A 57,671-nucleotide genomic window follows, 5' to 3' on the forward strand; every position below is an offset into this window, starting at 1 on the left:
GCAGGTTGTAGGCCATCGCCCACTGGATCAGCCAGGCGGCATTGGCGTGGAAGTGTCCCGACGGCAGGTGGGCCAGGGCGGAGGCTTTGCTGTCGGCGATGACCTGCTCGACGACGGCGTGGTGGCGGTGCTCCCGCTCGGCCTCGAGCGTCGGCGCGGGGGTGTCGGTGAAGAACGGGTGGTGGCGCCAGACCGGGAACAACTCGCCCTGCTCGCCGACGACGGCGGGTTTGGCCAGGTCACGGACCCGGCGCACGATCAGCCGGGCCGTGACCCGCTCGCCTTTCTTGCGGCTGGCGAAGGCGGTGTAGGCGGGCATCTCGGCAACCTCGGCGTCCGAGATGAGCTCGCCGGTCTCAGGGTCGGGCACCGCGGTCGGGTAGGTGATCTGCTGCCACGCGGTGTCGGGGATGCTGTGGATGGCTCGTTCGATGGAGGGGTTCATCCCGGTGGTGAGGGAGAAGCGGGCGCCGGACCGGCGGCAGGCGGCGATGACACCGGCGTTGTAGAACTGCGAGTCCGCGCGCAAGATGCGCATGCCGGTGCAGCCGGCCTCGACGGCGGTGGCCAGCGCCTCGCTGACGAATTTCGGGGCGCCCCGGGAGTCGGCTGCTTTGCCGCGGCGCATCCGCACGGTGGCGATCACCGGGCGGGAGGTGGGGGTGCAGATCGTGGCGAGCAGAGGGTGCAGGGTGCGGATGCCCTTGAACCGGCCGTACTCGCCACCCTGCTTGGTGCGGCCGTAGACGCGTTTGTGGGTGGAGTCGACGTCGATGAACGCCTTCTCGCCGGAGCCGGGCAGCAACGGGGTGTGCGCGGCCAGTTCGCCGAGGAACCTGCGGTGTACCGCGTGCAGTTGGAGGGCGTGACCGTGGGTGAAGGAGCGGAGGAAGGTGCCCAGGGTGGACGGGGCACGGACCCCTTCGAACACGGCCGACATCGCACCGTGGCGCAGAACGTCGAGGTCGTCGATGCTGTCCGCCCCTGCGGCCATGCCGCCCACGATGGCGGTGACCTTGGCGTCCGCCGAGGCACCCGCGCCGTTCTTCGTCCCGGTCAGCCTCACCTTCTCCCTCACCAGCCGGGGCAGACCGCACCGCTCGGCCAGCCGCATCACCGGAACCAGCCCGGCATGCGCGATCAGGTTCGCGTCATCGAAGGCAGCGGAGACCGCCGCCCGCGTGTGGGAAACTTGCATCTCGGAAGTGCCTTGCTGATTGTGCGTGATGGAGCCTGAAGAACTCCCATCATCGCAGGTCACAAGGCACTTCTTCGTTTTCCGAGACGTTATCCACAAGGCACGGGTCGGTGGATCGAGGCTTAGTGTGACCGGATGACAGAATTCGGCGTCCTCGACGACCACACGGGCTGGCGGAAGGACTTCGAGCGGCGGCTACGCGCCTCGTACGCGGCGGCCGGGTTCGGTGTGCCCGCGGCCGAGCGCATGCTCGAAGGCGTGCGCGAAAGCATCGGCGACTGGACCGTCGCCGAGATCACGGACACCGGGACCCGCGTGGGGCACGTCGCCGTGGTCGTGTCCGACGACAACGGCCTGGTCGCGGGCCGTATCGGCGACCTCCACGTCGACGCGCCCCACGCCGGCCGGGGGCACGAACAGGCTGCCCGGGACTGGGCCGAGGAATGGTGCGCGGAGCGCGGCGCGGGCCGGATCGGCATACGGCTCACCGAGCCCGCCGGTGGGTTGTTCGACGATTACGGCGTCCGCGGGCAGCTCAGGGCACGGCGCGTGGGTTCCCCGCCGGAACCCGTCGACGGCGTCACCGCCCGGCCGATGACGCAGGCCGAGTATCCCGAGTGGCTCGCCGCCGAGAAGGCCTCCTACGCCGGCGACATCATCCGGGCCGGAGCCCTGAACCGCGAAGAAGCCGTACTCAAGTCCGACCGCGACTTCGCGCTGCTGCTCCCCGAGGGCCTGGCCACGCCCGACAACACGTTCCTGGTGCTGGAGGCGGCGGGCGGGCCCATCGGCACCGGCTGGTTGAGGCACGGGCACCTTCCGGGGGTCACGTACGGCTACTCGCTGCACGTCCAGGAGCGGCACCGCGGCAAGGGGTACGGCCGGGCGGCGATGTCGGCCGGCGAACTGGCGACGCTCGCGGCCGGCGACTCGACGCTGATGTTCACCGTGTGGGGCGGCAACGAGGTGGCCATGAACCTGTACACGAGCGCCGGATACCGGGTCGTGGAGGAAATGCGCTCCCTCGCCCTTCCGCGCTCCGCCGCCTGAGAGCCTGTCGCCCGATCAGAGGTCACCCGACAGGCTCTGAGCGGCACGACCGGTCCGGCGGGCCCACGGCGAACGTGCAGTGGGCCCGCCCCCGCCCGCACTACTCCGTGGGCTCGATCCCCGCCCGCAGCAGACCGTAGGTGTACGCGTCCTCCAGCGCCTGCCAGGACGCGGCGATGACGTTCTCCGCGACACCGACCGTCGCCCAGTCGCCGTCGCCGTCGCCGGTGGTGATGAGGACGCGGGTGATGGACTCGGTGCCGGTGCGGCCTTCGAGGATGCGGACCTTGTAGTCGATCAGCTCCAGCTTGGCGAGCTGGGGGTAGATCCGTTCCAGGGCGACCCGCAGCGCCCGGTCGAGGGCGTTGACCGGGCCGTTGCCCTCGGCGGTGGCGACGATGCGCTCGCCCTTGGCCCAGAGCTTCACGGTCGCCTCGTTGGCGTGCGTGCCGTCGGGGCGGTCCTCGACGATGGCGCGCCAGGACTCGGTGCGGAAGTAGCGGCGTACCCGGCCCTCTGCCTCGGCGCGCAGCAGCAGCTCGAAGGAGGCGTCCGCGGCCTCGTACGTGTAGCCCCTGAGCTCGCGCTCCTTGACCCGCTCGACGACGCGGCCGACGAGCTCGCGGTCGCCTCCGAGGTCGATGCCGAGCTCCTTGCCCTTGAGCTCGATGGAGGCGCGGCCCGCCATGTCGGAGACGAGCATCCGCATGGTGTTGCCGACCAGGGCGGGGTCGATGTGCTGGTAGAGGTCGGGGTCGACCTTGATCGCGGAGGCGTGCAGTCCGGCCTTGTGGGCGAAGGCGGAAACACCCACATAGGGCTGGTGGGTGGAGGGAGTCAGGTTGACGACCTCGGCGATGGCGTGCGAGACACGGGTCATGTCGGCGAGCGCGCCCTCGGGCAGGACGGTCTTGCCGTACTTGAGCTCCAGGGCGGCGACGACCGGGAAGAGGTTGGCGTTGCCGACCCGCTCGCCGTAGCCGTTGGCGGTGCACTGGACGTGGGTGGCGCCCGCGTCGACGGCGGCGAGGGTGTTGGCGACCGCGCAGCCCGTGTCGTCCTGGGCGTGGATGCCGAGCCGGGCGCCGGTGTCGGCGAGCACCGTGGAGACGACGGCCTGGACCTGGGCGGGAAGCATGCCGCCGTTGGTGTCGCAGAGGATGACGACATCGGCGCCGGCCTCGGAGGCGGCGCGCACGACGGCCTTGGCGTACTCGGGGTTGGCGCGGTAGCCGTCGAAGAAGTGCTCGCAGTCCACGAAGACCCGGCGGCCCTGCTCGCGGAGGTAGGAGACGGTGTCGACGACCATCTCCAGGTTCTCTTCGAGGGTGGTGCGCAGCGCGAGTTCCACATGGCGGTCGTGGGACTTGGCGACCAGCGTGATCACCGGGGCGCCGGACGCCAGCAACGCCTTGACCTGGTGGTCCTCGGCGGCCTTGCCACCGGCCCTGCGGGTCGCGCCGAAGGCGACCAGCTCGGCGTTCTTGAACTCGATCTCCTGCTGCGCGCGGGCGAAGAACTCGGTGTCGCGGGGGTTGGCGCCGGGCCAGCCGCCCTCGATGAAGCCCACGCCGAAGTTGTCCAGGTGCCGGGCGATGGTCAGCTTGTCCGCGACCGTCAGGTTGATGCCTTCACGCTGGGCCCCGTCGCGCAGTGTGGTGTCGAAGACATGGAAACTGTCGTCGGTGGCCTTGGCCTTGGTGGTCATGCTGGTCTGACTCCTGTCGGATGAGCGGATCCGGACGATCTGGCTCCACTTGCCCCCATCATCCCGTGCGCGTCCCGCCCCGGCCGAGGTGAGGGCCGGAAAACGAAAAAACCCCTCGCGGGTGCGAGAGGTCTGCGCGCGGGTCTGGGGCACGGTGGCCGTGCCGCACGTGGTGGTGCGGAACGGTCACTGCGGACCGGCGCGCCTGCTGCCAATAATCATGACGGACGAGGACACGGAAGCAGTCTTGCACAGGGCCGCCTCCGTGCCCCGCCCCGTCTCAGGATGCGGGCGTGACGCTGGTCGCTCCGGACGGCTCCGTGCTCGCCCGGTCCGCGTCCTTGGCGCCGACCCGGCCCAGGTCGATGTCGCGGGTCTCGCGCATGGTCAGGTAGACGACCAGGGAGACCGCCGCGCAGCCCGCCACGTACCAGTAGAAGCCGGACTCGATGCCCGCCTTCTTGAACCAGAGCGCCACGTATTCGGCGGTGCCGCCGAAGAGCGCGTTGGCGATGGCGTACGGGAGGGCGACGCCCAGGGCGCGGATGCCGGTCGGGAAGAGCTCCGCCTTCACACAGGCGTTGATCGAGGTGTACCCGGTGACGACGACCAGGGCGAGCAGCGCCAGGCCGAAGGCGGGCCAGAACGTGCCCGCGTGCTTGAGCATCGTCATGATCGGCACGGTCAGGAAGGTGGAGCCGACGGCGAAGGTGATCAGCAGCGGGCGGCGGCCGATCCGGTCCGAGAGCATGCCGGCCAGCGGCTGGATGCACATGAAGACGAACAGGGCGCAGAAGCTGACGAGCGAGGCGGTGGGCTTGTCCATGCCGGCGCTCTTGGACAGGAACTTGGAGAGGTAGGTCGTGTACGTGTAGTACGCGACGGTCCCGCCCATGGTCAGCGCCATCACCAGGAACGCCTCGCGCTTGTGCCGCCACAGCGCCTTCAGCGTGCCGCGGTCGTCCTGCTCGGCGGCGCCGGACTCCGCGTACACCTCGGTCTCCAGCATCGAGCGGCGCAGATAGAAGACGATCGCGGCACCGAGCGCACCGACGACGAACGGGATGCGCCAGCCCCAGCCGTGCAGGGCCGCCTCGGACATGTTGCGTTGCAGCACGATCTGGAGGCCGAGACCGACCAGCTGTCCCGCGGTCATGGACACGTACTGGAAGCTGGAGGCGAAGCCGCGCCGATCGGGTGCGGACGCCTCGGTGAGGTACGTGGCGCTGGCGGCGTACTCGCCGCCGACGGACAGGCCCTGGAGCAGCCGGGCCACCAGCAGGACGGCGACACCGCCGTACCCCGCGACGTCGTACGTCGGCGCGATGGCGATGAGGATCGCGGAGGCCGACATCAGCGTGACGGTGAGGGTGAGCGCGGCCTTGCGGCCTCTGCGGTCGCCGATCCGGCCGAGCAGCCAGCCGCCGACCGGCCGCATGAAGAAGCCGACGGCGAAGATGCCCATGGTGTTCATGAGATTGGCGGTCTCATTGCCTTCGGGGAAGAACGAATCCGCGAAGTAGACCGCGAAGGTCGCGTACACGAACCAGTCGAACCACTCGACCATGTTGCCGGCCGAACCGACCCAGATTTTCTTCCACTGCTCTCGTCCCATGGTCCGTCACCGTGCCCGAACAGCCGGGACCGGAACAAGGGCGCAATGCGCAACGATCGCGCGTACTTACGTGCGTTTCGTTCACGGCTCCACGACCGCTACCGGGCGGTGAGCGAATCCTCGATGAACTCCCCTACCTGCGCGAGGACTTGAGAACGGCCGGTGCCGGGGAGGCCGACCGCGACGTGGACGCTGAAGCCGTCGAGCAGGGCACGCAGCCGGGTCGCGAACCGTTCGGCGTCGACGCAGTGGAACTCCCCCGCCGCCGCGCCCCCGTCCAGCAGGGCCACCAGGTCGCGGTGCCAGGCGTCCTCGATGGCGGCCTGCCGGGCGCGTGCGTCGTCGTCCGCGTTCTGCGAGCGGTTCCACACCTCCAGCCAGAGCGTCCAGTGCGGATCGCGGTGGCCGTCGGGGAGGTACAGGTCGATGTACCCGTCGAGCCGTTCGCGGGCCGTCCCCGGCCCCGACAGCAGGGCGCGCCGCTCCGCGCCCAGCCGTCCCTCGCTCCACTCCAGGGTCTGGAGCAGCAGCTCGTCCTTGGTACGGAAGTAGTAGAGGAGGTGTCCGCTGCTCATCTGGACCTCACGGCCGAGTCCGGCCATGGTGAGGCCGTCGAGCCCCCGTTCGGCGATGGTGGCCATGGCGGCGGCCAGCAGTTCCTCGCGGGGCGGGGCGGTGTTGCGACGGCGTGGCGCGGGGGGCACTGTTCAGACCTTCGGCTGCTGTTGCGTGATGCAGTGGATGCCTCCACCGCCGGCAAAGATCGTACGGGCGTCGACGAGGGTCACCGTACGGTCGGGGAACAGCTCGCCGAAGATGGCCGCCGCTTCCTTGTCGCGCGGGTCGTCGAAGGCGCAGAGGACCACACCGCCGTTGCAGAGGTAGTGGTTGATGTAGGAGTAGTCGACCCACTCCCCGTCCGCCCGCAGCACGGTGGGCGCCGGGACCTCCACGACGTTCAGGGAGCGGCCCCTGGCGTCGGTGGCGGCGCGCAGGACGCGTACGGTCTCGCGGGTGATCTCGTGGTCGGGGTGGGCCGGGTCCGGCTGGACGTGGGCGACGACGGTGCCGGGGCGGGCGAAGGCGGCGACGATGTCGACATGGCCCAGGGTGCCGTACGTGCCGTAGTCACCGGCCAGTCCGCGCGGCAGCCAGATGGCCTTCTCGGTGCCGAGCCGGGCGTGGATCTCGGACTCGACCTGCTCGCGAGTCCAGTCGGGGTTGCGCTCCTTGCCGAGCTGGACGGTCTCGGTGAGCAGTACGGTGCCCTCGCCGTCCACGTGGATGGCGCCGCCCTCGTTGACCAGCCGGGAGCTCCGCACGGGTACGTCGGCGAGCTCGGCGACGGAGCGGGCGATGTGCTGGTCGTGCTCCCAGCGGGCCCAGCCCTGGGCGCCCCAGCCGTTGAACGTCCAGTCGACGGCGGCCAGTTGCTGTCCGTCGGTGACGAAGGTGGGGCCGATGTCCCGCATCCAGGCATCGTCGAGGGGGCGGACGGCGAGCTCGATGTCCGGGCCCAGGAGCGCGCGGGCGCCGTCCTCCTGGCCGGGTCCCACCACCATCGTGACGGGTTCGAAGCGGCGCACGGCGCGGGCGACGGTGGCCCAGGCGGCGCGCGCCTCGTCCAGTTCGGCGTCGGTGTCGAAGGTGGGGTTGGGGCCGGGCCAGGCCATCCAGGTGCGTTCGTGCGGGGCCCACTCGGGCGGCATGCGGAAGGTCACGGGGGTCCTTAGAGGAAGTAGAGGCGGTTGAGGGAGACGGAGTCGGCGGGCTCGGAGCGCAGCGGGTCGCCGTCCAGGGTGACCAGCCCGCTGCGGGCGTCCACGGCGACCTCTCCGGTGCGGGAGTTGTGGATCAGGTCGCCGGGGCCGATGCCCCGGGTGCCGCGCACGCCGACGCGGCGGCGGCGGGTGGGCATCGAGTCCGCGCCGAGCTGGGTCGCCGCCTGCGAGACGAAGGCCACGGAGAGATCGGCGGCGGTGGCTCCGTACGCCCCGAACTGCGGTCCGAGGACCAGGGGTTCGCAGGTGTCGGTGGCGGCGTTCGGGTCACCCGTGACCCCGTACGCGGGGAAGCCGGACTTCAGTACGAGCTGCGGCTTCGCGCCGAAGAACTCGGGCCGCCACAGCACGAGGTCGGCGAGCTTGCCGGTCTCGATGGAGCCGATCTCGTGCGCGAGACCGTGGGCGATGGCGGGGTTGATGGTGAGCTTCGCGATGTAGCGCAGCACCCGGGCGTTGTCGTCCGCGGGGCCGTCGCCGTCCATCGGGCCGAGCTCGGCCTTCATCTTCCCGGCCATCGCGAAGGTGCGGCGCACCGTCTCACCGGCCCGCCCCATGCCCTGCGCGTCGGACGAGGTGATGCCGATGGCTCCCAGGTCGTGCAGCACGTCCTCGGCGCCCATCGTCCCGGCGCGGATGCGGTCGCGGGCCATGGCGGCGTCGCCCGGCAGGTCGGTCTTGAGGTCGTGTACGGAGACGATCATTCCGTAGTGCTCGGCGACGGCGTCCCGGCCGAAGGGCAGCGTCGGGTTGGTGGACGAGCCGATGACGTTCTCGACGCCCGCCATCTTGAGGACGTTGGGGACGTGCCCGCCTCCGCAGCCCTCGATGTGGAAGGCGTGGATCGTGCGGCCCTCCAGGACGCGCAGGGTGTCCTCGACCGACAGGCACTCGTTCAGCCCGTCGCTGTGCAGGGCGACCTGTACGTCGTGCTCCTCGGCGACCCGAAGCGCGGTGTCCAGGGCGCGGGTGTGGGCGCCCATGTCCTCGTGCACCTTGAAGCCGCAGGCCCCGCCCTCCGCGAGCGCCTCGACCAGCGGAGCCTGGTGGGAGGACGAACCGCGGCCCAGGAAGCCGATGTTGACCGGCCAGGCGTCGAACGCGTTGAAGGCGTGGCGCAGGGCCCAGGGCGAGTTGACGCCGACGCCCCAGACCGGGCCGAACTCCTGGCCGATGATCGTGGTGACGCCGGAGGCGAGCGAGGCCTCCATGATCCGCGGCGAGAGCAGATGGACGTGGGTGTCGACGGCGCCCGCCGTCGCGATCATCCCCTCGCCGGAGACGATGGTGGTGCCCGTGCCGACGACGACGTCCACGCCGTCGAGGGTGTCCGGGTTGCCGGCCCGGCCGATCGCGGAGATCCGGCCCTCACGGATGCCGATCGACACCTTGCGGATGCCCTGCACGGCGTCGATGACCAGCACATTGCTGATGACGACGTCGCAGGTGTCGCGCACCGCGGCGGCCTTGAGGTGCAGCCCGTCGCGGGCGGTCTTGCCGAAGCCGGCGAGGAACTCCTCCCCGTAACTCTGTGCGTCGGACTCGACGCGGACGGTCAGGCCGGAGTCACCGAGCCGGACCCGGTCCCCGGCACGCGGGCCGTGCACGGAGGCGTACTCGTACGGATCGATGCTCATCGGTCAGCTCCCAGATATCCACAGGCCGCGGCGCGGCGCAGGGCCTCTTCGCGTGCGCCGGGGGCGTCCAGCGGGCCGTCGACCAGGCCCGCGAAGCCGATCGCGATCCGGTCGCCGCCGATGGGCACCAGACCCACCTCGACGGTTTCGCCGGGGCCGAAGCGGACGGAGGACCCGGCGGGGACGCAGAGCCGCATCCCGTAGGCGGCCGCGCGGGCGAAGTCGAGCCGGGGGTTGGCCTCGAAGAAGTGGAAGTGCGAGGTGACGGAGACCGGCACGGTCGCGGTGTTGTGGACGGTCAGCCGCACCGCGGGCTCCGGCTCGGGCGTGGCGGGCCCGGGGACGACGGCCCCGGGCGCCTGGTCGCCCAGCCCGCCGCCCAGCGGCCGGGAGACCACGGCGAGCCGCGAGCCGTCGTCGAAGACGGCCTCCACATGGACCTCGGTGACGACATCGGCGACGCCCGGCAGCACGTCGTCGGGGCCGAGCACCGACCGGGCGGCCTCGATGGCCTCGGCCAGTCGGCGCCCGTCCCGGGCGGCCTCGCAGACCGTGTCCGCGATCAGCGCGGTCGCCTCGGGGACATTGAGCTTGAGCCCCCGGGCGCGGCGGGCGCGGGCCAGTTCGGCGGCGCCGAAGAGCAGCAGCCGGTCACGTTCCGTCGGAGTCAGTCGCACGTCTCCACACCTCTCGGTTAGAGCAGCACTCTAACTCACGGTTAGAGCGGCACTCCAAGGATGTGAGAGGGCACACTCCGGAAAGCTGGCGGACGTGTCCGGGCGCATACGAAAGCCGCGCCCGGCGGTCGTCGGCTCCCGCGGGGTCCCGCCGGTGCCGGCCCGGCTCAGTCGCGGCGGATGAGCTCCGGATCGATACGGCGCCCGACCAAGGGCCAGGTGCCCACCGTCGCGAGCACGAGGACGCCGGCCATGGCGGCCACCAGCAGGGGGACCCCCGCGCCGTCCCAGAAGATCTCGCCACCGCCCGTGATCAGGTAGGCGGACTCGGCGGCCTTGCCTGCCACCAGCGCGAGAACGAGACCGATGGCGAGCGGCAGGAGCACCTGTGTGCACTGGACCAGCCGCAGGGTGCGCGCCCGCGCTCCGAGCAGGGCGAGCGCCGTCACCTGCGGGCGGCGTTCCACGGCCCGGTCGGTGACGGAGACAAGGAACGCCGCGACGCCGATGACCAGACCCATCACCATGCCGAGCGCGAGCAGTGTCTCGATGACGGTGATCTGCTGGAGACCGTCGATGTTGATGCCGGCCGGGTCGACGTCGGCGGTCGGTGCGATGGCGCCGATACGGTCGAGGACCGCGCGCACACTCGCGGGGTCGGAAGCGCCGGCGAGGACGAGCCTGCCGGAGACCGGCTTCGCGTGCGCCGGGAGCGCCGAGGGGGGTACGAGCAGGCCGGGACTGGGCAAGTTGGTGACATCGAAGCCGTCGAACAGCACGGTGGCGCGCGGCACTTCGACCTTCAGTGAGGTCTGCCGCCCAGCCGCCGTCAGGAGGAAGGTGGAGGTGGTGAGCGGCTGATCCGAGACCTGCGGGTCGCTGAGGCGGAGCACCTCGCCCTCGACGCAGCCCTCGGCGTGCCGAACCAGCTTCGCGAACTGGGCGCAGGTGGCGACCAGAGCCGGGGCCTGCGCGTCGGACGCGGCATCGGGATCCGTCCGCGGCTCCATGACGAGGGCGTGCGCGGCCACGCCGGGAATGTCGCGCAGTCGCCGCTGCTGGTCCTCGGTGAGCCGGGACTGCGACAGGCTGTACTCCTGCGACGGCGAGTCGTTGTGGGTGATCTGGCGTTCCTCCACCAGGACGCCCTGGGCGAGCGACGCGGAGAAGACCAGCAGGACCAGGCCGGTGACCACACGCATGGCACTGCCGGGTTCGACTTCGTTGCGCCGCATGGCCATGCTGAGCGCGAGACTGCCCGACCGGGCGAGCCGCCTGGCCAGCGTGTACGAGAGCAGCGGCATCACCATGACGAGTCCGGCCCCGGTAAGCAGCACGCCCGCGGGAACCAGGAGGGAGTTCATACCGGTGCTCTGCGCCGGGTGGTCGGTGAAACCGGTCGCGCAGTATCCGGCGACGAGGCCGAGCCCGGCAATGAGCAGGAGGCCGCCCCAGAGGCGGGGCGCGCGCGGCGCCGCGGTGCGCCGGGTACTGAGCGGGTCGGCCGCCGCCGTGCGGGCACTGGCCCGGCCGACGAACCAGGCGAGGGCCGGACAGCCGATCAGACAGACGGCGATGGTGGAGGCGGACAGCGAACCGTCGTCCGGATACCACTTGAGGCCGGGCAGTCCGGTCCTGGCCATGATCTGGTTGAGCACCCAGAACTCACCGAGACCGAGTGCGGCACCGAAGAGCGCCGCGACCACGGTCTCCGCCGCGTTGACGCGTTGCGTGCCCCTGCGGCTGAGGCCGAGCAGACGCAAGGCCGCGAGGCGCCGGTTGCGGCTGGCCGCCGAGAGCTTGGCGCAGACGGAGAGGAAGACGGCCAGGGGCAGCAGGACGAGCGCGGCGAGCGTGAAGCGCAGGATGTCGAGGGTGGAGGCTTCGACGGCCGTGGTGGGGGGATGCTCGGAACCGAAGCTCTTCAACGCGCGTGCCTCGGGGCCGAGTCGATCCCTGCTGGTGCCGACGTAGGCGTACAGCTCGTTGGGATCGGTCAGACCGGCAGGCCCGATCAGGCCCTCTTCCCGGCCGGGCAGCAGTCCCCTCAGTCCGGGCTCGCGCCGGAGCTGATCGCGCAGCGCGGGAGAGACGAACACCTCGCCGGGGCCCGGCAGCGCGCTCAGGCCGGGTGGCGGCTCCGGGGTGTCGTCCGTGCCGCGCGCGACGAAGACACGACTGAACGGCTTGGAGCCGTGCGGGTCGGAGCGCTGGAGCACGAGAGTGGGCTGCCCGGCCTTCTTGCCCACGAAGACTTGGGGTTCCCGGTCGGCGGATCGGCCGTCGTGGGCGTCGAGGATCGCCGGGATCGTGAGGACGAGTGCGAGGCAGCACACCCCGAGCGACCCGCCCAGCAGCATCAGCAGGAATCGCGCCCGGTTGCCGCGCCCGGATCCGAACAGCAGCCGAAGGCCGAGGCTGAACTCCCTCATGATTACTGGCCCTTCGGATCGAGTACGCCGTCGGCCATCGTGTAGCGCCGGTCGGCCCGGGCGGCGACCGCCGGGTCGTGGGTGACCAGGAGGACGGCGGTGCCCTGCGAGCGGGCCAGCTCCAGGAATTCCTGCAGGACGGTGGCCGCGTTGGCACTGTCCAGCGAGCCGGTCGGTTCGTCGGCGAAGACGACGGCCGGCCGGTGCACGAGCGCCCGTGCCACGGCCACGCGCTGGCTCTGGCCGCCGGACACCTGTGAGGGACGCCGCTCGCGCAACTCGGCCATGCCGAGGCGGTCGAGTACCTCGGCAGCCGCCTGGAGTGCCGGACGCTTGCGCTGTCCGGCGAGTCGGAGCGGCAGGGCGGTGTTCTCCTCGATGGTCAGCTCGGGGAGCAGTTCGGCGTACTGGAAGACGAAACCGAATCGCTCGCGGCGCAGCGTGCTGATGTCCTCGTCGTCGAGTTCGTCGTACGCGCGGCCCTCGAACCGCACCTGTCCGCGGACGGGCGGCAGCACCCCCGCGAGGCAGTACAGGAGCGAGGACTTGCCGGATCCGCTGGCGCCGGTGATGGCCGCGATCTCGCCGCGGGCCAGGGACAGATGGACGTCCCGGACGGCGAGCGTGGAGCCGTAGGAGAGGTCGACTCCCTTGGCGCTGAGCACTTCTGACGTACTGATCGCTTCCCCCAAGAGGCGAAAGGCCCGGGGCGAAGCCCCGGGCCGGTGGTGTGCGGGTCGGCCGACTACCGCTTGTAGTGCTTGGTCACCGAGCAATTGTCCGGGTGGAACGAGCCGCGGTCACGACAGGCACGGATCCAGGCGTCGCTGGTGTACCGGGCAGCACCGTCGTACGTGTAGTAGTCCTTGTGGACGGTCTTCTTCTGCTTGCCGTTGTAGCGGTTCCAGCTGTAGCCCTCGACCTTGACCTGGACATAGACGTTGTGACCATCGCCCGCGGAGGTGTCCTGGAGATCGCCCTTCCAGTGGAAGGCTCCGTACTTGGCGCCGGGCGCCTCGAACTTGTAGTCGCCATTCTTGAACTTGACACCGGAACTCGACAGGGTCGGGATCTTGTGCCACGAGGCGGCGGCTTGGACATTCCCATTCGCACTTGCGAAAGAGACTCCCGCGCCCGCGACAAAGAGTCCGGTGGCGAGCACGCCGACGGCCAGCTTTCGATTCACTGTGTTCTCCCCGTTTACGATGATCCGTTCGCGTTGGATCGCGAACTCCGGCACACTAACACGGCGGATCTATGGGGCAGTTGGATTTTTGACGAGCCGATGCGAGACGGAGTTTCACTCTGTCGCCGCTCTGTGCGGGCTCGGCAATCATTGCGCGAACACCCCGCTTGACCCGCTCGAACCGTCTAGCGTGGGACACAGGAAGGTATGCAACTGCACAGCAATGCCAGGAATGATCCAAGGCCCCGCCACCCCGCCCCGTCCCACGGAGCGCTCCTGCCACCGGGCAGCGGTGCCGTCCGGCAGGAGGCAGCCGACGGTGCGCACGCATGACGCGCGAAGGCCGCGCCCGGCGAACAGCCGGGCGCGGCCTTCGTACGTGCAGGGTCTGGACCGAGGCATCCCGTCCGGACCTCCGCGACCCGCGACAACGCGGTGAGCCGGCGTGCGTGCCGGACCCCGGCCATGATCCGCCGGACAGGCTCTCAGCCCAGGGGGTGCATCCAGCCGTGGGTGTCCTCGGCGACGCCGCGCTGGATGTCCAGCAGGCGCTCGCGCAGCTTCATCGTGACCTGTCCGGGCGTGCCGTCGCCCTGGACCCACTCGCCGCCCTCGGACTTGACGGTGCCGACCGGGGTGATGACGGCGGCGGTGCCGCAGGCGAAGACCTCGGTGAGGGTGCCGTTCGCGGTGTCGTCGCGCCACTGGTCGATGGAGACGCGGCCCTCCTCGGACTCGAAGCCGAGGTCGCGGGCGACCTTGAGCAGCGAGTCACGGGTGACACCGGCGAGCAGGGAGCCGGTCAGGGCCGGGGTGACGATCTTGTTCCCGTACACGAAGTACAGGTTCATGCCGCCGAGCTCCTCGACCCACTTGTGCTCGACCGCGTCGAGGTAGGCGACCTGGTCGCAGCCCTTCTCGGCGGCCTCGGCCTGGGCGAGGAGGGACGCGGCGTAGTTGCCGCCGGTCTTGGCGTCGCCCATGCCGCCGGGGACGGCGCGCACCCGGTTCTCGGAGAGCCAGATCGAGACCGGCTTCACACCGCCGGGGAAGTACGCACCGGCCGGCGAGGCGATCACCAGGAACAGGTACTCGTTGGCGGGCCGCACACCGAGACCGACCTCGGTCGCGATCATGAACGGGCGCAGGTAGAGGGACTCCTCGCCGCCGTGCGCCGGAACCCAGGCCTCATCCTGCTTGACGAGCGCGTCGCAGGCCGCGATGAACGTCTCGACGGGCAGCTCGGGCATGGCCAGCCGACGGGCGGACGCCTGGAAGCGCTTGGCGTTGGCCTCGGGACGGAAGGTGGCGACCGAACCGTCGGGCTGGCGGTACGCCTTGAGGCCCTCGAAGATCTCCTGCCCGTAGTGCAGGGTCATGTTGGCGGGATCGATCGAGAGCGGTGCGTACGGCACGAGCTGGGCGTCGTGCCAGCCGAGGCCCTCGGTCCACCTGATCGTCACCATGTGATCGGTGAAGCGGCGGCCGAATCCGGGGTTGACCATGCTCGCCTCGCGCTCCGCGTCGGACAGCGGGTTCGAGGAGGGCTTGAGCTCGATCGTGGGCGTCGTCATGAGTGCGTGTCCTTCACCGTTTGTGTGTGTTGGACCGCGCTCACGCCGCTCCTGCCAGACAGGTGCTAGGACGTCCGAGCTTTGTTGCGAGCCACGGCCCCGTTCGATTATCGCTCCCGGGTGGCCGTGCACGAAACGACGTGTTTGCGGTCCAGTGGTCGATGGTGGCACCCGGGGCCGCACAGGTGAAGCCGCCGGGTGCGGCTGCTACCCGGCGGCTTCGAAACGGAGTCGTCGGGTCAGTTCGCTACGCGTACCGCGAGCGCGTCGCCGATCTGGTCGGTCGTACGACTCGTCACCCCTCCCCCAGAGCCCGAAAGGCCTGGGAGGTACCCCCCTCGCTCCGCGAGATCGGCGGAGACGGCGTCCTCGATGCGCACGGCCTCGGCCTCGTAGCCGAGGTGGCGCAGCAGGAGGGCGACGGAGAGGATCGTGGCCGTCGGGTCGGCCTTGCCCTGGCCCGCGATGTCGGGGGCGGAGCCGTGGACCGGCTCGAACATCGACGGGAAGGTGCCCGTCGGGTTGATGTTGCCGGACGCGGCCAGGCCGATGCCGCCGGTCACGGCAGCGGCGAGGTCGGTGAGGATGTCGCCGAAGAGGTTGTCGGTGACGATGACGTCGAAGCGCTCCGGCTGGGTGACGAAGAAGATCGTCGCGGCGTCGACGTGCAGATAGTCGGTGGTGACCTCGGGGTACTCGGTCGCGACCTGGTCGAAGATGTTCTTCCACATGTGGCCGGCGTACACGAGGACGTTGTTCTTGTGCACCAGCGTCAGCTTCTTGCGCGGGCGGGCGTTCGCCCGCTCGAACGCGTCACGGACGACGCGCTCGACGCCGTACGCGGTGTTCACGCTGACCTCGGTGGCAACCTCGGCCGGCGTACCGGTGCGCAGCGAGCCGCCGTTGCCCGTGTACGGGCCCTCGGTGCCCTCCCGGACGACGACGAAATCGATGTCCGGGCGGCCGGCCAGCGGGGTCGCGGTGTTCGGGAACAGCTTGGACGGCCGCAGGTTGATGAAGTGGTCGAAGGCGAACCGCAGCTTCAGCAGGAGCCCGCGCTCCAGGACGCCCGAGGGCACGGAGGGGTCGCCGATCGCGCCGAGCAGGATGGCGTCGTGGCCCTTGAGGGCTTCGAGCTCCGCGTCCGGGAGGGTTTCACCGGTGCGGTGCCAGCGCCGGGCACCAAGGTCGTACTCCTTGGTCTCCAGCTTCACGTCCTGCGGGAGAACAGCGTTGAGGACCTTGAGGCCCTGGGCCACGACCTCCTGGCCGATACCGTCACCGGGGATCACTGCGAGATTGAGGCTGCGAGACATGTCCGCACCTTACTGCGCGTCCCATCCCATGACACGTAACGTCCACCATACGGACACATGGGCAGCTGTACGTGTACCGTTCACCTACTCGACGGTACGGAGTCGGGCAACGGGTGGATGTTCTGGTCCATGGACATCCCCCGTTTCGGAATCCCCGAGAAGCGCGCCGACCGCATGAGCATGGCAGAGCAGCACGACTACCTGCGCGCCCGGCTGACCCGGCGCGGCGTGCTGCGCACGAGCGTGGCGACCGCGGCCGTCGCCGGCGCCGGTCTCGGCACCGGGCTCGCCGCCTCGCCCGCCTACGCCGCCCCCACCGTGCCCGCCTCGCGCCGCACCTCCACCCAGGTGGACGGTTCGCCGGTGGCGCCGTTCGGCCGACACCTGGCCTACGGCGCCGACCCGAGGACGCAGAAGGCGCTGTACAACTTCCCGGTGCCGGACACCTACGAGGGACACGTCCAGGATCTGGACAGCGTGGACACGTACCACGCGGTCAAGGGCGGCGGAAAGGCTACCGAGACCGTGGAGTGGTCCCGGGTGCGCTACACCGGCTTCTCGTTCCTGGCAGTGGAGGTGGAGCCCGGCCGGCACGCCCGGATGAAGGTCACCGCGCTCGCCGAGTCGGGCGAGCGCATCGACCACTTCGAGATCAGGCGGGGCTGAGGCGAACCGGTCTCAGTGACCGGTGGAACCGCCGTTGTCCCTGCGGTCGAGGGCGCGCTGCAGGGCAGCGGCGGCATTCCGGCGCTCCGACTCGGTCGGGCGGGGGGTGTGACGGACACGGCGAACAGTGGTCTGGACCATGATGGATCGACTCCTTGAGATCGCGAGGATTTCGAGATCGAACATCGTGAAGATGATTTCGAGATCGGGATTTCGAGGCGCCGGAGGGGCGGGGAGCGGGCGCCGCAGGGGTTGCCTGCACAAGGGCGCGCACTCACGACCGCCATTCGCTGGATCTAGCGTGACGTTCGGCTTCTACAAAGCTAGGGCAGCTCGGCCGGTCTGTCTCCACAATTACTCGGACTTCCTACTATCTGAGACGGAGGTTTGGGCCCGCCCGCCCGCGCCACCCGGACGAGAACTCGGATTTCCGGCGATCGTGCCTGGTCAGGGACGGTGACACGGCCGACGGGCCGCGTCCGGCGCCCCCTTCGCGCAGATGTCGCTCACATCACGTCCCCGTCCCGCCAGTCGAAGACCAGCGTCCCGGAGCCGGCGGGCAGCACCCGGCCGGCCGCGCCACGGACGTAGGTGCTGCCCTCCTCGTCCGGCAGCCGCTCCACCCCGTACCGCGCCTGTACGGCGATCCGCCCCGGCCACACCCGCCAGCCGCGCCCGGCGTACAGCGCCGCCCCGGCGGCCGACGCGGACAGGGCGCCGAACGCGTACGCCCCGTCGACGACCTCCTCCAGCGCGGCCATGATCCGCCCGCCGAGCCCTTCCCGGCGCCGGTCCGCGCGGACCGCCACGGCCTCCACGTAGCCGATCCGGTACGAGCGGCCCAGGTGGACGACCCGGCGCTGGATCACGCTGCCGTGCGCCAGCAGCCCGCTGCTGTCGCGCACGCACGCGTGGATGCCGCCGAGGCCGTGGTCCCAGTCGTCGTCGCTGAAGTCGCCCTCGAAGGCGGTGTCCAGCAGCGCGCGGATCTCGTCGAGTGCGGCCGGGGCCAGTCGGCTGGTGTGTGCGGTACGCAGGATCGCCTCGGTCATACGCCCCAGCCTCTCAGGCACCACGGCCATCAGGTACTCAGTCGGCATATGAGTACCTGCCACGTTTCGAAAGACTGTGCGTCGCAAGAGAGTTGGGCCCATGAACGGCCTCTACGCTCTCAAGCCCTGGTACGCGGACCGGCTCTCCGGTGTCCGTGCCTCGCTGGTCCGCCGTGAGGTGTCGCCCGACACTCTCACCGCGGCCGGTGTGGTCTCGGCGGCCGGTGCCGCCGCCGCGCTGGCCTGGCTGCCCACCGGCCTCGCCGCCCTGCCGGTCGCCCTGCTGCTCGCCGCCCGGCTCGCCTTCGCCAACCTGGACGGCGCGCTGGCCCGCGACACGGGCCGGACGACCAGGCGCGGCGCGGTGCTCAACGAACTCGGCGACCGGGTGGCGGATCTGGTCGTGCTGGCCGGTTTCCTGGCGCTCGCCCCGCTGTGGCTGGTGGCGGTGGCCGGGCTCGCGGCGACGCTGCCGTCCTGGGTGTCGCTGGCCGGGGCGGCGGCGGGCGCGCCCCGGCGCAACGGCGGCCCGGTCGGCAAGACCGAGCGCTGCCTGCTGGTCGTGGTCGCGGCGGCGAGCGGCTGGACCGTGCCCGTCCTGATCGTGATCGCGGCCGGTTCGCTGCTCACCGCGGCGGTCCGGCTGGCGGGCCTGTGGCGGGAGCCGGCATGAGCGCCGTACTGATCGCCGAGGAGGCCGCGGCGCGGGCCGTGCCGCTGGTCGCGGGGGTGCTGGGGGCGGGCGGTGTCGCCGTCGCCGTGCTGCCGTCGAAGGTCCGGATGCGGGCCGAACTGCGCAAGCGGTGGCGTACCTGGGCGCTGGTGGCGCCGGTCTTCCTGGGGGCGTACTTCCTGGGCGGCGGCGGGACGTTCGCGCTGGCCGCGGGGCTCGGGGTGGTCGCGGCGGGCGAGTTCGCGCGGATGGCGGGGCTGCGCCGGGGCGACCTCGCGGTGCTCGTGGCGGCCTCGGTGGCACTCCCCGCGCTGGCGTGGCTGGCGCCGCGGCTCCTCGACGTCCGGGCGGCGGCGCTGCTGCTGGTCGCGGCCGCGCTCGTGCCGGTGCTGGGCGGGGACGACCGGGCCGGCTTCACCCGCACCGCGCGTACCGCCTTCGGGCTGCTGTGGATCCCGGTCGCCCTGACCGGTCTGGTGACGCTCGGGGACGCGGGTGTCGCGGTGGGGCTCGCGGTGGCGCTCGGCGATGTCGGCGCCTGGTGCGGCGGCACGGCCCTGGGCCGCCGGGGCCCGCTCGCCCGGCCGCTGTCGCCGCTCTCCCCCAACAAGACCTGGGCGGGGGTGCTCGGTGCGGCGGTGGCGACGGCCGCGGGGCTGCTCGTGCTCGGCGAGTTCGCGTTCCCGCTGTGGGCCGCGGTGCTCGGCGGCTGTGTCCTCGGCGACCTGATCGAATCGATGGTCAAGCGCGAGTCGGGGGTGAAGGACGCGGGCAGCTGGCTGCCCGGCTTCGGCGGCCTCCTCGACCGGATCGACTCCCTGCTGGTGGCCCTTCTCCTGGCGATGGTGATGACATGACCCCCACCCCTGCCCGCGTCCGCGAGCGGGTCGCGCTGCCCGTACGCTCCCGGTTCACCGCCGCGCTCCGGCGCGGTCTGTGGTGGGGCGTCCTCAGCCTCACCGGCGGGGTGGAACGGCGCGGCCGGCTGCCGCGCGGCGGCTGTGTCGTCGTCGCCAACCACTCCTCGCACGCGGACACGGCGGCGCTCCTCGCCGCGCTCGACGCCCGGCACACCCCGGCGATCGGCGCGGCGGCCGACTACTGGTTCGCCTCGCCGTGGCGGCGCCGGATCTGCCGCAGGCTCGCGGCCGGATTCCCGGTGCGGCGCGGTGGCGGCGGCATGGACGACCTGCTGTCCATGGCGGACGAGCTGCGCTCCGGCCGGGCGGTCGTCCTGTTCCCGGAGGGGACCCGGGGCAAGGACGGCGAGCTGGGCTCCTTCCATCGCGGCGCACTGGTCCTGGCCGAGCGGGCCGGGGTCCCGGTCGTACCGGTCGGGATCGCGGGCACGGACCGGCTGCTCCCCAAGCACGGACGGCTGCGCTCGGCGCTGGTGCGCGTGTCGATCGGTGACCCGCTGCCGTCGGCAACCGGTCCCCGGGAGGCGCGCGACGCGGTGGTCGCCCTGCACGCGCGCACGGTCGCCGAGCCGCTGAAGGACTCCGCGACGCGGCGCCGGGTGGCCGCGGTCGTGACCTCGCGCCGGGGCGTCGCACTGGCCTTCTGCTGGGCGCTGGCGGAGGCGCTGAGCTGGCCGCTGATGCCCGAGCTGCTGCTGGCCGCGGTGTGTGTGGCGGTGCCGCGGGCGGCGCCGAGGATGTCGCTGGGCGCGCTCGCCGGCAGCCTGGCCGGCGGCCTGCTCGCCCTTCAGCTGGCCGCCGCGGGCGTGCACCTGCCCGCTCCGCTGACCACCGACCGGATGCGGGAGGAGGTCCGGGCCGAGCTCGCCGTGGAGGGTGCGTCCGCGGTGCGGCACCAGCCGTGGAACGGCATTCCGTTCAAGGTGTACGGGGCCGGGGCGGGCCGCGCCGGGGTCCCCGCGCTCGACTGGCTCGCCGCGTCGGCGACGGCACGGGGTTCCCGAACGCTCACCGTGGGGCTCGGCTTCGCCGCCCTCGGTCTGCTGATGCGCCGCCACCGCCGCCGGTACGGCCGCTATCTGGTCCTGCTGGGCGGCGGGTTCACGGCGGGGCTCTCGCTGATCGTCGCGGGCTGGAGCTGACCGGACACTGACCGACGGGCGTACCGGTTCTGTCCGACGGCACCCTGGTCCGGACCAGTCCTCGCCCGCCACACTGCCGACATGTCCGACACCACAGCCGTACCCCCGCAGTGGACGCCCATCCATGGCGCGCCCTACCAGCCGGTCCCCTACCGTCCCGAACGGATCGCGGCCGACGAGTCGCTCGCACGTGCCGCCCGTCTGCGACAGGCGATGGCCGGGCGCAGAACCGTACGCCGGTTCTCGTCCGATCCCGTTCCCGAGCAGGTCGTGAAGGACGCGATCGTCTGTGCCGCGACCGCCCCGTCCGGCGCACATCAGCAGCCGTGGACCTTCGTCCTGGTCAAGGACCCGGACGTACGCCGGCGCATCCGCGAGGCGGCCGAGCACGAGGAGCGGATCAGTTACGACGGCAGGCTCGGCGAGGAGTGGCTGGCGGCGCTGCGACCGCTGGGCACGGATGCGGTCAAGGCCCATATGACGGACGCCCCGGCCCTGGTCGTGGTCTTCCAGCAGCGGTACTGGGTGGGCGAGGACGGCACCAGGCACAAGCACTACTACGTCGACGAGTCGGTCGGTATCGCCGTCGGCATGCTGCTCTCGGCCCTGCACCTCTCGGGCCTGGCGGCGCTGATCCACACGCCGAGCCCGATGCGGTTCCTGCGCGAGGTGCTGGACCGCCCGGCGAACGAGAAGGCGTTCGCGGTGATTCCGGTCGGGTATCCGGCCGACGACTGCCAGGTGCCCGGCCTGGTGCGGAAGTCGCTGGATCAGGTGCTCAAGGAGGTCTGACGCCCTCGGCGGACCGGCGGAACCGGCCCCCGGAATGGAAACCGCCTCCCGGCCGGCAGGGGAACCGGGCGGGAGGCGGAATTCGTGGCGGGGCGCCGGGGTGGGGCGCCCCGAGGGGTGTCAGCCCTGGTGGGGGTAGGTGTAGTCGGTCGGCGGAACCAGCGTCTCCTTGATGGCCCGGGTCAGGGTCCAGCGCTGCAGGTTCTGCGGGGCGCCCGCCTTGTCGTTCGTACCCGAGGCACGGCCGCCACCGAAGGGCTGCTGGCCGACGACGGCACCGGTCGACTTGTCGTTGATGTAGAAGTTGCCCGCGGCGTACCGCAGCTTCTCCATCGTGTACGCGGCCGCGGCGCGGTCGTTCGCGATGACGGAGCCGGTCAGCGCGTAGTCGGAGACCGACTCCATCTGCTCCAGCATCTCGTCGTACTTGTCGTCCTCGTAGACGTGCACGGCGAGGATCGGGCCGAAGTACTCGGTCGTGAAGACCTCGTTGGCCGGGTCGCTGCACTCGATGACGGTCGGGCGGACGAAGTAACCCACCGAGTCGTCGTACGTACCGCCCGCGACGATCGTGCAGCTCGGGTCGGACGCGGCACGGTCGATCGCGGCCTTGTTCTTGGCGAACGAGCGGTCGTCGATGACGGCGCCGATGAAGTTCGACAGGTCGGTGACATCACCCATGCTGATGGCGTCGACCTCGGCGGCGAACTTCTCCTTGAAACCGGAGTTCCAGATGGAGGCCGGGACGTAGGCACGGGAGGAGGCCGAGCACTTCTGGCCCTGGAACTCGAAGGAGCCACGGGTCAGCGCGGTCTTCAGGACGGCGTGGTCGGCCGACGGGTGGGCGACGACGAAGTCCTTGCCGCCGGTCTCGCCGACGAGCCGCGGGTAGGTGCGGTAGTTGGCGATGTTGGTGCCGACCGTCTTCCACAGGTGCTGGAAGGTGGGGGTCGAGCCGGTGAAGTGGATGCCGGCCAGGTCGCGGTGGTTCAGGGCCACCTCGGAGACGGCGATGCCGTCACCGGTCACCAGGTTGATGACACCCTTGGGCAGACCGGCCTCTTCCAGGAGCTGCATCAGCAGCACGGCGGCGTGGGTCTGCGTCGGGGACGGCTTCCACACCACGACGTTGCCCATGAGGGCGGGGGCGGTGGGCAGGTTGCCCGCGATGGCCGTGAAGTTGAACGGCGTGATCGCGTAGACGAAGCCCTCCAGCGGGCGGTGGTCCATGCGGTTCCACACGCCCGGCGAGTTGGCCGGGGGCTGCTCGGCGAGGATCTGGCGCGCGTAGTGCACGTTGAAGCGCCAGAAGTCGACGAGCTCGCAGGGGGTGTCGATCTCGGCCTGCTGCGCGGTCTTGGACTGGCCGAGCATCGTGGACGCGGCCAGCGTCTCGCGCCACGGGCCGGAGAGCAGCTCGGCGGCGCGCAGGATGATCGCGGCGCGGTCGTCGAAGGACATCGCGCGCCAGGCCGGGGCGGCGGCGAGCGCGGCGTCGATCGCGTCCTGCGCGTCCTTCTGCGTGGCGCCCGCGAACGTACCGATGACGGCCTTGTGGTTGTGCGGCTGCACGACGTCGAAGCGCTCGCCGCCACCCATCCGCTTCTCGCCACCGATGGTCATCGGAAGGTCGATCGGGTTCTCGGCGAGCTCCTTGAGCTTCACCTCCAGGCGGGCACGCTCCGGGGAGCCCGGGGCGTAGGAGTGGACCGGCTCGTTGACCGGCGCGGGGACCTGGGTCACAGCGTCCATGGGTTCCGTTGCTCCTTGGGTAGAGAGGTGGAGGGGGGCTCAGCCCTTGGTGAGGATGGAGCGGCCGAAGAACAGCAGGTTCGCCGGCTTCTCCGCGAGGCGGCGCATGAAGTAGCCGTACCAGTCGGTTCCGTACGCCGTGTAGACGCGCATCCGGTGGCCCTCGGCCGCGAGCCGGAGGTGCTCGTCGCTGCGGATGCCGTAGAGCATCTGGAACTCGTACTCGTCCAGTTTGCGCCCGGCCTTGCGGCCCAGCTCCTGGGCGATGGCGATCAGGCGGGGGTCGTGGGACCCGATCATCGGGTAGCCCGCGCCCTCCATGAGGGTCCGCAGGATGCGGACGTACGCCTTGTCGATCTCGGCCTTGTCCTGGTACGCGACGGAGGCAGGCTCCTTGTAGGCGCCCTTCACGAGGCGGACGCGGCTGCCGGCGGCGGCCAGGCGGCGGGCGTCGTCCTCGGTGCGGAACAGGTAGGCCTGGATCACACAGCCGGTCTGCGGGTAGTCCTTCCGCAGCTCCTCGTGGATGGCGAACATCGAGTCGAGGGTGGTGTGGTCCTCGGCGTCCAGCGTGACCGTGGTGCCGATCTCGGCGGCGGCCTCGACGACCGGGCGGACATTGGCGAGCGCCAGCTCGTGGCCGCCGGGGAATCGAGCAGAGAGCCCGGAGGGCTCTCCGTCGAGGGTGGCGGCGGGCGACGGGAGGGACTGGCCGAACATGGAGAGCTTGACGGACATCTCGGCCTTGGTGCCCAGGCCCAGGTCCTTGAGGCGGCCGATCAGTTCGAGGTAGGCGTCGCGGGCGTCGGAGGCCTGCTCGGGGGTGGTGATGTCCTCGCCCACCACGTCGAGGGTGACTTCGAGGCCCTTGTCGGCGGCGTCCTCGATGATCGGGACGACCTGGTCGACGGTCTCACCGGCGATGAACCGGTCGACGACCTGCTTGGTGCCAGGTGCGGCCGAGATGAAACGGCGCATCTTGTCGCTGCGGGACGCGGCGAGAATCACGGGACCCAGCACGGGGCACCTCCACGGAAAGTACGAACGAAGGCCATACCGGAAATCGGGGAACAGACCGGTACAGCACGGAGAACCACCGTGAAATCTAAGGATCTCTCCGATCCTGTGCCATCGACAGCTGTCACGCATCCGTTCCCCGGTTCTCAGACATATGTCTGAAGGGGTGCGAGAATGGCCGGGTGAAGGGCGATTACCAGGAGCTGGTCGACGAGATCTCCGGGCTGCTCGGCGCCCCCGCGACGCTGGAGAACCGGGACTTCGGCCTGGTCGCCTTCGGCGCCCATGACAGCGACGACGACACCGCGATGGACCCGGTCCGCACCCGCTCGATCCTGACCCGCCGCTCCACACCCGCCGTCCGCGCCTGGTTCGAGGGCTTCGGCATCACCCGCGCCACCGGCCCGATCCGCATTCCGGCGGCCCCGGAGGCCGGGGTCTTCCGGGGCCGGATCTGTCTGCCGGTACGCCATCGGGGGGCCGTGCTGGGTTACGTCTGGCTGCTCGACGCGGACCCCGGGCCGACCGGCGAACAGCTGAAGGCGGCGATGGAGGTGGCGGCCCGGATCGGGGCGCTGCTCTCCGAGGAGGCGCGGGCGGGCACCGACCTGTCCCGGGAGTTCGGCGCGGCCCTGACCGCCGGGCGGGGCTGGCAGCGCGACATGGCGGTGGCCGCGCTGGACGAGGCGCTGGGGCCGGACGCGAAGGGGCTGCACACGCTGGTCTGCGTGGCCCCGTGGCCGGACGATCCGCCGTCGGTCCGTACGGTGCCGTCGACGGCGGCGCTCGCCCCGGTCCCCGTGACCGGGGGACTTCCCTCCCTGGCCGCGCTGGTCCGGCTGCGCTCCACCGATGTGCTCGACCCGGCGCTCCTGGCCGCGGACCGGCTGCGTGCCGCCGCGGGCCGGGGCACCACCGCCGGGATCGCGGCGCCCCGCCGGGGACTGGCGGACCTGGCCGCCGCCTGGCACGAGGCGGTGGCCGCCGCCCGCGCGGCGACGGCCGAGTCGCGGTTCGGCCCGGTCGTCGAGTGGTCGGCGATCGGGCCGTACCGGCTGCTGACCGCGCTCCCCGCGGAGGCGTCCGCCGACCCCGTGGTCCGTACCCTGCTCACCCCGCCGCACAAGGATCTGGCCCGCACCGCCGAGGTGTTCCTCGACTGCGCGGGCCAGGCGTCCCGGACGGCCGCCGCCCTCGGCGTCCACCGCCAGACGCTCTACTACCGGCTCTCCCGGATCCAGCAGCTCACCGGCCTCGATCTGAACGACGGCGAGGACCGGCTGCTGCTGCACATGGCGCTCAAAGGCGCACGGCTCGGGGGCTAAGGGCTGTCCCGTAATCCTGGCGGGCGTGCGACGACAGCTACGGCACCTCGCCGCGTTGTCGGAACGCCCGAATACACCCAGTATTCGGGCGTCCCTCCGCCTTGCGATGCACCGCATCCGACGCCGCACGCTGATCCACCAGGGATTACGGGACAGCCCTTAGGACCTCTCGTTTGGATCATGCCGGGCTCGCGGGGTCCTGCCCTGATCCAAACGAAAGACCCTGGGGCCGGTCCGCCCGGCCCTCCAGCATCACTTTCAGACCGTCCGTCAAGTCCTGTGCGGACGGGGCGGATTCGCTGTCCATCATCCACTGGACCATCACGCCCGCGAGCAGGGCCTGACAGAACAGCCCGGCCACCCGCGCCTTCTCCGGGTCCTTCTCCGGGTCGATGCCGAGCATGTTCTCGGCGAGCCCGTCGCGCCCCTCGCGCTGCGGGCCCATCAGGGCCTTCCGCAGCTCCGGGTCCTTGTCGATCCGGGAGACGACCTCCATCTGGAGCTGCCAGACGGACCGGGTCTCCGGGTAACTGTCGATCACCCGCTGCCAGGTGTCACGGAACTGGTCGAGCGGCGACCGGGGCTCTTCGCCGGCGTCCGCGCCCTCGTCCGGCTTCTCGGTGAGCACATCGCCCCACTCCTCCGTCACCTTGAGGAAGGCGAGGTTGAGCAGGGCCTCCTTGGAGCCGTAGTGGTAGCCGATGGAGGCGAGGTTCGTACCGGAGGCGGCCACGATGTCGCGTGCCGTCGTCCGGGCGTACCCCTTCTCCAGCAGGCAGCGCTTGGCGCCTTCGAGCAGATCCTCACGGTGTCCCATGACAGCAGCGTACCCGGCATGCAGACGCCTGTGTAAGACGCACGTCTAGATGCCGGGTACGTGGAACCGCCGCGACCGTCAGTCGGTCAGGTTCACCGTGCGGGCCGAGGCGGCACCGATCTCCGAGGAGATCTCGGCGAGCACCGAGGCCGGGACGTCGTCGTCGACGGTGAGCACGACCAGCGCCTCGCCGCCCGCGTCCGTCCGCGAGACCTGCATGCCCGCGATGTTCAGACCGGCCTCGCCGAGGATCCGGCCGACCGTGCCGACGACACCGGGACGGTCGTCGTAACGCAGCACCACCATGTGGTCGGCCAGCGCCAGGTCCACGTCGTACTCGCCGACGGCGACGATCTTCTGGAGGTTCTTGGGCCCGGCCAGCGTGCCGGAGACCGAGACCTCCTCACCGCCCGAGAGCGTGCCGCGGACGGTGACCACATTGCGGTGGTCCGGCGACTCGGAGCTGGTGGTGAGGCGGACCTCGACACCGCGCTCCTGCGCGAAGAGCGGGGCGTTGACGTAGGACACCGTCTCGTCGACGACGTCCTCGAAGACGCCCTTGAGCGCGGAGAGTTCGAGCACCTTGACGTCGTGCTGGGTGATCTCGCCGTACACCTCGACATCGAGGCGGACCGCGACCTCGCCCGCGAGCGCGGTGAAGATCCGGCCGAGCTTCTCGGCGAGCGGCAGACCCGGGCGCACGTCCTCGGCGATCACGCCGCCCTGGACGTTGACCGCGTCCGGCACGAGCTCACCGGCGAGGGCCAGGCGCACGGACCTGGCGACCGCGATGCCCGCCTTCTCCTGGGCCTCGTCGGTGGAGGCGCCGAGGTGCGGGGTGCAGACGACCTGGTCGAACTCGAAGAGCGGGGAGTCCGTGCAGGGCTCCTTCGCGTACACGTCGAGGCCGGCGCCGGCGACGCGGCCCTCCTTGAGGGCGGAGGCGAGCGCCGCCTCGTCGACGATGCCGCCGCGCGCGGCGTTGACGATGCGGACCGAGGGCTTCACCTTGTGCAGCGCCTCGTCGCCGATCAGGCCGAGCGTCTCGGGGGTCTTGGGCAGGTGCACGGTGATGAAGTCGGCGACCTCCAGCAGCTCGTCCAGCGTGAGGAGCTTGACGCCCATCTGCGCGGCACGCGCGGGCTGCACATAGGGGTCGTACGCGACGATCTTCATGCCGAAGGCGGACATGCGCTGCGCGACCAGGACGCCGATGCGGCCGAGGCCGACGACGCCGAGGGTCTTCTCGCTGAGCTCGACGCCGGTGTACTTGGAGCGCTTCCACTCGCCGTTCTTGAGGGCGGTGTTGGCCTGCGGGATGTTGCGCGCGGTGGCGACCAGCAGACCGCAGGCCAGCTCGGCGGCGGTGACGATGTTGGAGGTCGGCGCGTTGACGACCATCACGCCGGCCTTGGTGGCGGCGGAGACGTCGACGTTGTCCAGACCGACGCCCGCGCGGGCGACGACCTTCAGCTTCTTCGCGGCGGCAATGGCCTCGGCGTCGACCTTGGTGGCGGAGCGCACCAGGATGGCGTCGACGTCGGTGATCGCGGGGAGGAGCTCGGCGCGGTCCGCGCCGTTGCAGTGCCGGATGTCGAAATCCGGGCCCAGCGCGTCCACCGTGGCGGGCGACAGCTCTTCAGCGATGAGTACGACAGGTTTCGAGCTCACGTGAGTCCTCACAGGTCCAGTGCGGACGGCCGTCCCGACGGCCGCAGGCGGTGGAGGGGCTTGCCGCGTGGAAGACGCACGACACTGTGGGCCTGACGCGTGTATGTGTGGAGAAGTGTAGTCATGCGCCAGGACGCATACTGCGCCCCGTTGGAAGGATCACCCACACGGGGGTGGACGACTTGTACACACGTACGACGCCGCCTCTTCCAGCGGTGAAGCGGGCAAACGCCCCGGGGACGGATCCGTGGACCCCGCCCCCCGGGGCGTCGGTGTTACGCGTCCTCGTCGTCGACCCAGCTCATGAGCTTGCGCAGCTCGCGGCCGGTGGTCTCCAGGAGGTGGTCGCTGTCGGCCTTCTTGTACTCGTTGTACTTGGGCAGACCGTTGTGGTACTCGGCCATCCAGTTCTTGGCGAAGGTGCCGTCCTGGATCTCCGCGAGGACCTTCTTCATCTCGGCCTTGGTGGCGTCGGTGATGATCCGCGGGCCGGTGACGTAGTCGCCCCACTCGGCGGTCTCCGAGATGGACCAGCGCATCTTCTCCAGACCGCCCTCGTACATGAGGTCCACGATGAGCTTCAGCTCGTGCAGGCACTCGAAGTACGCGATCTCCGGCTGGTAACCGGCCTCGGTCAGGGTCTCGAAACCGGCCTTGACCAGGGCGGCGGTGCCACCGCAGAGGACGGCCTGCTCACCGAACAGGTCGGTCTCGGTCTCCTCGGTGAAGGTCGTCCTGATGACGCCGGCGCGGGTGCCGCCGATGCCCTTCGCGTAGGACAGGGCGAGCGCCAGGCCGTTGCCCGAGGGGTCCTGCTCGACGGCCACGATGCACGGAACGCCGCGGCCCTCCTCGTACTGACGACGGACCAGGTGACCCGGGCCCTTCGGCGCGACCATGCAGACATCCACATCGGCCGGCGGCTTGATGAAGTCGAAGCGGATGTTCAGGCCGTGGCCGAAGAACAGCGCGTCGCCGTCCTTGAGGTTGTCCTTGATGGACTCCTCGTAGACCTGGGCCTGGATCGGGTCCGGGACCAGGATCATGATGACGTCGGCCTCGGCGGCGGCCTCGGCCGGGGTCACCACGCGCAGGCCCTGCTCCTCGGCCTTGGCCCTGGACTTGGAGCCCTCGTGCAGACCGACCCGGACGTCGACACCCGAGTCGCGCAGCGACAGCGCGTGGGCGTGGCCCTGGCTGCCGTAACCGATGACCGCGACCTTGCGGCCCTGGATGATGGACAGGTCGGCATCGTCGTCGTAGAACAGCTCGGCCACTGGGTCTCTCCTTGGTGTGCAGGTGTTGCGTCCCACCGTACGGCGGGGTGCGTCAATTACGTTTTCGGGTCTCGCCATACGAGCGGCGAGAGGGGTGGCGGCTAGGCCGTACGGTCGAGGGCGCGCAACGACCGGTCGGTGATCGAGCGCGCGCCGCGCCCTATGGCGATGGTGCCGGACTGGACGAGCTCCTTGATGCCGTACTGCTCCAGCATCTTGAGCATGGCCTCCAGCTTGTCGGCGCCGCCGGTCGCCTCGATCGTGACGGCCTCCGGGGAGACGTCCACGGTCTTGGCGCGGAACAGCTTGACGATCTCGACGATCTGGGAGCGGGTCTCGTTGTCGGCGCGGACCTTCACCAGGACGAGTTCGCGCTGGATCGCAGCGGAGTGCTCGAGTTCGACGATCTTCAGGACGTTGACCAGCTTGTTGAGCTGCTTGGTCACCTGCTCCAGGGGCAGCTCCTCGACACCCACCACGATGGTGATGCGGGAGATGTCGGGATGTTCGGTGGTACCGACCGCGAGCGAGTCGATGTTGAAGCCGCGGCGGGAGAACAGGGCGGTGATCCGGGCGAGGACACCGGGCTTGTTCTCGACCAGGACGGAGAGCGTGTGCTTGGTGGACATGAGTCGGTCTCTCTCTGTCTCTCAGTCGTCTTCGTTGTCGCCGAAGTCGGGACGGACCCCGCGGGCGGCCATGACCTCGTCGTTGGAGGTGCCTGCGGCGACCATCGGCCACACCATGGCGTCCTCGTGGACGATGAAGTCCACCACGACGGGGCGGTCGTTGATGGAGTTGGCCTCTTCGATGACCTTGTCCAGGTCGGCCGGGTCCTCGCAGCGGATCGCGTAGCAGCCCATGGCCTCGGACAGCTTGACGAAGTCCGGGACGCGGGTGCCCTTCGCCGGGACTCCCTCGGTGTCCGCGCCGGAGTGCAGCACGGTGTTGGAGTACCGCTGGTTGTAGAACAGGGTCTGCCACTGGCGGACCATCCCGAGCGCGCCGTTGTTGATGATCGCGACCTTGATCGGGATGTTGTTGAGCGCGCAGGTGGTGAGTTCCTGGTTGGTCATCTGGAAGCAGCCGTCGCCGTCGATCGCCCAGACGGTACGGTCCGGCATGCCGGCCTTGGCGCCCATCGCGGCCGGGACCGCGTACCCCATCGTTCCGGCGCCGCCGGAGTTCAGCCAGGTGGCGGGCTGCTCGTACTGGATGAAGTGCGAGGCCCACATCTGGTGCTGGCCGACGCCCGCCGCGAAGATCGTGCCCTCGGGGGCGAGCTGTCCGATGCGCTGGATGACCTGCTGCGGCGAGAGGCTGCCGTCCTCGGGCAGGTCGTAGCCGAGCGGGTAGGTGTCGCGCCAGCGGTTGAGGTCCTTCCACCAGGCTGAATATCCCGTTCGGGCGGCCTCGCCGACATGGCCCTCGGTGTGCTCGGACTGGACGGCCTGGACCAGGTCGGCCAGGACCTCGCGGGCGTCCCCGACGATCGGGACGTCGGCCGCGCGGTTCTTGCCGATCTCGGCGGGGTCGATGTCGGCGTGGACGATCTTGGCGTACGGGGCGAAGCTGTCCAGCTTGCCGGTGACGCGGTCGTCGAAGCGGGCTCCGAGGGCGACGATCAGGTCGGCCTTCTGCAGCGCGGTGACGGCGGTGACCGCACCGTGCATGCCCGGCATTCCGACGTGCAGCCGGTGGCTGTCGGGGAATGCGCCGAGCGCCATCAGCGTGGTGGTGACGGGCGCTCCGGTGAGCTCTGCGAGGACCTTCAGTTCGGCGGTGGCCCCCGCCTTGATGACGCCGCCGCCGACGTACAGCACCGGCCGCTTGGCCTGGGTGATCAGCCTGGCGGCTTCGCGGATCTGCTTGGCGTGCGGCTTGGTGACCGGGCGGTAGCCGGGCAGGTCCAGGGTCGGCGGCCAGCTGAACGTGGTCTGCGCCTGGAGGGCGTCCTTGGCGATGTCGACGAGGACCGGTCCCGGACGGCCGGTGGAGGCGATGTGGAAGGCCTCGGCGATCGTGTGCGGGATGTCCTCGGCCTTGGTGACCAGGAAGTTGTGCTTGGTGACCGGCATGGTGATGCCGCAGATGTCGGCTTCCTGGAAGGCGTCCGTACCGATCGCCTTGGAGGCGACCTGGCCGGTGATCGCGACCAGCGGGACGGAGTCCATGTGGGCGTCGGCGATCGGGGTGACCAGGTTGGTGGCGCCGGGCCCCGAGGTCGCCATGCAGACGCCGACCTTGCCGGTGGCCTGCGCGTAGCCGGTGGCCGCGTGCCCGGCGCCCTGCTCGTGGCGGACCAGCACGTGGCGGACCCGGGTGGAGTCCATCATCGGGTCGTACGCCGGAAGGATGGCGCCGCCGGGAATGCCGAATACCGTGTCGGCCCCCACCTCCTCGAGGGAGCGGATGAGGGACTGCGCGCCCGTGACGTGCTCAACGGTGGCGGCGTTCGATCCGCCGTTACGGGCCCGCGGCTGGGGATGGTGGGCCCCGGTGGCCTGCTCGGTCATCGGCATTCTCTTCTCGAAGCTGAGGGTTTCTGCGGGTGTTTTGCAACAGTTTGCGTGGTGCCGGTGCAACAAAAAACCCCTCGTGCCGTGAGGCAAGCGAGGGGAGCGCGTCGGTGCGGTCTGCAGAGTGCCTGGGAGGACTCTGCTTCAGCCGACGCGCTTTCCAAGTACGAGAATTCGGGTGCGCATGGCAATGACCCTCTCTCCGACGCACTCGACGTGTCAAGTGGGTGGGATGGGCGTCTCAACATGTGAGCCGCTGAGGAGGGGAATCGAGCCACCGGTCAGGACCGGCTGAGCCATGGCGCTGCCGGGCACCGGGAACTCGCCGCGGTCCAGGGCGCGGCGCAGCCGGTACTCGTCGAGCGGCCCGGAGAAGGCCATTCCCTGGCCGTGCGTGCAGCCCATGGCGCGCAGCGCGAGGACCTGCTCCGGTACGTCGACGCCGTCGGCCACGGACTGCATGCCGAGGTCGCAGGCGATCCGCAGGAGGCCGCTGGTGATCTTGTGCAGCCGGGCGGACTCCACCACGCCCTCGACCAGACCGCGGTCCAGCTTGAGTACGTCGATGGGGAGCCGGCGCAGGGCGTTGATCGCGGCGTAGCCGCTGCCGAAGCCGTCGAGCGCGATGCGGACACCGATGCGGCGCAGGGCCACGAGACGCTGCTCCAGTTCGTCGAAGGAGATCCGGGGGTCGCTGTCGGCGACCTCGATCATCAGCGCCCCGGAGGGCAGGCTGTGCCGGGTCAGCAGCGCCTCGACGGAGCCGAACGGCATCCCCTTGTCGAGGAGCCGGCGGGCGGAGAGGCGCACGGCGACGGAGACCGGGTGTCCGGCCCTGGCCCGGTCGGCGGCCTGCTCGACGGCCTCTTCGAGGAGCCAGCGGCCCAGCTCGGCGGTGCGGTCGCTGTCCTCGGCGACGCGGAGGAACTCGGCCGGGGTGAACAGGATGCCCTGGGCGGAGCGCCAGCGGGCCTGGGCGGCGACGGCGGCGACCGTGCCGCTGGCGAGATGCACGACGGGCTGGTGGAGCAGGGCGAACTCGCCGTCGCGCAGGGCGGTGCGCAGCCGGGTCGCCAGCTCGGAGCGGCGCACCACATCGGCCTGCATCTGCGGGGCATACAGCTCGACGCGGTCCTTGCCGCCCGCCTTGGCGCGGTACATGGCGAGGTCGGCGTTGCGCATGAGGTCGCTGGGGGTGATGCCGGGCTCGGCGAAGGCGACCCCGATGGACGCGGCGACCCGGACCTCGCCGCTGCCGATCCGGTACGGCTGAGCGAGGGTGAGGCGCAGCCGGTCGGCGATCTCGTGCACCTGGCACTCCCGGGCGGGCTGGTCGCGGGTGCCGTCGCCGAGGATGATCGTCGCGAATTCGTCGCCGCCGAGTCGGGCCGCGGTGTCACCCGCCCGGACGGATTCCTGGAGGCGGCGGGCGGCCTGGACGAGGAGCTCGTCGCCCGCCTGGTGGCCGAGGCGGTCGTTGACCGCCTTGAAGCCGTCGAGGTCGATGAAGAGCACGGCGGTGCCGGAGTCGCCGGAGCGGCGGCCGCCGAGGGCCTGGCGGACCCGTTTGGTGAACAGGGCCCGGTTGGGCAGGTCGGTGAGCGGGTCGTGCTCGGCGTTGTGCTGCAACTGGGCCTGCAGCCGGACCCGTTCGGTCACATCGCGGCTGTTGAGGATCAGCCCGCCCTGATGGCGGTTGACCGTGGATTCGACATTGAGCCAGTCGCCCGTACCGGACCTGAAGCGGCACTCGATCCGGGTGGTGGGCTCCTCGCTCGGCGGGGCGGCGAGAAACCGGCGCACCTCGTGGACCACCCGCCCCAGGTCCTCGGGATGGATGATCGAGGCGAGCTCGGCGCCCACCAGGTCGTCGGCCTCGCGCCCGTAGACCCCGGCCGCGGCGGGGCTGACGTAGCGCAGCACACCGGTGGGGGCGGCGATCATGATCACGTCGCTGGAGCCCTGCACCAGGGAGCGGAAGTGGTTCTCCTTCTGCGCCAGTTCCTGGGTGAGGGCGATGTTGTCGACGAGCATGATGCCCTGCCGGACGACCAGGGCGAGCACCACCGTGCAGCCGGTGAAGATCACGACGCGGTCCACCCGGCGGCCCTCGATGGCGCTGTAGAGAATGCCGAGGGTGCAGACGGCGGCGGCGAGATAGGGCGTCAGCGCGGCCAGCGATCCCGCGATGGGGCGGCTGGTGGGAGGCGCGCCGCGCGGCGGGAAAGCGTTGTCCGCGGCCCTGTTCGCGCCCCAGGGGGCGTACGCGAGGAGCAGCGAGCCGGCGAACCAGCCCGCGTCCAGCATCTGGCCGGAGTGGTAGGTCTGGCGCAGCAGCGGTGAGGTGAACAGGGCGTCGGACAGGACCGTCAGGGCGAGCGCGGCGACGGCGGTGTTCACCGCGGAGCGGTTGACGTTGGACCGCCGGAAGTGCAGGGCCAGCACCATGGAGACCAGCACGATGTCGAGCAGCGGATAGGCCAGCGCGAGCGCCGCGCGGGCCACGCTCACGCCCTCGGCGTCCACCAGATGCGCGGTGTGGGCGAGGGCGAGGCTCCAGGAGAGCGTGAGGAGCGATCCGCCGATCAGCCATGAGTCCAGCGCGAGGCAGAGCCAGCCGGCCCTGGTGACGGGGCGCTTGGCGAGGACCAGCAGCCCGACGATGGCGGGCGGTGCGAAGCAGAGGAAGAAGACGTCGGCCAGGGAGGGGGTGGGCACCGGGAGCCCGAGCACGACCTCGTACCAGCCCCAGACCCCGTTGCCCGCGGAGGCCATGAACGAGGAGAGCGAGAACAGCAGCCAGGCGGGCCGGAACCGGCTGCTGCCGGCCCGCGCGTAGCGGTAGCAGGAGACGGCGGCGATCAGCGCCGCCGCACTGAGCCCGAAATCCCCCATGACGAGCGCCAGTTGCGGCGAGCCCCAGCCGAAGGCCGCCCCCGCGGCATAACCGGCCCAGACGATGCCGAGAAGGATCTGCCAGACCAGCGCGGACGTGCCGCCCACGGCCGTCCTCCGGGAGAGGAGCGCCCCGAGCGCGTCGGCCGGCGCGCTCACCGGGGCGCCCCCGGTGTCGTCGGGTGCGCTCGCACCCGGCGTCCCGCCGGTCCCCGTCGGCTGTCCGGTGGTGTCGGATCATGCGCCCATCGGCCGTACATCGCCCGTCGCCCCCTCGCGTGTCGCGTCCTCCCCGGCGCCTTCCCTTCCACGGCGCAGCGCCCCTTTCGGGACGATACACCAGACTCGTCACGCAGGGACATAGTTCCTCTACTCTCCGTGACGACCTGGAGAGTTGTCCGGAACGGTGTGCGACCGAGGGCCTCCGCAGCGTGGTCAGCCGATGGTGCGTACCACGTTCCGGACCGGCTCTCCCGCGGCGAACCGGCGCAGCTGTCCGGCCAGCAGACGCTTGGCCCGCGGCAGGAAGGCCGACGTGCTGCCGCCCACGTGAGGAGTGATCAGGACGTTCGGAGCATGCCAGAGCGGGTGGCCGGCGGGCAGCGGTTCCGGGTCGGTGACGTCGAGGGCGGCCCGCAGCCGGCCGGACTCGAGTTCGCGCAGCAGCGCGCCGGTGTCGACGACGCCGCCCCGCGCCACGTTCACGAGCAGCGACCCGTCCGGCATCGCGGCGAGGAACTCCGCCCCGACCAGCCCCTGTGTGGACGGATTCAGCGGGGTGGACAGCACGACGACATCGGCCTCGGGCAGCAGCGCCGGCAGGTCGTCGAGCGTGTGTACGGGGCCGCGTACGGTGCTCCTCGCGGAGCGCGCGACGCGCGCCACCCGGGCGCACTCGAAGGGTGCGAGCCGGTCCTCGACGGCGGCGCCGATCGATCCGTACCCCACGATCAGCACGGACTTGTCGGCGAGCGCGGGGTAGAAGCCGGACCGCCACTCCTCCTTGTCCTGGCCGTGGACGAATCCGGGAACGCCGCGCAGGGAGGAGAGGATCAGGGTGAGGGCGAGCTCCGCGGTGGACGCCTCGTGGACCCCCTTGGCATTGCAGACCAGCACCCCGTCCGGCAGCAGACCGAGTCCGGGCTCGACGTGGTCGATGCCCGCGGTGAGTGTCTGCACGACCTGGACGACCGCCATGCCGCCGAGCGGACGTACGGAGACCTCGGCGCCCTTCATGTACGGCACGGCGTAGAAGGCGCAGTCGGCGGGGTCGGCGGGGTAGTCCGGTTCGCCGTCCCAGAGCCGGTAGTTGAGCCCCTCGGGAAGACCTTCGATCTCGTCGGCCGGGAACGGCAGCCATACGTCGGGCGTCTTCGTCACGTCGGGAGTGCTGGTCGAAGTCATGGTCAGGAGGCTAATCGGCGGAGGCCGTGCGAGGCCGGGCGGGCGGCAGAGGTTACTTTGGGGTGCGGTGCGGTCCCGTGACGGCGGGGCATGGGCCCGGTTCGACGGCGGGGCCTGGGGAGGGTCGGGGAGTTGGAGCGCAGGAGTCTCGGTGCGGCGGCGCTCGCCGTGGGGGCGGTCGGTCTCGGCTGCATGCCGATGAGCTGGGCGTACAGCGCGTCGCAGCAGCGCGGTGACCGCGCGTTGCGCACGGTGCACGCCGCACTCGACGCGGGCGTCCAACTGCTCGACACGGCCGATATGTACGGCCCGTTCACCAATGAGCTGCTGGTGGGGCGGGCGCTGAAGGGCCGCAGGTCGGACGCGTTCGTCTCCACCAAGTGCGGACTGCTGGTGGGTGATCAGCACATCGTGGCCAATGGCCGCCCCGGCTATGTGCGGCGGGCCTGCGACGCCTCGTTGCGCCGGCTGCAGACCGATGTGATCGACCTGTACCAGCTGCACCGGGCCGACCCCGAGGTGCCGATCGAGGAGACCTGGGGCGCGCTGGCGGAGCTGGTGACCGCCGGAAAGGTGCGGGCGCTCGGGCTCTGCGCGATCGGGGCGCGGGCTTCGCGCCGATCGGGTTCCCGGATGTACGACGAAACGATCCGTCAGCTGGAGCGGGTGCAGCAGGTATTCCCGGTGAGCGCGGTGCAGGCGGAGCTCTCGGTCTGGTCGCCGGAGGCGCTGGAGTCGTTGCTTCCGTGGTGCTCGGCGCGGGGTGTCGGGCTGCTCGCGGCGATGCCGCTCGGGAACGGCTATCTGACGGGCACGCTGACGCCGGGACAGGGCTTCGAGCCGGAGGATCTGCGCGCCCGGCATCCCCGGTTCACGGCGGAGATGATGGCGGCGAACCAGCCGGTGGTCGTGGGGCTGCGGCGGATCGCCGAGCGGCACGGGGCGACCGCCGCGCAGGTGGCGCTGGCCTGGGTGCTGCGGCAGGGGCCGCATGTGGTGCCGGTGCCGGGGACCAAGCGGGAGCAGTGGGCGGTGGAGAACGCGGGGGCGGCCGGGCTGGCCCTGACCGCGCGGGATCTGGCGGAGATCGCCGGACTGCCCGGGGCGCGGGGGTCCTGGGACTGAGATCCGCCCCGCCGGTGGACACCGGTCGGCAGAATCGGCGGGTATCGGGAACCCCGGGGCGGTACCGCGGTGTAAGAACAGTAGTCAGGTGGCCGTCGAAGGGATCGGTGCTGTGCGCGGAGTTCTGTTCGGATCTGTACGGGGCCCCGCCGGGCCCCGGGGCCCGCGTCGGGCCCTGCGCCGCGGGACGGTGGCAGCGCTGGCCGTCGGCTCGTTGGTGCTGACCGCGGGGTGTTCCCCGGACGGCGGCTCCGGCAGCACGGCGGGCGTCGGGAGCACGCCGCCGGTCTCCCGCTCCTCCCCCGCCGCCCCGGCCCCGTCCGCCTCGCCGTCCCTGCCGCCCGCGAAGGGCTCGGTGAGGGTGGTGTCGACGCTCACCGAGGGGCTGGACTCGCCCTGGGGGCTGGCGGCGCTGCCCGGCGGCGATCTGCTGGTCTCCTCCCGCGACAAGGGCACGATCACCCGGATCGACGGGAAGACCGGCAGGAAGACCCTGCTGGGCGCGGTGCCCGGGGTGTCGCCCGCCGGTGAGGGCGGACTGCTGGGGATCGCGGTCTCCCCCACGTACGGCACGGACCATCTGGTGTACGCGTACTTCACGACCGAGTCCGACAACCGCATCGCCCGGATGCAGTACGACGAGAACGGCACGGTGCCCGGCCGGCTGCTGGGCGCGCCGGACACGATCCTGCGCGGCATCCCCAAGGGGTCGATCCACAACGGCGGGCGGATCGCCTTCGGCCCGGACCACATGCTGTACGCGGGCACCGGCGAGACGGGCGACGACGGCCTCGCCCAGGACAAGAAGTCGCTGGCCGGCAAGATCCTGCGGATGACCCCGGACGGGCAGCCGCTGCACGGCAATCCGGCGGCCGACTCCGTGGTGTATTCGTACGGCCACCGCAATGTGCAGGGGCTGGCCTGGGACGGGCAGCAGCAGCTGTGGGCCTCCGAATTCGGGCAGGACACCTGGGACGAGCTGAACCGGATCGTGCCGGGCGGGAACTACGGCTGGCCGGAGGCCGAGGGCAGGGCGGGGAAGAAGGGCTTCATCGATCCCGTGGCACAGTGGAAGACGTCCGAGGCGTCCCCGAGCGGGATCGCCTTCGTCAAGGGTTCGATCTGGATGGCGGGCCTGCGCGGCGAGCGGCTCTGGCGGATTCCGCTGTCCGGCGAGGCCGGCAAGGAACCTCTCGCGGCCCCGCAGTCGTTCCTGGAAGGAAAGTACGGCCGTCTGCGCACCGTGCTAGCCGCGGGCGGCGACAAGCTCTGGCTCGTCACGAGCAATACGGACACCCGTGGCACCCCGAAGCCGGGAGACGACAGGATCCTGGTGCTGGCGGTGCGGTAGCGGCTACAGCAGGTGAAGGGGCGTGCGGCCGGTGTTCAACTTCTTCGAGGAACTCTTCGCACCGGGCCGCAAGCATGCCGCCGAGGAACAGAAGCGGCTGGAGCTGACCCGGGTGGATCTCGGCGTCGGCGACCCGGGGCGCGGGCCGATAGACCTGGCCTCCGGGAAGGTCGTCGTCAGGGCGTCCGGCGCGGGCACCGACGAGAACACGGACACGGACGCGGACCGGGGGCCCGACCAGGAAGCGGCCCCGGAAGCGGACGCCCCGGACGCTCGGTCGTGAGTGAGCGGGGCGGGCCGGATTCGGCCGGTCCCGGTCAGGTGGCGTTCCCGGCGGGGTACAGGCGGAGCCGGTGGGCGAGGGCTGCCGCCTCGCCGCGGCTGGAGACGCCGAGCTTGGCGAGGATGCTGGATACGTGCACGCTCGCGGTCTTGGGCGATATGTAGAGTTCCTCGGCGATCCTGCGGTTGGTGTGGCCGGCGGCGACCAGCCGGTGCACATCCTGTTCGCGCCGTGTCAGCCCGAAGGACTCCACCGCGGCCGCGGCCGCCTCGCGCAGACGGTCCTCGGTCCTCTCCCGGTCCGTGGCCTCGTCGCCGGTGCCGTCCTCGGCGGGGACGGTGACGGCGGCCGGGATCTCGTGTGCGGCTCCGCGGTCCGGGGCGGCGAGGGCGATGCGGGCGCGGCCGGCCAGCAGCTCGATGGTCTCGGTCAGCGGGCGCGCGCCGAGCCGCACGGTGGTGCCGTGGGCCTCGCGCAGCAGGGCGGTGACCGTGGCCCGGTCGCCCGCGGCGACGAGGAGGGCCTCCGCCCAGCGGTGCTGGATCTGGGCCAGCTCGTACGGGCGGTGCAGCGGCGCGAAGGCGGCGGCCGCGCGGGACCAGTCGCCGGGGGTGTCGAGGCCCTCGGCCCTGGCGAGCTCGGCATCGATCAGGAGACCGTGGGCGGCCCAGACGGGGACGAGCGTCGGCAACCGCTTCAGGTGGCTGCGGATGGCGGCGAGAATCGCCGGCCGGCCGGGGTCGGCGGCGGGCAGGCCCCTGGCGTCGGCCTCGGCTGCGGCCGCGACGTGCAGCAGCGGCAGGGCGTACCGCTGGGTGCCGGGCGGGAAGCCCTGCTCCGACCGGGCCTCGAACTCGGCCCGTGCCTCGGCGAGCCGGCCCTGCTGCGCGGCGAGGGCCATGGCATGGCGTGCGGGGGCGATCACATGCTGGGGCTGCGGGTCACGGGATCCGAAACTGCGCCGGGTCAGGGCGAGTTGCATCTCTGCTTCGGCCAGGTCGCCCCGGGCCAGGGCCAGTTCGGTACGGCGCGAGGCCACGAGTCCCTGCGCCTTGCCGGATCTGGCGGCGCGGGCCGCCGCGTCGGTGGTGGCCCGGCTCTCGTCCCAGTGCCCCAGGGAGAACAGCGAGGTCGCCCGGTTGCAGCGGACCCAGGCCTCCATGTCGGCGATGCCGTGGCTGCGGCTGATCTCGATGCCGTGGTCCGCGGCGGCCACGGCCTCCAGGGAGCGGCCCATGGATTCGAGGGTGGAGGGGAGGTTGATGCCGGCCCGGCTCATGATGCCGACCAGGTGCAGCTCGTCGGCGCGGTCGCGGACGGCGTACATCTCGGCGATGCCCTCGTCGACGCCGCCCGCCTCGGCGGTGAGCCAGCCGCGGGTGAGCCGGGCGTGCAGCTCGATGTACTCGTCGCCGACGAGCCTGGCGTACTCCACCGCCCGGTCGGCGGCGAGCAGTGTCTCGGCGCCGGGACGGTGCAGGGCGCCCCATCCCGCCGCACTCATCAGGACGTCGGCGTGCACGGCGGACGGGGGCAGGCCCCGGACGAGCTCCTGGGCGGTGGCCAGTTCCTCGCGGCCGTCGCCGCGGGTGAGGTCCTGCATCAGCCGGGAGCGCTGCACCCAGAACCAGGCGGCGCGCAACGGGTCGTCCTCGCCCTCCAGGACCCGCATGGCCTTCTTGGCGATGGCCAGGGCGCGTTCGCGTTCCCCGCCGAACCGGGCGGCGACGGTGGCCTCGGCCATCAGGTCGAGATAGCGCAGCGGGGGGGTGTCGGGGTCGCAGCCGCAGGCCGGGTAGCTCTCGGCGTAGTCGATGGGGCGCAGGGTGCGGCGTACGTCGTCGGGGGCGTCGTCCCACAGTTCCATCGCCCGTTCCAGCAGGCGGAGCTGTTCGGAGAAGGCGTAGCGGCGGCGGGCCTCGACGGAGGCCTTCAGCACGGCGGGCAGCGCCTTGGCGGCATCGTGCGCGCCGTACCAGTAGCTGGCGAGGCGGGTGGCGCGCTCTCCGGCGCGGACGAGGGTGGGGTCGGTCTCCAGGGCCTGTGCGTAGCGCCGGTTGAGCCGGGAGCGCTCGCCGGGCAGCAGGTCGTCGCTGACGGCCTCGCGGACCAGGGAGTGCCGGAAGCGGTAGCCGTTGCCCTCCGGGGTGGTGAGCAGCAGGTTGGCGCCGACGGCCGCCCGCAGCGCCTCGATGAGTTCGTCCTCGGTCAGCCGGGCGACCGCGGCCAGCAGTCCGTACTCGACGGTGGAGCCGCCCTCGGCGACGATCCGGGCGATCCGCTGGGCGTTGTCGGGCAGCGCTTCGACGCGTACGAGCAGGAGGTCGCGCAGCGAGTCGGAGAGCCGGGAGTGGTCACCGCTCTCCAGGCTGCAGGCGAGTTCCTCGACGAAGAAGGCGTTGCCGTCGGAGCGTTCGAAGATCTCGTCCACCAGGGCGGCCTCGGGGGTGGCGGCGAGGATTCCGGTGAGCTGGCGGTGGACCTCGGCGCGGTTGAAGCGGGCGAGTTCGATCCGGCGGACGGTACGCAGCCGGTCCAGTTCGGCGAGGAGGGGGCGCAGCGGGTGGCGGCGGTGGATGTCGTCGGAGCGGTAGGTGCCGATCACCACGAGGCGGCCGTTGCGCACGGTACGGAAGAGATAGGCGAGGAGGTGACGGGTGGAGGCGTCGGCCCAGTGCAGGTCTTCGAGGACGAGGACGACGGCGCGCCCGGCCGAGATGCGTTCCAGGAGTCGGGCGGTGAGCTCGAAGAGGCGGGCGGTGCTGTGCTCGTCGGTCGCGTCCCGGTCGGCCTCGCCGAGTTCGGGAAGCAGCCGGGCCAGCTCGCCCTCCTGCCCGGCGCAGGCCGCGGCGACCTCCTCGGGCAGAGTGCGGCGCAGGGCCCGCAGCGCGGTGGAGAACGGGGCGTAGGGCAGGCCGTCGGCGCCGACCTCGACACAGCCGCCGACGGCGACGACCGCGTCCCGGCGCACCGCCGCCGCGAGGAATTCCTCGACCAGCCGGGTCTTGCCGACCCCCGCCTCACCGCCGATGAGCAGCGCCTGCGGCTCGCCCGGCGCGCCGGCCCCGCCCGATCCGTCGGCGCCCTCCGCGCAGGCGCGGGCGAGCGCGTCGACGAGCGAGGCGAACTCGCCCTCGCGGCCGACGAACACGGGACTGACGGACCTGGTTTCCACGTCGCCGAGCATCGCATACGGGTCCGGCCGCGCGGGCCCCGGACCAGAAACGCCGGGCCCCGGACCAGGGGCGTCGGGCGTCGGACCAGGGGCGTCGGGCGTCGGTTCAGCAGCCGTCGGTCCACCGGACATCGGACCGCCGGACCTCGTACGACCGGACATCGGGCGCCGTCACCCGTCCTTCACGCGGCGTGGACGAATCGCTTCCGGTCCGTACTCACCGACCCTTCGGCTTCCTTGCGTCCGGAGTGCCGGGCCGCCCTGCGGGCATCCCGGCGGACGTGAGCGGCCACCCGGACGAGCCGCTCCTGCTCGGCCCGGCGGTGCAGTTCGGCCACGTGCAGCTTGTTGAGTTCGAACGCGTACATGTGCTTCTCCCGGAGGACGACGGCACGTCGGGGCCTGGACGGCCCGTTGGTGCCTGATGGGGGCGGCAGTGCTTCTGCCGTGCCCCCACTGTCGTCTCCCAGGAGGTGTCGCCACATCGGGCAGGATCCGCATCTTCGCGGGGCGGGGAGCCTTAGAAAATCGTGGTCCCTGCCGCATACGGGACGAGGTCCCTCGGGCGGATGCCCTAGAACGCCTGCGAAAGGTCCGGCCCGCTGCGTACACGCGCCTGTCCGCCGGCCGTTGTGCTCAACCGGCGGTCGGCAGCGGCACGATGAGGTCGAAGTACATGCCGATGGAGAGCACCAGCCCGAGGACACCGAGCGCGATGCCGGCGGTGGCCACGGCGCGCACCCAGCCGGGCTGCGGGTGCGCGGAGGGTGCACCGAAGGCCGGGCGGACCAGGGCGAAGATCCCGGCCAGCAGCGCGAGCAGCGCGAACAGTCCGTTGACCAGTGCGGTGGAGTGCCAGGCGTCGCCGTAGATCTCGGAGATCTGCTGGGCGGCGGTGCCACCGGACGAGCTCTTGATCTGGCCGATCAGGGTCTCGCGCTCGGCGGCGACCTTGCCGGTCCAGGACCCGGTGAGCGCGACGACGCCGAGACCGGCCGCGGCCACGGCAGCGGCGGCAGCGCCGAGGCCGGAGGGCTCCTTGGCGGAGTCGTCGTCGAGGTCGTCCGGGTCCAGGTCGTCGTCCTCGGCCTCGGCATCGGCCGCCGTGAGTGCTTCCCCCGCGGCCTTGTCCATGTCGTACGAGACGTCCTCGGCCGCGGCCTTCTTGGTCACGGTCTCCTCGGCGTCGGATGCTTCTGCTGCTGCGGATGCTTCGGGATCGGCGGGAACGGTGGGGCTCGTGGGGGTCCTGGGGTTCATGTTGCGCACGCTAGGCGGCCCGTATGAGAACCCCCTTAACGTCCGCCCGACGCGTCGGCGCCATGCGTGGGCCCCGGTCCCGGCGAGCGTTCGCCCGCCGGGACCGGGACCGGGACCGTCGCCGGGCCGTTGTCGTCCGGGTCAGCCCGTCGCGTCGAAGGAGTCCTGGAGGCGGGGGACGTAGTCGGCGAGCGCGGGCGCCCAGCAGCCGTAGTTGTGGCCGCCGTCGCAGGTGGGAGCCAGCGACGACCCGTCGCCGTAGTCGACCAGGCGGCTGGGCAGACCGAGCTGGTCCAGGCGGGTCTTGACGTTCTTCGCGGCGATCTGGGTGAAGTGGTCGATCAGGCCCTGGTCACCGGTGTAGAGCGTGACCTCGGCAGCGGCGAGCTTCGCCAGGTTGGCCGTGGCGGCGGGGTCGACCGCCTTCCAGATCCGGTCCGCGTTCAGGACCGGATACGGGGAGCCGAAGATCGCGTCGCTGTCGACCGTGGGCCCGTAACCGGTGCACTGGCCGGTCCCGGACGGGGTGGAGGTGCTCACGGCGCACCAGGCGCCCGTGACGTTGAGTTCCGTGGCCAGGACCGCCGCGCGGACCTCCGCCATGCCGAAGTCGATGCCGCCGGACAGGGAGGCGACGTGGCCGAAGAGATCGGGCCGGGCCTCGCCGTAGTGCAGGGCTCCGAACCCGCCCATCGACAGCCCGACGACGGCCCGGTGGCGTTTGTCGGCGATGGTGCGCAGATTGGCGTCGATGAACGGGACGACCTGGTCGAGGTGGAAGGTCTCCCAGTTCGCGGCGCCCTCGGCGGTGTTCTGCATGAGCCAGTCGGCGTACCAGCTCTTCAGGCCGCCGTCCGGCACGACGGTGATCATCGAGTCCGAGCGCAGCGCCGGGGCGGCCGCGGCATCGTCCACGGTTCCGCCGCCGCCGTGCAGGAAGTACGCCACCGGCCACCGCTTGTCCGGGTCGGCCCGGTAGCCGCTGGGGAGGAAGATGCGGATCTTGTGCGGGCCGGACACCTGACGGGTGGTCACGGTGATCGTGAAGTCGGTGCCGGAGCGCACCTCGGTGCCACCGGCGACCTGGGTCAGGCCGAACCCGTCGGACAGCACCGGAGGGGCGGCGCCCCCGGCGTGTGCGGGTGGGGTCGCGAGCAGCGCGGTCACGGTCAGCGCGGCGGCGGCGACAGCCGTCCTCGTCCGCGCTCGCCAGGTGGTCAGCGGTGTTCTCATCGGGTGTCCTCTCCGAGAGCGAGCGGCTCTCGCTGTGGGTGAAGGTCCCTGCCCGGTGGCCGGGCCACGTATCGGCCCGGCCACCGGGAGAGCTCTTCCGGTCGCGGTCCTCAGAGCGCGCAGAACGCGTCCGTCATGGCCTTGCCCGTGTGGGCCTGTCCCGGTGTTCCGGCGAGCAGATGGAACTCGTTGTTCGTGTGCAGCACCTGCTCGGTGCCGTCCTCGCTGGTCAGCCACTCGCTGAAGTAGCCGAGCACCGCGCCGTTGTGCCCCCAGGCCCACTTTCCGCAGGACAGTTTCACGTGCTCGATGCCCAGCCCGTAGCCGACGTCGGCGGTCACGGGGACGGTGGTCTTGAGCTCGGCCAGCTGCGCGGGCTCAAGAAGCTTTCCGGTCAGCAGCGCCCGGGAGAACACGGCCAGGTCGTCCATGGTCGACACCATGGCTCCGGCGCTCCCGCTGACCTGCACGTTGGAGACCGTGGCGTCGTCGATGAGGATCGCCCGGAGCACGTAGCCGTGGAGGTAGTTGCCGTAGAGCGCGGGGTCGGCGGTGGGGAAGCTGGTGTCGCGCAGACCGAGCGGCTCGATGATGCGCCGCTGGACCTCCGCGGCCGGTTCCGAGCCGGTGACGGCCTTGATCACCATGCCCGCGAGCACGTAGTTGGTGTTGGAGTAGCCGAACTTCTCCCCCGGTGCGGACGTCGGCGCGCGCAGGCCGAGGCCGACGTTGACCAGGGTCTGCGGCGGCAGGACCTCCCTCGGGTTGGTGTTGAGGAAGTACGGTCCGTTGATCTGCAGGGCACTGAGGTAGTCGGGCAGGCCCGAGGTGTGGTTGAGCAGCTGACGGATCGTGACCTTGGAGCCGTCGTAGCCGTTGGCGGCGACCGCCCCCGGCAGCCACTTGGCGACGGTGTCGTCCAGTGAGAGCCGCTTCTCGCCCTCCAGTTGGAGCAGCACGGTGGAGATGAACGCCTTGGTGTTGCTGCCTATCCGGAACTTCGCCTTCGGGTCTGCGGGCACCTTGGTCGCACGGTCACCGACACCCGCGTGCACGTACTGGGTGGTGTCCCCGTTCCGCACCATGCCGATCACGCCCGGGTATCCGTCGGCGATCCCCTGCTGCGCGCCGGCCTGCAGGATGTCGGCCGGGGTCGAGGCGGCGGTGGCCGGGGCGGCGGTCGCCGTCCCGACACCGGTCATCAGCAGGCAGGCCGCGGTGGCCACCGGCAGCAGCCAGCGCCGGTGCCCGCTCGCCCGCGAGGAGCGCCGGCCCGCGCCACCGGTGCCCTGGTTCACCTTGCCGGCCTCGGTGCCTGCTCCGGAATCGTCGCGCTTGCTCATTTTCTTTCCTGTCCCTTCGGTCGGTCATTCCGGCTGTCTGGTGGGGTCCGGCCGCGCCTCAGCGTTGGCACGCGGCCGCGATGATCAGCAAAAGGAAGAGAATTCCCGCCACTTGGAGGCAGCCGAGGCCGCCTTCCGGGTTTTTCCGGTTGGCCTCCACATGGCCACCGGCGGGAATTCCCGGATGCTGCTTGGTGTAGTGCTCCAGTTGGCGTTGCGCACCCTCGGACTCGGCGAGCCACGGCGTCTTGAATCCGCATTCGCCGCACCAGAATCGGTAGGCCATGTCAACTCCTCATGAGTCGTAGCAGGAGAAAGCCATGAGAGGCGATCAGGTCCGATGCAGTGCCGGGTCCGGCCCCATGGACGCCATCTGCTTCCCGGGTGCCCGGCGGGGTGCGCCGCCCCGTGTCGGCGCACCGGCCGGGCACCACTGATCGTGCTGTTCGCGCCATTCCGCGAACAGGACAGCCGACCGGCCATATATGACCGGTCGTCACCGGTAGGGTCGTCGCGACCGCGCTCGGTGGTGGAGGGATGTCGAAGTGGCGGATCAGCTCGGCACCTTGTTGCGTCGGCTGCGTAATCGGTCGGGGCTGACTCAGGAGCAGCTGGAGGCACGGTCCGGGGTGAGCGTGCGTACGATCCGCAGACTGGAGAACGGCAGATCCAGCGATCACCGGCTGGGTACGGTGAACCTGCTGGCGGACGCGCTGGAGGCCGGGCCCGAGGACCGTCAGCGACTCGCCGCCACGCTCACGAAGCCGAAGGCCGAACCGGCCGGCGAACCCGCGCCCGTACCCGAATCCGCGCCCGCTGCCGCGCCCACGCCCGTACCTGCGCAGAATGCCGCGCAGAATGCCGCGCAGAATTCCACAAAGAATCCCGGGACAGATGCCCGTCCCGCCCCCGCCGCCTCACCCGTTCACGCCGAACTTGTCACCGCCGCCACCGAATTGGCCCGGGAAATCAGGCGCCGTTGGCAGCGCGAGGAGGAACACCGCCGGGTGCACGATCCTTTTCCGCTTCCGGTGCGCTGGCAGGACGCCCCCGAATCGCTGACCGACCATTCGGAGAACATTCAGCGTCTGCCGCCGGGAGCGACGCCGGACCGAATGGACCTGAGCGGCGATCTGGGCAGCGTGGCCGAGGTCTACCAGCGGATCGGGTCCGGGCGGCTCGTGGTCCTCGGCCGGGCCGGATCCGGCAAGTCGATCCTGACGATCAGGTTCGTCCTGGACCAGTTGGAGGCCCGGGAGCCGCACGACCGGGTGCCGGTGATCTTCAGCATCGGCTCCTGGGATCCCACGGGCGTCGCGCTGCGGGACTGGCTGATCGACCGGCTGGTGCGCGACCACCCGCATCTCACCCGCAGGGCGCCCGACGGGTCGACGCTGGCGGCCGGCCTGGTCGACACGGATCTCGTACTGCCGGTCCTGGACGGGTTCGACGAGATCGCGGAAGGTCTGCGGAGTACGGCCCTGGAGGTGCTCAACTCCACCTCGCTCCCGCTCGTCCTGACCAGCCGGCGCGGCGAGTTCACCGAGGCCGTCCAGGAGGCCGGTGCCCCACTGGTCTGGGCCGCCGGTCTCGAACTGACCGATCTCACCCTCGACGACCTCGCCGCCTACCTGCCCCGGACGGCCCGGCCGGTCCCCCGCGGCGACGGCGGGAGCGCGGCCGTCTGGACCCCCGTACTGGACCGGCTGCGCGCCCGTGAGAGCGGGGCGGCCACCCCCCTGGCCAGGGTCCTGAACACACCACTCATGATCATCCTGGCGCGGACGATGTACAGCGAGGCACCCGGCAGAAATCCGGCGGAGCTGCTGGACACCGAGCGCTTCCCCGACGAGAACTCCCTCGAAGAACATCTGCTGGCGGGCTTCGTGCCGACGGTCTACCGGCGCCGCGTCGCCGAGCGGAGCGCCACCCGTCGCCGGGAGCGGCACCGCGATCCGGAGCACGCCGAGCGCTGGCTCGGCCATCTCGCCCACCATCTGGCCCGGCTCGACGGCGACCAGCAGGACCTGGCATGGTGGCGGATCGGTGATTCGCTGCGGCTGTCCACGCGGCTGCTCTCGGTGGTGGTGTCCTCGGCGCTCTGCGTCGCGCTCGCCGTGTGGTTCGTCAATCTGGTCAACCTGCCGTTCCCGGTCGGCGAGGCCCTCCTGTTGGGGGGTTCGATGGGGACGGTCGCCGGTCTCGCCTTCGGATGCGTCCACGCGATCCTGGTCCGGTTCGGCACCACGGCCTTCGAACCCGCCCATGTGCGGCTGCGGCTGCCCGGCGCGGGCACCGGCGTCGGTCGCAGACCGGTGCGTACGTTCGCCGCCCGATTCGGCGCCGTTCTGCCGGGCGGATTCGTGATGGGCGTCGGATGTGCCTGTGCCCTCGCCCTCCAGCGCCGGCTGTACTACGGAATCCCGCTCGCGAACGAGCCGGTGATCAAGGGCACGCTCATCAACATGCTGGTCTTCGGCCTGATCTTCGGCGCGGGTGCCGGACTCGTCTTCGGGATCATGGCCGTGCTCGAAGCGCCGCTGGACGTCGCATCCGCGGCCACCCCGGCCGGCCTGCTGGCCTCGAACCGCGCGACGGTGGTCCGGCAGGTTCTCGTACTGGTACCGATGCTCACCCTGGTGATCGCGGTCGGCGGGCACCTGATCACCGACGTGCTCGACGGAATCCTCGGACCGCTGATCTGGAACGCGTCGGACGGGCTCGTCATCGGTGCCATCGGCGGGCTCGGCGGCACGTGCTCGTACGCGCTCTCGTTCACCGCCTGGGGACGCTGGCTGGTCCTGTCGCGGGTCTGGCTGCCCCTGACCGGCAAGCTGCCGTGGGACACGGTGGCCTTCCTGGACGACGCCTACCGCCGGGGCGTCCTGCGCCAGACCGGCGCGGTGTACCAGTTCCGCCACATCCGGCTCCAGCACCACCTCGCCCGCTCGTACCGCGAGCACCAGAGCAAGTACGCACCGGCCACCTTCGGCTCCGGCACATAGGGCCGGTCCGGCCATGATCCGCCGGACAGGCCCTGGCCGCGCCGTCCGGTCTCAGTCCTTCCGCGCCCGCCACTCCGGGGCCAGCACCGACCAGATCTCCGAGTCGTGCCGCTCACCCCGGTACAGGTAGTTCTCGCGCAGCACCCCGTCACGCGTCATGCCGAGCCGCTCGGCCACGGCGATGCTGGCGGTGTTCGCGGCGGACGCGTCCCACTCCACGCGGTGCATGCCGCGCTCGTACACCGCCCAGTCGATCAGCTTCCGGGACGCCCGGGTGATCAGGCCGCGCCCCTCGCCCGCCGGCTCCAGCCAGCAGCCGATCTCGCAGTTCCCCGACTCCGCGTCGAAGATCCGGAACAGGACGCCGCCGACGAGCTTGCCCTCCAGCCAGATGCCGTAGATCCGCCCGGTGTCCGCCGCCTGCTTGTCCGCGTACCGCCGCAGCAGCGCACGCGCAGAGTCCAGGTCGGTGGCGAAGGAGGCGAAGGGGATCCACGGGTCGATGAGCTCCCGGGCGCGGTCCATGTGGTCCAGGAACTCCTGGGCCTGCCAGATCTCCAGCGGACGCAGTTCCGCTCCGTCGTCACCCAGGGATACCGCGAACATCATGCTCCTTCTCGAACCGATTCCACCGCTTGCGCGGTCTGCGCCACCTCCGCGGGTTGCGCTGCCTGCGGGATCTTCGCATGCGACAGGCCGGATCCGGATTCGGGAGGCTCGATGCTGATCCGCGGCAGCAGCCGGTCCAGCCGGCGCGGCAGCCACCAGTTCGCCCCGCCCAGCAGGTGCATCAGCGCGGGGACCAGCAGCGTACGGAGGACGAAGGCGTCCAGCATGACGGCCGCGGCGAGCGCGATGCCGAACATGGCGATGACCCGGTCCCCGCTGAGGACGAACGCGAGGAAGACCGAGATCATGATCACGGCCGCGGAGTTGATCACCCGGCCGGTCTCGGCGAGGCCCACCCGGACGGCCCGCCGGTTGTCACCCGTCTCCAGCCACTCCTCGTACATCCGCCCCACCAGGAACACCTGGTAGTCCATGGACAGTCCGAAGAGCACGGACACCATGATCACCGGAAGGAACGGTTCGATGGGCCCCGAGCTGCCCAGCCCCAGCAGTTCGCTCCCCCACCCCCACTGGAAGATCGCGACGACGACCCCGAACGATGAGGCGACGGCGGCCACATTCATCACCGCGGCCTTCAGCGGAATGCCGATCGACCGGAAGGCCAGCAGCAGGAGCAGACAGCCGAGCCCTATGACCACGCCGACGAAGAGCGGGAGTTTGCCGATGATGATCCGGGCGAAGTCGTCGTAGCTGGCGGTCATTCCCCCGACATGGGCCCGGAGCGAGGTGTTCTGCTCGGCCTGCGGCAGGACGTCCGTACGCAGCCGGTCGACGAGCGCGCTGGTCTCCTGGGACTGCGGCGACGACTTCGGTACGACGGTGACGAAGGCCGTATCGCCGCCGCTGTTGTACGTGACCGGGCCGACCGAGGCCACGCCCTCGGTCGACCGCAGCGTGGCGGGCAGGCCGTCCATCGCGAGCCGGTCGTCCGCGCCGTCCAGCTGGGCGGCGATCGTCAGCGGCCCGTTGACGCCGGGGCCGAATCCGTCGGCCAGCAGGTCGTACGCCTGCCGGGTGGTCGACGAGGAGGGGTTGTTGCCCTGGTCGGAGGTGCCCAGATGCAGGGAGAAGGTGGGCAGCGCCAGTACCAGCATCACCACGGCGGCCAGCACCCCGAGCAGCTTGGGGTGGCGTTCGACGAAGGCGGACCAGCGTGCGGCGAAGCCCGTGGGAGATTCGGGCCGAGGGCCGTGCTCGGCGAGCTGTCTGCGCTCGCGCCGGCTCAGCGCCCGCGTGCCGATGAAGGACAGCAGGGCGGGGAGCAGGGTCACGGAGGCGGCCACGGTCAGGATGACCGTGAGCGAGGCGGCGATCGCCACACCGTTGAGGAAGCCGAGCCGCAGGATCAGCATGCCGAGCAGCGCGATGCAGACGGTGGCCCCGGCGAAGACGACGGCGCGGCCGGTCGTCGCGACGGCGTTCTGCGCGGCCTCGGTGACCGACAGGCCCTGGCGCAGCCCTCTGCGATGTCGGGTGACGATGAACAGCGCGTAGTCGATGCCGACGCCGAGCCCGATCAGCATGCCCAGCATGGGTGCGAAGTCGGCGACGGTCATCACATGGCCGAGCAGCACGGTGCCCGCGTAGGCGGTGCCGACGGAGACGAGCGCGGTGGCGATGGGCAGCATGCTGGCGGCGAGCGAGCCGAAGGCGAGGAACAGGACGACCGCCGCGACGAGGACCCCGACGGCCTCGCTGAGGTGGGCGGAGGGCGCTTCGGTGAGGGCGACGGCGGGGCCGCCCAGTTCCACCTGGAGATGGTCTCCGGCGGCCGCCTTGGCGGTGTCGACGACGGCCCTGGCCTGCTGCACCGGGATGTCGTCGATCTGCTGGTCGAAGGTGATCGTGGCGTAGGCGGTGTGTCCGTCGCCGCTGATCTGTGCGGTGCCGGACGCCCCGTACGGTCCGGTGACCGCGCCGACCCCGGGCAGTTCCTCGACCGCGTGCAGGGTCCGGGTCATCGTCTGCCGGACGTCGGCGGCCCGCACGGTCGAGTCGGAGGTGTGCCAGACGATGGTGTCGGTGTCACCGCCGAGATCCGTGAAGCCGCTCCTGAGGAGCTCGGCGGCCCGGCCGGACTCCGTGCCGGGCACCTCGTAGTCGTTGGAGTAGGCGGAACCCGCGAAGCCCGCCGCGGTGGCCGCGCCGCCGAGGGCGAACAGCCAGACGAGGACGGCAATGAGTCGGTGCCTGATGCACCAGCGGGCAATGGCAACCAACGGACGTGCTCCCTGATGGTTCGTGGTCCTTTGCCGGTATAAAGCATGAATTACCCGCAAAGAACACATGACCTGAGAACCGTCACTCTGGCAGCCGAACGTGATCCTTTGTCCCTTTCGTGGCCTTACTCACAGCGGCCTCCGGAATGCGGCTTGCGGCGGGGCGCCGCGCCGTACGACGGTCCACGGCGCCCCACCGCCCGGACCCGGGTCAGCCCGAGACGCTCGCCCGGCCGTTCTCGATGTGCCCCATCAGCCGGCGCCGGAAGGCGGCGTCCCCGTCGACGGTGACGTCCAGGTCGTACCAGCCGTGCGCGTCGGCCGCCGAGTGCACCACGGTGCGGCTGCGCCCCGGCTTGACCTTGACGGTCCTGGTCCAGTCCCGCAGGTCCGCCTCGTCGACGTATCCCAGCGGCCGCACGGTGAAGGTGAGCGTCGTCCGCCCCGTGTTGCGCAGCGTGAGGTGGAGATCGCGCTCATGGGCGTCGACCCGCGACGCGACCTCGGCCGGGGCACCGTCCTTCGCGGACCCGGCGAACTCGCGGCGGAAGCCGTTCGGCCCCGTCACCGTGAACCGGTACGCCGCCCCGGTGACCGGCACCGTCCACTGCGCCGTGCCCTTCACGTCCCGGTGCTGCGGTGCGGGGAACTCGCCCGCGTACGGATACAGCGCGAAGTGCGCCGACGAGCGCCCCGTGTTGCTGAGGGCCACCCGCACCGCGCCGTCCACCAGCTTCGCCTGCGCGTCCGGCTGGTACGGCAGCGCGCGGGCCGGGCGCGCGCCCGGCTCCTGCACGGGCATGTGCTGGACGAGCGGCGGCTTCGGCGACCAGCGGCCGCTGAACGGCGGAATGGCGCCCGGCTGCTCCACCTCGGGCCGGCGACGCCCGCGCGAGAAGTCGAAGGCGGAGGTCAGGTCGCCGGTGACGGTGCGCCGCCAGTCGCCGATGTTCGGTTCCTTCACCCCGGTCCAGCGCTCCAGGAAGCGGATCACGGAGGTGTGGTCGAAGACCTCGGAGCAGACGTAGCCGCCGATGGTCCACGGCGACACGACCAGCATCGGCACCCGCATGCCGAGACCGGTGGGCTTGCCCTCCCACTGCTCCTCGGTCACCTCGGGCGGGGCGACCGGCGGCGGCACGTGGTCGAAGAAGCCGTCGTTCTCGTCGTAGTTGATGATGACGGCGGTGTGTCGCCACACGTCGGGGTGCTTGCCCAGCGCGTCCAGGACCTTGTAGACGATCGTCGCGCTGTGGATCGGCGAGGAGACGCTCGGGTGCTCCGAGTCGACGGCGGAGGGCACCAGGTAGGAGACCTCCGGCAGCGTGCCCGCCGCCACGTCCTTGGCGAACTCGTCGGCCAGCGTTCCGGTCTCCACCCGGCGCAACGCCCGCTCGAAGAGGCTGCGTTCCGCCTTGTCCAGGGTGGCGACGCCCTCCTCCAGCAGGCCGAACAGCCGCTCCCGCCCGGCTGCGTCCGCGTCCCGCACGGCGGAGTAGAACGACTCCATGTACGTGTGCCCGCCGGTCTTCGCCAGCGCCTTGCGGGCGACGGCCTTGAAGGTGGCGAAGAACTCGATCTGGTTGTCGGTGAAGTTCTCCCACTCGGTGTACGTGCGCCAGCTGCGTCCGGCCTTCTCCAGCCGCTCCGCGTAGGTGCCCCAGTCGTAGCCCGGGTGGGTGCCCTCGTCGTACGCGTCGTTGCCGACGGCCCGCTTGCCGTTCGGCTCGTTGCCCGTCTTCCCGCTCCACAGGTGGTTGCGGTTGGGGCTGGTCGAGGAGTGGATGGAGGAGTGGTAGGCGTCGCAGACCGTGAAGGTGTCGGCCAGTTCGTAGTGCAGCGGGATGTCGCGGCGGTCGTAGTACGCCATGGTGGCCGCCGTCTTCGCGGTCACCCAGCCGTTCATCCACCCGCCGGCCCACGCCTTGCCGCCGCCGCTCCAGGAGTGGTCGAGCGCACCGATGTACTGGAGGTCCTTCTTCTGCGTCTCGGCGGCGCCGCGCACCGGGAACGGCAGCACGGAGGTGCCCAGCGGCGCGGGCTGCTCGAAGACCGGCTTGCCCGAGGGCAGCTCGACGGCGTTGCGGTCACCGAAGCCGCGTACGCCCCGGAGCGTCCCGAAGTAGTGGTCGAAGGAACGGTTCTCCTGCATCAGGATCACCACGTGCTTGATGGCTCCGAGCCCGTCACGGCCTCCGGACCCCGCCGAGTGCGCCGGCTGCGCGGCTATCGCGGCCTGCAGCGAAGGCGGCAGCAGCGACCCCGCCGCTGCGGCGCCGAGCGCACCGCCGCCGAGCGCGAAGAGCCGTCGCCGTGAAATGTCCGTGGTCAAGTTGAGCCTCCCGAGTCCTGTCGTACAGCCGGGAAGCTAATGAAGCCGGGTGGCGCGGGGAAGGATTTCGTACGGCTTCGCGGTGAACGTCCAACAGGTCGTACGGGAAAGTCCAACCGTGCACCCGGCCCCGGTTCCGGCGGCGGGATTCGGCAGCGGCGGCGAGGGGCGGGAGGGGGCCCGGCCGACGTTGACCACGCAACCACCGGCGCGGCAATCTTAGGCACCGTCAATTACCTTTAATGGGGGAACAGTTGAACAGCGCGTCGCACCACATCGGGCCGGACTCCGCGCCGGACAGATACCGCCTGCTCAATTCCATCGGACGGGGTGGCGAGGCCGTCCTCTACCGGGCCGAGATCGAGCTCGACGGAGCACCCGAGACCGTGGTCGTGAAGGTCCTGGACTCCAAGACCACGATCACGATCGAGCAGTTCCAGCGGCTCAGCTCGAAGTGGCAGGAACAGGCGGAGCTGCTGCGGTTCGTGAACCGGCCCGGCGTCGTCGGCGTGCGCGAGCACTTCGAAGGGCCCCCGATCCACGGCCACGGCGATGCCTCGACCGCCGCCGGGCGGGCCCTCGTGCTCGTCATGAACCATGTAGAGGGTCTCGATCTGCGTGACTGGCGGGCCGAGCGGACGCTCGCCACGCATGCGGAGCGCCGGGAGGCGCTGCGGGCGCTGGAACAGATCGCGGACGTCCTGGACTGGCTGCACTCGGGACGCGCGACCCCCTCCGGCCGTTCCGTCGTGCACGGTGACCTGTCGCCCGGCAATGTGATGGTCGACGAGCACGGCCAGGCCACGCTGGTCGACTTCGGGCTGAGCAAACTGACCGCCGACCATCAGACGGCGGAGGTCTGGTTCACCCCGGGTTTCGCGGCGCCGGAGGTCTTCGAGGGCAAGCGGACGCCGAACACCGACCGGTACGCCTTCGGTGCGATCGCCTACTTCATGCTGAGCGGCCAGGCCCCGCCGGGCAGCCCCGAGCAGCTCCGGGCGGCGCTGCTCACCGTCCCCCAGGTGGCGGCGGCGGCGCCGGACCGGATCGAGCGGATCCTCCGGGTCTGCGCGGCCGACCCGGACCGGCGGCCGGAGAGCCTGTCGGAGTGGGTGAAGGACGTCCGCTCGGCGGTGGTGTCGACCACGGTGACCGGCTCCGCCTCTTCGTCGGTGCGCGACGCCGTACCGGGCGCGGGGGCAGGGGGCGCCGTACGGGACGCGGGCAGGCCGGTCTCCGTACCGCCGCCGCCTCTCCAGCCGCCTCCCGGCGCGCCGCCCGTCGTGCCGCCCGTCGTGCCGCCCGTCGTGCCGCCCGGGGGGATGCCCGGCTCTCCGCCATCGGTGGCCGGCGAGGACGTCCAGCCGGTCTTCCCGCCGCCGATCACCGCCTCCGCCGATCCGGGCGTACCGACGCCCACGACGGTGAACCCCGGACCGACGACGGCGTCCTACACGGCACCGGGCGGCCTGCCGGAGCAGGGGCCGGAGACCGGGCAACAGCTGTACGCCTCCCAGTCCCCGCAGCCTCCGCATTCTCCGCAGCCCCCGCAGTCCTCCCAGCCCCCGCAGAAGAAGAAGCGGAAGGTGCTGAGAATCGTGCTGCCGACCGTCGCCGTGCTGGGCGTGGCCGTGCTGGGCGTGGTCGCCGCGCAGAACCTGTGGTCGGACCGGAAGGGTGACGACAGCGCGAAGGGGGGTTCGACGGCACAGCCGGTCAAGTCCGGCGCGGAAACACCGGCAAAGGACTCCGCCGACTCGGCGGGCCCCGAGCAGAGCACCGATCCGAGCCAGGAGGCCGACCCCGGGGAAGTGGCCGCCGCCGACAGCGCTTCGCTCACCACCTTGGACATCGTCGCCAAGGGCGAGTACGCCACCCTCGCCGTCGGCAGCGGCACCGTGGAGAACAAGCGGTACGACACGGCGTTGGTGCCCGACGGCGGGGACGCCGAATGCAGCGGCGCCGCGGAGTACAACCTGAGTCGTGTCTGGACGACCCTGTCCCTGGTCCTGGGAATCGACGACTCGTCGGAGAACAAGGCGGCCAGGGTCGACATCGAGGTGGACGGCAAGTCGCTCTACAGCGGGCAGGTGCTGCTCGGAGAGCCGCGCACCCTGAACCTGGACGTCAAGAACGGTCTGCGACTGCGCATCTCCTACTCCGACACCGTCGAGGACGGCTGCGACATGGGCTACCTGGTCCTGGGGTCGCCCACGCTCAAGAAGGAGTAGGCGGTCGTCGCGGAGACGATCCCGGCGGTGACCGTGTTCCGCGGACGCTCCGGACGACTGGCGGACTCTCCGGATGGCTGAAGGGGCGGTGCACCCACGGTCGTGGGTGCACCGCCCCTTCAGGGACCTGCCTCGGCCGCCCGCGTACGGACGGGCCCTGCGGGATCAGCCCTCGACGCCGAGCTTCTCCAGGATCAGCTCACGCACCCGGGCGGCGTCCGCCTGGCCCCGGGTGGCCTTCATGACCGCGCCGACGAGCGCGCCCGCCGCCGCGACCTTGCCGCCGCGGATCTTGTCCGCGATGGCCGCGTTGGCCGCGATGGCCTCGTCGACGGCCGTGGACAGCGCGCCCTCGTCGGAGACGACCTTCAGGCCGCGCTTCTCGACGACGGTGTCCGGGTCGCCCTCGCCCGCGAGGACGCCCTCGATGACCTGGCGGGCCAGCTTGTCGTTGAGGTCGCCCGAGGTGACGAGCTCGGCCACCCTGGCGACCTGCACCGGGGTGATCGGCAGCTCGTCGAGGCCGCGGCCGGTCTCGTTGGCGTTACGGGCCAGCTCGCCCATCCACCACTTGCGGGCCTGGTCCGAAGGGGCGCCCGCGTCGGTCGTGGCGACGATCAGGTCGACCGCGCCGGCGTTGAGGATGGACTGCATGTCGTGCTCGGAGACACCCCACTCCTCCTTGAGCCGCGCCCGGCGCAGCCGCGGCAGCTCGGGGAGGCCCTTGCGCAGTTCCTCGACCCACTCGCGGGCCGGGGCGACCGGTACCAGGTCGGGCTCGGGGAAGTAGCGGTAGTCCTCGGCGTTGTCCTTGATGCGGCCGGCCGTGGTCGAGCCGTCCTCCTCGTGGAAGTGCCGGGTCTCCTGCACGATCGTGCCGCCGGAGGACAGCACGGCCGCGTGCCGCTGGATCTCGAAGCGGGCGGCACGCTCGACGGAACGCAGCGAGTTCACGTTCTTCGTCTCGGAGCGCGTACCGAACGTCTCGGTGCCGTTGGGGCGCAGCGACAGGTTGACGTCGCAGCGCATCTGGCCCATCTCCATGCGGGCCTCGGAGACGCCGAGGGCCTTGATGAGCTCGCGGAGCTCGGCGACGTACGCCTTGGCCACCTCGGGGGCGCGTGCGCCCGCGCCCTCGATCGGCTTGGTGACGATCTCGATGAGCGGGATACCCGCGCGGTTGTAGTCGAGCAGGGAGTGGGACGCGCCGTGGATACGGCCGGTGGCACCGCCGACGTGGGTCGACTTGCCGGTGTCCTCCTCCATGTGGGCGCGCTCGATCTGCACCCGGAAGATCTCCCCGTCCTCCAGCTGGACGTCCAGATAGCCGTTGTAGGCGATCGGCTCGTCGTACTGGGAGGTCTGGAAGTTCTTCGGCATGTCCGGAT

General features: G+C 71.1%; 44 protein-coding genes and 1 pseudogene (2 of these 45 running past the window's edge). 12 read left to right on the plus strand and 33 right to left on the minus strand.

The window, feature by feature from the left end:
* Positions 1-1,198, minus strand: the 5' portion of a protein-coding gene (locus tag OG520_RS11620) for an IS1380 family transposase (RefSeq protein ID WP_406013113.1). 200 nt of this gene lie to the left of the window's left edge; the window shows 1,198 of its 1,398 coding nt (coding positions 1-1,198); the start codon lies at positions 1,196-1,198; its stop codon lies off the left edge, out of view.
* A 135-nt stretch (positions 1,199-1,333) separates the two neighbouring features.
* Between OG520_RS11620 and OG520_RS11625 the strand changes: the two genes are divergently transcribed.
* Positions 1,334-2,248: a GNAT family N-acetyltransferase gene (locus OG520_RS11625; protein ID WP_406013114.1), complete on the plus strand. Its 915-nt coding sequence runs from the start codon at positions 1,334-1,336 to the stop codon at positions 2,246-2,248.
* Positions 2,249-2,348: 100 nt separating this feature from the next.
* Here the strand turns inward: OG520_RS11625 and cimA are convergent, their stop codons facing one another.
* The 11 genes from cimA to OG520_RS11680 form a co-directional block, all read right to left on the minus strand.
* Positions 2,349-3,956, minus strand: a complete 1,608-nt coding sequence (gene cimA / locus OG520_RS11630) for a citramalate synthase (RefSeq protein WP_406013115.1) — start codon at positions 3,954-3,956, stop codon at positions 2,349-2,351.
* A gap of 280 nt (positions 3,957-4,236) precedes the next feature.
* The gene (locus OG520_RS11635) at positions 4,237-5,571 is read right to left on the minus strand and encodes an MFS transporter (RefSeq protein WP_406013116.1); all 1,335 of its coding nucleotides are present in this window, start codon (positions 5,569-5,571) and stop codon (positions 4,237-4,239) included.
* Between the two features lie 98 nt (positions 5,572-5,669).
* Entirely contained in the window at positions 5,670-6,275 is a 606-nt protein-coding gene (locus OG520_RS11640) for a TetR/AcrR family transcriptional regulator (protein ID WP_406013117.1), read from the minus strand.
* 3 nt (positions 6,276-6,278) lie between these two features.
* The gene (locus OG520_RS11645) at positions 6,279-7,280 is read right to left on the minus strand and encodes an agmatine/peptidylarginine deiminase (RefSeq protein ID WP_399335637.1); all 1,002 of its coding nucleotides are present in this window, start codon (positions 7,278-7,280) and stop codon (positions 6,279-6,281) included.
* Between the two features lie 20 nt (positions 7,281-7,300).
* Positions 7,301-8,989 (minus strand): urease subunit alpha, encoded by a 1,689-nt coding sequence (locus OG520_RS11650; RefSeq protein WP_406013118.1) that lies wholly within the window; start codon positions 8,987-8,989, stop codon positions 7,301-7,303.
* Positions 8,986-9,666 carry an urease subunit gamma gene (ureA, locus tag OG520_RS11655; RefSeq protein WP_406013119.1) on the minus strand — a complete coding sequence of 227 codons (681 nt, stop codon included), beginning with the start codon at positions 9,664-9,666 and terminating at the stop codon, positions 8,986-8,988. Before ureA ends, OG520_RS11650 begins: the two co-directional genes overlap by 4 nt.
* A gap of 167 nt (positions 9,667-9,833) precedes the next feature.
* Positions 9,834-12,098 (minus strand): FtsX-like permease family protein, encoded by a 2,265-nt coding sequence (locus tag OG520_RS11660; RefSeq protein WP_406013120.1) that lies wholly within the window; start codon positions 12,096-12,098, stop codon positions 9,834-9,836.
* Between the two features lie 2 nt (positions 12,099-12,100).
* Positions 12,101-12,763: an ABC transporter ATP-binding protein gene (locus OG520_RS11665; protein WP_406013121.1), complete on the minus strand. Its 663-nt coding sequence runs from the start codon at positions 12,761-12,763 to the stop codon at positions 12,101-12,103.
* Positions 12,764-12,843: 80 nt separating this feature from the next.
* The gene (locus tag OG520_RS11670) at positions 12,844-13,284 is read right to left on the minus strand and encodes a hypothetical protein (RefSeq protein ID WP_406013122.1); all 441 of its coding nucleotides are present in this window, start codon (positions 13,282-13,284) and stop codon (positions 12,844-12,846) included.
* A 485-nt stretch (positions 13,285-13,769) separates the two neighbouring features.
* Positions 13,770-14,858 carry a branched-chain amino acid aminotransferase gene (locus OG520_RS11675; RefSeq protein WP_406013123.1) on the minus strand — a complete coding sequence of 363 codons (1,089 nt, stop codon included), beginning with the start codon at positions 14,856-14,858 and terminating at the stop codon, positions 13,770-13,772.
* 239 nt (positions 14,859-15,097) lie between these two features.
* Positions 15,098-16,174: a 3-isopropylmalate dehydrogenase gene (locus tag OG520_RS11680; protein WP_399335571.1), complete on the minus strand. Its 1,077-nt coding sequence runs from the start codon at positions 16,172-16,174 to the stop codon at positions 15,098-15,100.
* Between the two features lie 318 nt (positions 16,175-16,492).
* On the opposite strand from OG520_RS11680, the pseudogene OG520_RS11685 reads away from it, so the two are divergent.
* Positions 16,493-16,840 (plus strand): annotated as a pseudogene (locus tag OG520_RS11685) (phosphoesterase); the annotation flags it as partial.
* Between the two features lie 12 nt (positions 16,841-16,852).
* Here the strand turns inward: OG520_RS11685 and OG520_RS11690 are convergent.
* Together OG520_RS11690 and OG520_RS11695 are read right to left on the minus strand one after the other, a co-directional pair.
* Entirely contained in the window at positions 16,853-16,981 is a 129-nt protein-coding gene (locus OG520_RS11690; RefSeq protein WP_266426945.1) for a hypothetical protein, read from the minus strand.
* 365 nt (positions 16,982-17,346) lie between these two features.
* Positions 17,347-17,892: a GNAT family N-acetyltransferase gene (locus tag OG520_RS11695; protein WP_399335569.1), complete on the minus strand. Its 546-nt coding sequence runs from the start codon at positions 17,890-17,892 to the stop codon at positions 17,347-17,349.
* A gap of 100 nt (positions 17,893-17,992) precedes the next feature.
* Here OG520_RS11695 and OG520_RS11700 point away from each other — a divergent pair, with 100 nt between their 5' ends.
* The 4 genes from OG520_RS11700 to OG520_RS11715 all read left to right on the plus strand — a co-directional run bounded on the left by OG520_RS11700 (position 17,993) and on the right by OG520_RS11715 (position 21,419).
* On the plus strand, positions 17,993-18,565 hold the full coding sequence (locus OG520_RS11700) for a CDP-alcohol phosphatidyltransferase family protein (RefSeq protein ID WP_406013124.1): 573 nt from the start codon (positions 17,993-17,995) through the stop codon (positions 18,563-18,565).
* A complete protein-coding gene (locus tag OG520_RS11705; RefSeq protein ID WP_399335565.1) occupies positions 18,562-19,422 on the plus strand; it encodes a phosphatidate cytidylyltransferase in 861 nt (286 codons plus the stop codon). Before OG520_RS11700 ends, OG520_RS11705 begins: the two co-directional genes overlap by 4 nt.
* Entirely contained in the window at positions 19,419-20,627 is a 1,209-nt protein-coding gene (locus OG520_RS11710; protein WP_406013125.1) for a lysophospholipid acyltransferase family protein, read from the plus strand. The genes OG520_RS11705 and OG520_RS11710 overlap by 4 nt, the downstream gene beginning before the upstream one ends.
* A gap of 81 nt (positions 20,628-20,708) precedes the next feature.
* Positions 20,709-21,419 (plus strand): nitroreductase family protein, encoded by a 711-nt coding sequence (locus OG520_RS11715; RefSeq protein ID WP_406013126.1) that lies wholly within the window; start codon positions 20,709-20,711, stop codon positions 21,417-21,419.
* 120 nt (positions 21,420-21,539) lie between these two features.
* Here OG520_RS11715 and pruA read toward each other — a convergent pair whose 3' ends face one another.
* Positions 21,540-23,171, minus strand: a complete 1,632-nt coding sequence (gene pruA / locus OG520_RS11720; protein ID WP_266426928.1) for an L-glutamate gamma-semialdehyde dehydrogenase — start codon at positions 23,169-23,171, stop codon at positions 21,540-21,542.
* Between the two features lie 39 nt (positions 23,172-23,210).
* Positions 23,211-24,191 (minus strand): proline dehydrogenase family protein, encoded by a 981-nt coding sequence (locus tag OG520_RS11725; protein ID WP_406013127.1) that lies wholly within the window; start codon positions 24,189-24,191, stop codon positions 23,211-23,213.
* A gap of 179 nt (positions 24,192-24,370) precedes the next feature.
* On the opposite strand from OG520_RS11725, the gene OG520_RS11730 reads away from it, so the two are divergent.
* A complete protein-coding gene (locus tag OG520_RS11730) occupies positions 24,371-25,513 on the plus strand; it encodes a PucR family transcriptional regulator (RefSeq protein WP_406013128.1) in 1,143 nt (380 codons plus the stop codon).
* A 178-nt stretch (positions 25,514-25,691) separates the two neighbouring features.
* Here OG520_RS11730 and OG520_RS11735 read toward each other — a convergent pair whose 3' ends face one another.
* The 7 genes from OG520_RS11735 to OG520_RS11765 all read right to left on the minus strand — a co-directional run bounded on the left by OG520_RS11735 (position 25,692) and on the right by OG520_RS11765 (position 36,096).
* Positions 25,692-26,330 carry a TetR/AcrR family transcriptional regulator gene (locus OG520_RS11735; protein WP_406013129.1) on the minus strand — a complete coding sequence of 213 codons (639 nt, stop codon included), beginning with the start codon at positions 26,328-26,330 and terminating at the stop codon, positions 25,692-25,694.
* Between the two features lie 78 nt (positions 26,331-26,408).
* Positions 26,409-28,001 carry a phosphoglycerate dehydrogenase gene (gene serA / locus OG520_RS11740; protein ID WP_406013130.1) on the minus strand — a complete coding sequence of 531 codons (1,593 nt, stop codon included), beginning with the start codon at positions 27,999-28,001 and terminating at the stop codon, positions 26,409-26,411.
* 275 nt (positions 28,002-28,276) lie between these two features.
* Complete coding sequence (gene ilvC / locus OG520_RS11745; RefSeq protein WP_406013131.1) at positions 28,277-29,278, minus strand: ketol-acid reductoisomerase; 1,002 nt, start codon at positions 29,276-29,278, stop codon at positions 28,277-28,279.
* A gap of 101 nt (positions 29,279-29,379) precedes the next feature.
* Entirely contained in the window at positions 29,380-29,907 is a 528-nt protein-coding gene (ilvN, locus tag OG520_RS11750) for an acetolactate synthase small subunit (protein WP_406013132.1), read from the minus strand.
* Positions 29,908-29,928: 21 nt separating this feature from the next.
* The gene (locus OG520_RS11755; RefSeq protein WP_406013133.1) at positions 29,929-31,800 is read right to left on the minus strand and encodes an acetolactate synthase large subunit; all 1,872 of its coding nucleotides are present in this window, start codon (positions 31,798-31,800) and stop codon (positions 29,929-29,931) included.
* A gap of 216 nt (positions 31,801-32,016) precedes the next feature.
* A complete protein-coding gene (locus OG520_RS11760; RefSeq protein ID WP_399334499.1) occupies positions 32,017-34,851 on the minus strand; it encodes a putative bifunctional diguanylate cyclase/phosphodiesterase in 2,835 nt (944 codons plus the stop codon).
* Positions 34,852-35,127: 276 nt separating this feature from the next.
* Complete coding sequence (locus OG520_RS11765) at positions 35,128-36,096, minus strand: 2-hydroxyacid dehydrogenase (RefSeq protein WP_406013134.1); 969 nt, start codon at positions 36,094-36,096, stop codon at positions 35,128-35,130.
* Between the two features lie 168 nt (positions 36,097-36,264).
* Between OG520_RS11765 and OG520_RS11770 the strand changes: the two genes are divergently transcribed.
* The 3 genes from OG520_RS11770 to OG520_RS11780 all read left to right on the plus strand — a co-directional run bounded on the left by OG520_RS11770 (position 36,265) and on the right by OG520_RS11780 (position 38,855).
* Complete coding sequence (locus OG520_RS11770; RefSeq protein WP_406016464.1) at positions 36,265-37,221, plus strand: aldo/keto reductase; 957 nt, start codon at positions 36,265-36,267, stop codon at positions 37,219-37,221.
* A gap of 190 nt (positions 37,222-37,411) precedes the next feature.
* Positions 37,412-38,572, plus strand: coding sequence for a PQQ-dependent sugar dehydrogenase (locus tag OG520_RS11775; protein ID WP_406016465.1), 1,161 nt, complete (start codon positions 37,412-37,414; stop codon positions 38,570-38,572).
* Between the two features lie 22 nt (positions 38,573-38,594).
* Positions 38,595-38,855 (plus strand): DUF6191 domain-containing protein, encoded by a 261-nt coding sequence (locus OG520_RS11780; protein WP_406013135.1) that lies wholly within the window; start codon positions 38,595-38,597, stop codon positions 38,853-38,855.
* A 34-nt stretch (positions 38,856-38,889) separates the two neighbouring features.
* Here the strand turns inward: OG520_RS11780 and OG520_RS11785 are convergent, their stop codons facing one another.
* The 6 genes from OG520_RS11785 to OG520_RS11810 form a co-directional block, all read right to left on the minus strand.
* Positions 38,890-42,042, minus strand: coding sequence for an AAA family ATPase (locus OG520_RS11785; protein ID WP_406013136.1), 3,153 nt, complete (start codon positions 42,040-42,042; stop codon positions 38,890-38,892).
* Between the two features lie 170 nt (positions 42,043-42,212).
* Positions 42,213-42,398, minus strand: coding sequence for a hypothetical protein (locus OG520_RS11790; protein WP_406013137.1), 186 nt, complete (start codon positions 42,396-42,398; stop codon positions 42,213-42,215).
* 268 nt (positions 42,399-42,666) lie between these two features.
* Positions 42,667-43,290: a hypothetical protein gene (locus OG520_RS11795; protein WP_406013138.1), complete on the minus strand. Its 624-nt coding sequence runs from the start codon at positions 43,288-43,290 to the stop codon at positions 42,667-42,669.
* Positions 43,291-43,431: 141 nt separating this feature from the next.
* A complete protein-coding gene (locus OG520_RS11800; RefSeq protein WP_406013139.1) occupies positions 43,432-44,523 on the minus strand; it encodes an alpha/beta hydrolase in 1,092 nt (363 codons plus the stop codon).
* 110 nt (positions 44,524-44,633) lie between these two features.
* The gene (locus OG520_RS11805; protein ID WP_406013140.1) at positions 44,634-45,866 is read right to left on the minus strand and encodes a serine hydrolase domain-containing protein; all 1,233 of its coding nucleotides are present in this window, start codon (positions 45,864-45,866) and stop codon (positions 44,634-44,636) included.
* A gap of 58 nt (positions 45,867-45,924) precedes the next feature.
* The gene (locus tag OG520_RS11810) at positions 45,925-46,152 is read right to left on the minus strand and encodes a hypothetical protein (RefSeq protein WP_399334483.1); all 228 of its coding nucleotides are present in this window, start codon (positions 46,150-46,152) and stop codon (positions 45,925-45,927) included.
* Positions 46,153-46,411: 259 nt separating this feature from the next.
* On the opposite strand from OG520_RS11810, the gene OG520_RS11815 reads away from it, so the two are divergent.
* Positions 46,412-48,871 carry a helix-turn-helix domain-containing protein gene (locus OG520_RS11815; protein WP_406013141.1) on the plus strand — a complete coding sequence of 820 codons (2,460 nt, stop codon included), beginning with the start codon at positions 46,412-46,414 and terminating at the stop codon, positions 48,869-48,871.
* 51 nt (positions 48,872-48,922) lie between these two features.
* On the opposite strand, the gene OG520_RS11820 is transcribed toward OG520_RS11815, so the two are convergent.
* From OG520_RS11820 to OG520_RS11830, 3 genes are all read right to left on the minus strand, one after another.
* On the minus strand, positions 48,923-49,477 hold the full coding sequence (locus tag OG520_RS11820) for a GNAT family N-acetyltransferase (RefSeq protein ID WP_406013142.1): 555 nt from the start codon (positions 49,475-49,477) through the stop codon (positions 48,923-48,925).
* Positions 49,477-51,720, minus strand: a complete 2,244-nt coding sequence (locus tag OG520_RS11825; protein WP_406013143.1) for an MMPL family transporter — start codon at positions 51,718-51,720, stop codon at positions 49,477-49,479. The genes OG520_RS11820 and OG520_RS11825 overlap by 1 nt, the downstream gene beginning before the upstream one ends.
* Before the next feature lie 211 nt (positions 51,721-51,931).
* Entirely contained in the window at positions 51,932-54,052 is a 2,121-nt protein-coding gene (locus OG520_RS11830) for a phosphocholine-specific phospholipase C (protein WP_399334478.1), read from the minus strand.
* Between the two features lie 242 nt (positions 54,053-54,294).
* Here OG520_RS11830 and OG520_RS11835 point away from each other — a divergent pair, with 242 nt between their 5' ends.
* Positions 54,295-56,283, plus strand: a complete 1,989-nt coding sequence (locus OG520_RS11835; protein WP_406013144.1) for a protein kinase domain-containing protein — start codon at positions 54,295-54,297, stop codon at positions 56,281-56,283.
* 165 nt (positions 56,284-56,448) lie between these two features.
* On the opposite strand, the gene gatB is transcribed toward OG520_RS11835, so the two are convergent.
* Positions 56,449-57,671: the 3' portion of an Asp-tRNA(Asn)/Glu-tRNA(Gln) amidotransferase subunit GatB gene (gene gatB, locus OG520_RS11840; protein ID WP_266426874.1), read on the minus strand. Its footprint extends 286 nt past the window's final position; 1,223 of the gene's 1,509 nt are visible here — the last part of the coding sequence; its start codon lies off the right edge, out of view; its stop codon occupies positions 56,449-56,451.

This window comes from Streptomyces sp. NBC_00984 (assembly GCF_045162475.1).
Classification (GTDB): domain Bacteria; phylum Actinomycetota; class Actinomycetes; order Streptomycetales; family Streptomycetaceae; genus Streptomyces.

Bases quoted from the DNA above. Each gene is read 5' to 3' on its own strand.
- OG520_RS11625 (WP_406013114.1), top strand. From the start codon at position 1,334: ATGACAGAATTCGGCGTCCTCGACGACCACACGGGCTGGCGGAAGGAC.
- cimA (WP_406013115.1), bottom strand. From the start codon at position 3,956: ATGACCACCAAGGCCAAGGCCACCGACGACAGTTTCCATGTCTTCGAC.
- OG520_RS11635 (WP_406013116.1), bottom strand. From the start codon at position 5,571: ATGGGACGAGAGCAGTGGAAGAAAATCTGGGTCGGTTCGGCCGGCAAC.
- OG520_RS11645 (WP_399335637.1), bottom strand. From the start codon at position 7,280: ATGCCGCCCGAGTGGGCCCCGCACGAACGCACCTGGATGGCCTGGCCC.
- OG520_RS11650 (WP_406013118.1), bottom strand. From the start codon at position 8,989: ATGAGCATCGATCCGTACGAGTACGCCTCCGTGCACGGCCCGCGTGCC.
- OG520_RS11660 (WP_406013120.1), bottom strand. From the start codon at position 12,098: ATGAGGGAGTTCAGCCTCGGCCTTCGGCTGCTGTTCGGATCCGGGCGC.
- OG520_RS11675 (WP_406013123.1), bottom strand. From the start codon at position 14,858: ATGACGACGCCCACGATCGAGCTCAAGCCCTCCTCGAACCCGCTGTCC.
- OG520_RS11680 (WP_399335571.1), bottom strand. From the start codon at position 16,174: ATGTCTCGCAGCCTCAATCTCGCAGTGATCCCCGGTGACGGTATCGGC.
- OG520_RS11690 (WP_266426945.1), bottom strand. From the start codon at position 16,981: ATGGTCCAGACCACTGTTCGCCGTGTCCGTCACACCCCCCGCCCGACC.
- OG520_RS11695 (WP_399335569.1), bottom strand. From the start codon at position 17,892: ATGACCGAGGCGATCCTGCGTACCGCACACACCAGCCGACTGGCCCCG.
- OG520_RS11700 (WP_406013124.1), top strand. From the start codon at position 17,993: ATGAACGGCCTCTACGCTCTCAAGCCCTGGTACGCGGACCGGCTCTCC.
- OG520_RS11705 (WP_399335565.1), top strand. From the start codon at position 18,562: ATGAGCGCCGTACTGATCGCCGAGGAGGCCGCGGCGCGGGCCGTGCCG.
- OG520_RS11710 (WP_406013125.1), top strand. From the start codon at position 19,419: ATGACCCCCACCCCTGCCCGCGTCCGCGAGCGGGTCGCGCTGCCCGTA.
- OG520_RS11715 (WP_406013126.1), top strand. From the start codon at position 20,709: ATGTCCGACACCACAGCCGTACCCCCGCAGTGGACGCCCATCCATGGC.
- pruA (WP_266426928.1), bottom strand. From the start codon at position 23,171: ATGGACGCTGTGACCCAGGTCCCCGCGCCGGTCAACGAGCCGGTCCAC.
- OG520_RS11735 (WP_406013129.1), bottom strand. From the start codon at position 26,330: ATGGGACACCGTGAGGATCTGCTCGAAGGCGCCAAGCGCTGCCTGCTG.
- ilvN (WP_406013132.1), bottom strand. From the start codon at position 29,907: ATGTCCACCAAGCACACGCTCTCCGTCCTGGTCGAGAACAAGCCCGGT.
- OG520_RS11755 (WP_406013133.1), bottom strand. From the start codon at position 31,800: ATGCCGATGACCGAGCAGGCCACCGGGGCCCACCATCCCCAGCCGCGG.
- OG520_RS11765 (WP_406013134.1), bottom strand. From the start codon at position 36,096: ATGACTTCGACCAGCACTCCCGACGTGACGAAGACGCCCGACGTATGG.
- OG520_RS11785 (WP_406013136.1), bottom strand. From the start codon at position 42,042: ATGCTCGGCGACGTGGAAACCAGGTCCGTCAGTCCCGTGTTCGTCGGC.
- OG520_RS11790 (WP_406013137.1), bottom strand. From the start codon at position 42,398: ATGTACGCGTTCGAACTCAACAAGCTGCACGTGGCCGAACTGCACCGC.
- OG520_RS11795 (WP_406013138.1), bottom strand. From the start codon at position 43,290: ATGAACCCCAGGACCCCCACGAGCCCCACCGTTCCCGCCGATCCCGAA.
- OG520_RS11800 (WP_406013139.1), bottom strand. From the start codon at position 44,523: ATGAGAACACCGCTGACCACCTGGCGAGCGCGGACGAGGACGGCTGTC.
- OG520_RS11805 (WP_406013140.1), bottom strand. From the start codon at position 45,866: ATGAGCAAGCGCGACGATTCCGGAGCAGGCACCGAGGCCGGCAAGGTG.
- OG520_RS11810 (WP_399334483.1), bottom strand. From the start codon at position 46,152: ATGGCCTACCGATTCTGGTGCGGCGAATGCGGATTCAAGACGCCGTGG.
- OG520_RS11820 (WP_406013142.1), bottom strand. From the start codon at position 49,477: ATGTTCGCGGTATCCCTGGGTGACGACGGAGCGGAACTGCGTCCGCTG.
- OG520_RS11835 (WP_406013144.1), top strand. From the start codon at position 54,295: ATGGGGGAACAGTTGAACAGCGCGTCGCACCACATCGGGCCGGACTCC.